Below are 57,018 nucleotides of genomic sequence, written 5' to 3'. Positions count from 1 at the left end.
ATTGACGGGTCACGCTGGATGACGTCACATTGAGCAGCACTCAAATAGTCGAACGTCAGGGGCGGCCTCATGCCGATCGAACAGCGCGGAGTGGACACCATCCCGGAGGCGGAACGCACCAGCACCCCACGCGACCTCGTCTCGATCCTGCTCGGATCGAATCTGTGTCTCGGTGTGATCGTCTTCGGCTGGCTCCCGGTCTCCTTCGGCCTGGGTCTGTGGCCCGCGGTGACATCGGTCGTTGTCGGCACGGCCGTCGGTGTGGCGCTCACCGCACCGCTCGCCCTGGTGTCCTTGCGTACGGCGACGAATCTGTCGACCTCCAGCGGCGCCGCCTTCGGCGTACGCGGCCGGCTGATCGGATCCGTCGTCGGACTGCTGCTCGCGCTGGGCTACACGGCTCTGACGCTGTGGATCGGCGGGGATGTGATGGTCGGCGCCCTGGCCCGCATCGCCGGACTGCCGACCGGCGGCCTCTCGCACACCCTGGTCTACGCGCTCCTGGCGGGATGCACCGTCGTCGGCGCGGTGTACGGGTACCGGCTGCTGCTGCGCCTGAGCAAGATCCTCGCGGTCGGCATGACCGTACTGCTGCTGATCGGCCTGATCGCCTACGCCCCGGACCTCACCCTCGCGGCCCCGCCGGACACCCCGTATCTGCTCGGGTCCTTCTGGCCCACGTGGACGCTGTCCGCCGTCGCCGCCGGGCTGAGCGGCCCGATCGCCTTCATCACCCTGCTCGGCGACTACACCCGGTACATCTCGCCGACCCGGCACCAGCCGCGCCGCGTCCTGCGCGCCACCTGTCTCGGCCTGGTCGTCGGCCTGCTGATCCCGCAGCTCTTCGGTACGTACACCGCGCTCGCGGCCCGCGCCTCGCTCGACTACGCGGGTCCGCTGGTCGCCGCCTCGCCCGCCTGGTACCTGGTACCGCTGCTCCTCGCCGCCACCGCGGGATCCGTGGGCAACGCCGGCCTGATGCTGTACTCGATGGGCCTCGACCTGGACGCGATCCTGCCCCGCGCCACCCGGGCACGGGCGACGCTGGTCGTCGCCGTCGTCGCCACCGCGTTCGTGTTCCTGGGCCACTTCGTGTGGAACGCGCAGTCGGCGATGACATCGTTCGTCCTGCTGCTCACCGCGATCGGCACACCATGGGCGGTGATCATGATGATCTGCCACCTCCGCTGCCGGGGTATGTACGACGCGGAGGCTCTGCAGGTCCACAACCGCGGTACCAGGGGCGGCGTCTACTGGTTCCGGGGCGGCTGGCAGCCGCGCGCCACCTTCGGCTGGGCGCTCGGGGCCGCGGTGGGACTGTGCGGCGTCTCCACACCGCTCTACGAGGGTCCGCTGCTCGCGCTGACCGGCGGGGTGGACTGCAGTTTCGTGCTGTCGGGCCTGGTGGGTGGCGTGACCTACGCCGTCCTGACCCGACGCGGCAAGCGGCCCGCGGCCGGCCCGACTCCCGACTCGGACCTCGTGGTGGCCGTTGCTCCCTCGGGCTCCGGCCGGGCCTGAACGTTGTTGCCGGCCGTCGGCCGGGCTCGAGAACACGCCCGGCCGACGACTCGGAAGAGGTCCTAGCCGAGCGGGTGCATCCAGCCGTGGGTGTCCTCGGCGATGCCGCGCTGGATGTCCAGCAGGCGCTCGCGCAGCCTGAGGGTGACCTCGCCGGGCGTGCCGTCGCCCTGGGTCCACTCGCCGTCCGCGGACTTCACGGTGCCGACGGGCGTGATGACGGCGGCGGTGCCGCAGGCGAACACCTCGGTCAGGGTGCCGTTCGCGGTGTCGTCCCGCCACTGGTCGATGGAGACGCGGCCCTCCTCGGAGGCGTAACCGAGGTCCCGGGCGACGGTGAGCAGCGAGTCGCGGGTGACGCCGGCGAGGAGCGAGCCGGTGAGGGAGGGGGTGACGATCCGCTTGCCGCCGTCCTCCTGGTCGTACACGAAGTAGAGGTTCATGCCGCCCAGTTCCTCGACCCACTTGTGCTCGACGGCGTCGAGGTAGGCGACCTGGTCGCAGCCCTTCGCGGCGGCCTCGGCCTGGGCGAGGAGGGATGCGGCGTAGTTGCCGCCGGTCTTGGCGTCGCCCATGCCGCCGGGGACGGCACGCACCCGGTCCTGGGAGAGCCAGATGGAGACCGGCTTCACGCCACCGGGGAAGTAGGCGCCGGCGGGCGAGGCGATGACGAGGAAGAGGTACGAGTTGGCGGGCCTCACCCCGAGACCGACCTCGGAGGCGATCATGAACGGACGCAGGTAGAGGGACTCCTCGCCGCCGTGCGCCGGGACCCAGCCCTTGTCCTGCTGGACCAGGGCGTCGCACGCCGCGATGAACGTCTCGGCCGGCAGCTCGGGCATCGCGAGCCGCGCGGCGGACCGCTGGAAGCGCGCGGCGTTGGCCTCCGGGCGGAACGTGGCGACCGTTCCGTCGCTCTGGCGGTAGGCCTTGAGACCCTCGAAGATCTCCTGCGCGTAGTGCAGGGTCATGTTGGCCGGGTCGATCGACAGCGGTCCGTACGGGACGAGCTGGGCGTCGTGCCAGCCGCGGCCCTCGGTCCAGCTGATCGTCACCATGTGATCGGTGAAGTGGCGGCCGAATCCGGGGCTGGCCAGGATCGCCTCGCGCTCCGCGTCGGACAGCGGGTTCGAGGAGGGCTTGAGCTCGATCGTGGGCGTCGTCATGAGTGCGTGTCCTTCACCGGTCTTGTGTGTGATGGACCGCGCTCACGCCCGCTCCCGTCCGATATATCAGACAGGTTGTAGGACGTCCGAGCTCTCCCGCAAGCCGCGGCCCCGCGTTCGATTATCTCTCGCGGGTGGCCGTGCACGAAATGAGGCGCTTGCGGTGACGTGATTGCGGTCCGGGGGTCGATGGTGGCACCCGGTGACCGCAAGGTGAAGCCGCCGGCTGCGTGTGCGACCCGGCGGCTTCGAAGTGGAGGCGTCGGGTCAGTTCGCTACGCGTACCGCGAGCGCGTCACCGATCTCGTCGGTGGTGCGCGCCGTCTTCCCGTCGCGCTCCGCGAGGTCGGCGGAGACGGCCTCCTCGATGCGCACGGCCTCGGCCTCGTGGCCGAGGTGGCGCAGCAGGAGGGCGACGGACAGGATCGTGGCGGTCGGGTCGGCCTTGCCCTGGCCCGCGATGTCGGGGGCAGTGCCGTGGACCGGCTCGAACATCGACGGGAACGCGCCCGTCGGGTTGATGTTGCCGGACGCGGCCAGGCCGATACCGCCGGTCACGGCTGCGGCCAGGTCGGTGAGGATGTCACCGAAGAGGTTGTCGGTGACGATGACGTCGAAGCGCTCCGGCTGGGTGACGAAGAAGATCGTCGCGGCGTCGACGTGCAGGTAGTCGGTGGTGATCTCGGGGTACTCGGCCGCGACCTTGTCGAAGGTGTTCTTCCACAGGTGGCCCGCGTACACGAGGACGTTGTTCTTGTGGACCAGCGTCAGCTTCTTGCGCGGGCGGGCGGCGGCACGCGCGAAGGCGTCACGGACGACGCGCTCGACACCGTAGGCCGTGTTGACGCTGACCTCGGTGGCGACCTCGTGCTCCGTACCGGTGCGCAGGGAACCGCCGTTGCCCGTGTACGGGCCCTCGGTGCCCTCGCGGACGACGACGAAGTCGATCTCGGGACGGCCGGCCAGCGGCGTCGCGGTGTTCGGGAAGAGCTTCGACGGCCGCAGGTTGATGTAGTGGTCGAACTCGAAGCGCAGCTTCAGCAGCAGCCCGCGCTCCAGGACGCCCGACGGCACGGAGGGGTCTCCGATGGCACCGAGCAGGATGGCGTCGTGGCCCTTGAGTGCCTCCAGCTCCGCGTCCGGGAGGGTTTCACCGGTGCGGTGCCAGCGCTGGGCGCCGAGGTCGTACTCCTTGGTCTCCAGCTTCACATCCTGCGGGAGAACAGCGTTGAGGACCTTGAGGCCCTGGGTGACGACCTCCTGGCCGATACCGTCGCCGGGGATCACTGCGAGATTGAGGCTGCGAGACATAACGGCACCCTAGCCCTCCGTCCCACCCAATGACATCCGTTGTCCACGATACGGACACCTCGCGCGGACGGCACGGACGTGCGCCGCGTTGGGGACGGAGGGTGCGCCAAGGGCCGTCAGTGGCCGGTGGAGCCGCCGTTGTCACGGCGGTCGAGGGCCCGCTGCAGAGCGGCGGCGGCGTTCTTCCGGTCCGATTCGGCCGGGCGGGAGGTGTGACGGACGCGGCGGACAGTGGTCTCGGCCATGGTGGATCGACTCCTTGAGATCGCGTGGATTTCGAGATCGGGACTTCGGGAATTGCGATGTCGAGATCAGGATTTCGAGGCGCCGGAAGGGGCGGGGAGAGGTGCCGCAGGGGTTGCCTGCTCAGGGGCACGTGCTCGCGACCGCCAGTCGCTGGATCATGCGAGTCGTTCGGCTTCTACAAAGTTAGGACAGCCCGGCCCATCTGTCTCTACAGATACTCGGACTTCCTACTATCTGAGACGGGCGCACGAGCGACACGTGCTACGGGCGCCCCTGCGGGAAGCCTCAGAAAGGCACCGTGAGCTGCGCCTGGACGTGCGCGCGCAGGACGCCCGCCATGTCCGTCGCACCGTCGGCCAGGAGCCACTGCACCTGGAGCCCGTCCATCAGGGCGATCAGCTGCTGCCCGGCCACCGCGGGATCGATGCCCTCGCGCAGCGCACCCTCCTTGCCCACCTGGGCGTAGGCGTCCTCCGCCCCCGACACCGACTCCCTGTACCGGCGTACGAAGTAGGCGTGGGCCGGGTGCTCGGCAGAGGTCGCCTCCGCGGAGACCACCGTGAACAGCTCGACGATCCCGCGGCGCGTGGCGTTCAATTCGGCCAGATCGACGAACCTGCGGAGCCGGTCGACACCGGTGGCCGCGGCTGAAGAGAGCCACTCGCCGTCCACCTCGTCGCGGTGTTCGAGAACCGCGAGCAGCAGGTACTCCTTGGTCGGGAAGTGGTGCATCAGACCGGTGTGCGAGATCCCGCACCGGGTCGCGATGACCCGCAGCGATGCCCCCCGGTACCCGGCCTCGCCGAACAGGGACATGGCCTGGTCGAGGATCTCGCGTCGCTTCGCACGGCCCTTCGCGTAACCACGCCGCACTTCAGCGGTCACGTGCCACCTCCCCGGTCCTCGCGGCCGGTTCTTGCCGGCCGGAATCAGCGATCGGATTCGCACACCCGTAGTTACTTACCAGGTGGTCGGTATTCACTCTATGGTGAACCCGAACCGCGTCGCGAAAGGACCCCCTCGTGTCCCCCACCCCCACCCTGCCCTACCTCGACCCCGCGCTGTCCGTCGCGGAGCGGGTCGGTGACCTCCTCGGCCGCATGACGCTGGCGGAGAAGACCGGCCAGATGCTCCAGCTGAACGCCAAGGACGGGGTGCGGCACCTCATCGAGGACCTGCACGCGGGTTCGATCCTCCACGCCTCGCCCGACCGCGTCCTCGAAGCGGCGGAGCTCACCGGACGCACCCGGTTGCGCATCCCGCTGCTGGTCGCCGAGGACTGCATCCACGGGCACTCCTTCTGGGAGGGGGCCACGATCTTTCCGACCCAGCTCGGCATGGCCGCGACGTGGGACCCGGAGCTCGTGCAGCGCATCGCCCGGGCGACCGCCGTGGAGGTCGCGGCGAGCGGGGTCCACTGGACGTTCTCCCCGGTGCTCTGCATCACGCGCGATCTGCGCTGGGGCCGGGTCAGCGAGACCTTCGGCGAGGACCCCTTCCTCATCGGCGAACTCGCCTCCGCGATGGTGCGCGGCTACCAGGGCGAGGGACTCACCGACCCGACGGCGATCCTCGCGTGCGCCAAGCACTTCGCGGGCTACTCCGAGACCCAGGGCGGCCGTGACGCGAGCGAGGCCGACATCTCGCGGCGCAAGCTGCGCTCCTGGTTCCTCCCCCCGTTCGAGCGGGTCGCCCGCGAGGGCTGCCGCACGTTCATGCTCGGCTACCAGTCCATGGACGGTGTGCCGGTCACGGTGAACAACTGGCTGCTCAACGAGGTGCTGCGCGGCGAGTGGGGCTACACCGGCACCCTGGTGACCGACTGGGACAACGTCGGCCGCATGGTGTGGGAGCAACGGATCCACGCCGACTACGCCCAGGCCTCCGCCGCCGCGGTCCGCGCGGGCAACGACATGGTGATGGCGACGCCGAAGTTCTTCGAGGGCGCGCAGGAGGCGGTCGCCCGGGGCACCCTCGACGAGGCGGAGATCGACGCGGCGGTCCGGCGCGTCCTGACGCTGAAGTTCGAGCTCGGCCTCTTCGAGAACCCGCGCCACCCCGACGCCGCCCGGCAGGCCGCGGTCATCGGCAGCGCCGAGCACGCCGTGCTGAACCTGGAGGCCGCCCGCCGCTCGCTCGTCCTGCTCACCAACGACGGCACCCTGCCGCTGGCCGGCGGCTTCGAGCCGGGCCCGGACGGCCGCGCCCTCGCCGCCCCCGGCTCCGCTCCGCGCACGGTCGCCGTGATCGGGCCCAACGCCGACGACGCGCAGACCCAGCTCGGCGACTGGGCGGGTTCCTCGGGCCAGGCGGACTGGCTGCCTGACGGCCACCCGCGCGGAATGATCCGTACGGTGCTCGACGGATTCCGCGAGCACGCCCCCGAGGGCTGGTCCGTCTCGTACGCCCGTGGCGCCGAGATCCTCACGGTGGGTCCCGACCCGGACGGGGAGTTCTTCCCCGACGGACAGCCCCGGCCCCATGTCGTCGTACCGGCAGAGCCTTCCGCCGCCCTCGTCGCCGAGGCGGTGGCCGCCGCCGAGGCGGCGGACCACGTCGTCGCGGTCGTGGGCGACCGCATCGAGCTGATCGGCGAGGGGCGCTCGACCGCGACCCTGGAACTGGTCGGCGACCAGGTCGCGCTGCTGGACGCCCTCGCCGCGACCGGCAAGCCGCTGGTCGTCGTCGTCATCAGCTCCAAGCCGCTGGTGCTGCCGCCGTCCGCGCTCGGTGCGGCGGCGATCGTGCACGCCTTCAACCCGGGCATGCAAGGCGGCCGGGCCGTGGCCGAGCTGGTGCTCGGCCTGATCGAACCGTCGGGGCGGCTGCCGGTCTCCTTCGCCCGGCACGCGGGCCAGCAGCCGACGTACTACAACCAGATCCGCGGCCAGCACGGCACGCGGTACGCCGACCTCACCCAGAGTCCGGAGTTCGTGTTCGGCGAGGGCCTGAGCTACACGACCGTCACGTACGCGGACCTGGAGGTGCTCACGACGAGCGTCGGCACGTCCGACACGGTGCAGGCGCGGGTCACGGTCAGCAACACCGGTGACCGGCCCGTGCGGGAGACCGTGCAGGTGTACGTGAGTGACACGGTGACCTCGGTGACCTGGGCCGAGAAGGAGCTGAAGGCGTACCACCAGGTGGAGCTCGCCCCCGGCGAGTCGCGCGAGGTGCTGGTCGAGCTGCCCGTCGCCGCGTGCACGCTCGTGGACGCCGAGGGCGCCCGCATCGTCGAGCCGGGCGACTTCGAGCTGCTCGTCGGCCCGTCCTCGCGCGAGGACGCGCTCCTCCGGGCCGGCTTCACCGTGAAGGACTGAGACCGCGGCGCCCGGAAATGGAAACCGCCTCCCGGCCGGCAGGGGGGCCGGTCGGGAGGCGGTGTACGGGGCGGGGCGCCGCGGTGGGCGCCCCGGGGGCGTCAGCCCTGGTGGGGGTAGGTGTAGTCGGTCGGCGGGACCAGCGTCTCCTTGATGGCGCGGGTCAGCGTCCAGCGCTGCAGGTTCTGCGGGGCGCCCGCCTTGTCGTTGGTGCCCGAGGCACGGCCGCCACCGAAGGGCTGCTGGCCGACGACGGCTCCGGTCGACTTGTCGTTGATGTAGAAGTTGCCCGCGGCGTAGCGGAGCTTGTCCATCGTGTACGCGGCGGCCGCACGGTCGTTGGAGATGACCGCGCCGGTCAGCGCGTAGTCGGAGACCGACTCCATCTGCTCCAGCATGGCGTCGTACTTCTCGTCCTCGTAGACGTGCACGGCGAGGATCGGGCCGAAGTACTCGGTCGTGAAGACCTCGTTGGCCGGGTCGTCGCAGACGATGACGGTCGGGCGGACGAAGTAGCCGACGGAGTCGTCGTACGTACCGCCCGCGACGATCGTGCAGGTCGGGTCGGCCTTCGCGCGGTCGATCGCGGCCTTGTTCTTCGCGAACGAGCGCTCGTCGATGACGGCGCCGATGAAGTGCGACAGGTCGGTGACGTCACCCTGGGTGATGGAGTCGACCTCGGCCGCGAACTCCTCCTTGAAACCGGAGTTCCAGATGGAGGCCGGGACGTACGCACGGGAGGACGCGGAGCACTTCTGGCCCTGGTACTCGAAGGAGCCACGCGTCAGCGCGGTCTTCAGGACGGCGCGGTCGGCGCTCGGGTGCGCGACGACGAAGTCCTTGCCACCGGTCTCGCCGACGAGCCGCGGGTAGGTGCGGTAGTTGGCGATGTTGTTGCCGACCGTCTTCCACAGGTGCTGGAAGGTCGGGGTCGAGCCGGTGAAGTGGATGCCGGCCAGGTCGCGGTGGTTCAGCGCCACCTCGGAGACGGCCTTGCCGTCGCCCGTGACGAGGTTGATGACGCCCTTGGGCAGACCGGCCTCCTCCAGGAGCTGCATCAGCAGCACGGCGGCGTGGGTCTGCGTCGGGGACGGCTTCCACACCACGACGTTGCCCATGAGGGCGGGCGCGGTGGGCAGGTTGCCCGCGATGGCGGTGAAGTTGAAGGGCGTGATCGCGTAGACGAAGCCCTCGAGCGGGCGGTGGTCCATGCGGTTCCACACGCCGGGAGAGTTCGCCGGGGGCTGCTCGGCGAGGATCTGACGGGCGTAGTGCACGTTGAAGCGCCAGAAGTCGACGAGCTCGCAGGGGCAGTCGATCTCGGCCTGCTGGGCGGTCTTGGACTGGCCGAGCATCGTGGACGCGGCCAGCGTCTCGCGCCAGGGGCCGGACAGCAGCTCGGCGGCGCGCAGGATGATCGCGGCGCGGTCGTCGAAGGACATCGCACGCCAGGCCGGGGCGGCGGCGAGGGCGGCGTCGATCGCGTCCTGGGCGTCCTGCTCGGTGGCGCCGGCGAAGGTGCCGATGACGGCCTTGTGGTTGTGCGGCTGTACGACGTCGAAGCGCTCGCCGCCACCCATCCGCTTCTCGCCGCCGATGGTCATCGGCAGGTCGATGGGGTTCTCGGCGAGCTCCTTGAGCTTCGCCTCGAGGCGGGCCCGCTCGGGGGAACCCGGGGCGTAGGAGTGGACCGGCTCGTTGACCGGCGCGGGGACCTGGGTGACAGCGTCCATGAGTGCCTTGTCTCCTTGGTTGGGGTGGGTGGTCGGCCGGGCAGGTCAGCCCTTGGTTCAGCCCTTGGTGAGGATGGAGCGGGCGAAGAACAGCAGGTTGGCCGGCTTCTCCGCGAGGCGGCGCATGAAGTAGCCGTACCAGTCGGTGCCGTACGCCGTGTAGACGCGCATCCGGTGGCCCTCGGCCGCGAGCCGGATCTGCTCGTCGCTGCGGATGCCGTACAGCATCTGGAACTCGTACTCGTCCAGTTTGCGCCCGGCCTGGCGGGCGAGCTCCTGGCCGATCGCGATGAGACGCGGGTCGTGGGAGCCGATCATCGGGTAGCCGTCGCCCACCATCAGCGTCTTCAGGATCCGGACGAACGCCTTGTCGATCTCGGGCTTCTGCTGGTACGCGACGGAGGCGGGCTCCTTGTAGGCGCCCTTCACCAGACGGACCCGGCTGCCGGCGTCGGCGAGACGGCGGGCGTCGTCCTCGGTGCGGAACAGGTAGGCCTGGATCACGCAGCCGGTCTGCGGGAAGTCCTTCCGCAGCTCCTCGTGGATGGCGAACATCGAGTCGAGGGTGGTGTGGTCCTCGGCGTCCAGCGTGACCGTGGTGCCGATCGCGGCGGCGGCCTCGACGACCGGCCGGATGTTGGCGAGCGCCAGCTCATGGCCGCCGTCGAGGGACTGGCCGAACATCGACAGTTTGACCGACATCTCGGCCTTGGTGCCGAGCCCGAGGTCCTCGAGACGGCCGATCAGCTCCAGGTAGGCGTCGCGCGCGGCGGCGGCCTGCTCGGGGGTGGTGATGTCCTCACCCACGACGTCCAGGGTGACCTCGAGGCCGTGGTCGGCCGAGTCCTGGACGACCTGGACGACCTGGTCGACGGCCTCACCGGCGATGAACCGGGCGACGACCTGCTTGGTGCCCGGGGCGGCCGAGATGAAACGACGCATCTTGTCGCTGCGGGACGCGGCGAGAATCACGGGACCCAGCACGGGGCACCTCCACGGAATATACGAACGAGGGCCGTACCGGTACGCATATGAACAGACCGGGACGGCACGGAGAACCACCGTGAAATCTAAGGATCCTTCCGATCGTGTGCCATCGACACCTGTCACGCATCTGTGGTCACTCCTTCAGACATATGTCTGAAGAGGTGCGAGACTGGCCGGGTGAAGGGCGATTACCAGGAGCTGGTCGACGAGATCTCCGCGCTGCTCGGCGCCCCCGCGACCCTGGAGAACCGGGACTTCGGCCTGGTCGCCTTCGGGGCCCACGACAGCGACGACGACACGGCGATGGACCCCGTCCGTACGCGCTCGATCCTCACCCGGCGCTCCACTCCCGCGGTCCGGGCCTGGTTCGAGGGCTTCGGCATCGCACGCGCGACCGGCCCGGTCCGCATTCCGGCCGCCCCGGAGGCCGGAGTGTTCCGGGACCGGATCTGCCTGCCGGTACGCCATCGGGGTGTCGTACTCGGATACGTATGGCTCCTCGACGCCGACCCCCGCCCGACCTCCGACCAGCTGACGGCGGCGATGGACGTGGCGGCCCGGATCGGGGGGCTGCTCTCCGACGAGGCACGGGCGGGCGCCGACCTGTCCCGGGAGTTCGGCGCGGTGCTCGCGGCGGGGCGGGGATGGCAGCGCGACATGGCGGTGGCGGCGCTGCACGAGGCGCTGGGCCCGGACGCGGACGGGCTGCACACCGTGGTGTGCGTGACCCCGTGGCCCGACGAGACACCTTCGGCCCGTACGGTGCCCTCCGCGGCGGCCCTCGCCACGGTCGCCGTGGCGGGCACGCTGTCGCTGGCCGCGCTGGTACGGCTGCGCTCACCCGACACCCTGGACCCGGCGACGACGGCCGCGGACCGCCTGCGCGCCGGTGCGGGAACCGCCGCAACGGGCGGGATCGCGGTCGCCCGCCGGGGTCTGGCGGAGCTGGCCGACTCCTGGCACGAGGCCCTGTCCGCGGCCCGCGCGGCCTCGGCGGAATCCCGCTTCGGCCCGGTCGCCGACTGGCGGGCCATCGGCCCGTACCGGCTGCTGGCCGCGCTGCCCCCGGCCCCGGACGCCGTCCCGGACCACACGGTCCGCACCCTGCTGACCCCGCCGCACGCCGAACTGGCCCGCACCGCCGAGGTGTTCCTCGACTGCGCGGGCCAGGCGAGCCGGACGGCGGCCGAGCTGGGCATCCACCGCCAGACGCTCTACTACCGCCTCGCCCGGGTCCAGGAGCTCACCGGTCTCGACCTGAACGACGGCGAGGACCGGCTGCTGCTGCACATGTCGCTGAAGGCGGCGCGGCTGTAGGACGGTTCCCGTGACCGGGTCCGGACAGCAGTGCACCCGGCAGGCAGATGGTCGGCTGCCTGCCGGGTGCGGTTGCCGCTGTGCGGCCGTGGATCAGTCGGTGAGGTTCACCGAACGGGCCGAGGTGGCGCCAATCTCGTCCGCGATCTCGGTCAGGACCGACGGCGGGACGTCGTCGTCGACGGTGAGCACGACCAGCGCCTCGCCGCCCACGTCCGCCCGCGAGACCTGCATGCCCGCGATGTTCAGCCCGGCCTCGCCGAGGATCTTGCCGACCGCGCCGACGACGCCGGGACGGTCCTCGTACCGCAGGACGACCATGTGGTCGGCGAGCGCCAGGTCCACGTCGTGCTCACCGATGGCGACGATCTTCTGGAGGTGCTTGGGGCCGGCCAGCGTGCCGGAGACCGCGACCTCCTCGCCGCTCGACAGGGTGCCGCGGACGGTCACCACGTTGCGGTGGTCGGGCGACTCGGAGCTGGTGGTGAGGCGGACCTCGACACCGCGCTCCTGGGCGAAGAGCGGGGCGTTGACGTAGGACACCGTCTCGTCGACGACGTCCTCGAACACACCCTTGAGCGCGGAGAGTTCGAGCACCTTCACGTCGTGCTGGGTGATCTCGCCGTAGACCTCGACGTCGAGACGGGCCGCGACCTCGCCCGCGAGGGCGGTGAAGATACGGCCGAGCTTCTCGGCGAGCGGCAGCCCGGGACGTACGTCCTCGGCGATCACGCCGCCCTGGACGTTGACCGCGTCCGGCACGAGCTCACCGGCGAGCGCCAGACGGACGGACTTGGCGACCGCGATGCCCGCCTTCTCCTGCGCCTCGTCGGTGGAAGCGCCGAGGTGCGGGGTGCAGACGACCTGGTCGAACTGGAACAGCGGGGAGTCCGTGCAGGGCTCCTTCGTGTACACGTCCAGACCGGCGCCGGCGACCCGGCCCTCCTTGAGGGCGGAGGCGAGTGCCTCCTCGTCGACGATGCCGCCGCGCGCGGCGTTGACGATCCGCACCGAGGGCTTCACCTTGTGCAGCGCGTCGTCGCCGATCAGGCCGAGCGTCTCGGGGGTCTTGGGGAGGTGCACCGTGATGAAGTCGGCGACCTCGAGCAGCTCGTCCAGGGTGAGGAGCTTGACGCCCATCTGCGCGGCACGCGCGGGCTGCACGTAGGGGTCGTACGCGACGATCTTCATGCCGAACGCGGACATGCGCTGCGCGACGAGCACGCCGATGCGGCCGAGGCCCACGACGCCGAGAACCTTCTCGCTGAGCTCGACGCCCGTGTACTTCGAACGCTTCCACTCGCCGTTCTTCAGGGCGGTGTTGGCCTGCGGGATGTTGCGCGCGGTGGCGACGAGCAGGCCGCAGGCGAGCTCGGCGGCCGTGACGATGTTGGACGTCGGCGCGTTGACGACCATCACGCCGGCCTTGGTGGCCGAGGAGACGTCGACGTTGTCCAGACCGACGCCCGCGCGGGCGACGACCCTGAGCTTCTTCGCGGCGGCGATGGCCTCGGCGTCGACCTTGGTGGCGGAGCGCACCAGGATCGCGTCGACATCGGCGATCGCGGGGAGGAGTTCGGCGCGGTCCGCGCCGTTGCAGTGCCGGATCTCGAAATCCGGACCCAGAGCGTCGACCGTGGCGGGCGACAGCTCTTCAGCAATGAGTACGACAGGTTTCGAGCTCACGTGTGTCCTCACAAGTCCAGTGCGGACGGCCGTCCCGACGGCCGCAGGCGGTGGAGGGGCTAGCCGCGTGGAAGACGCACGACACTGTGGGCCCTGACGCGTGTATGTGTTGAGAAGTGTAGTCATGCGGCCGGACGCGATCTGCGCCCCGGTGGAAGGATCACCCGCACGAGGTGGACGGCCTGTACAGACGTACGGTGCCGTCTCCTGCCACCGCCCCCTGCCCCGCAGTGACACGGGGCGTGGGACAGACCGTACGCCGAGGGGCGGGTCCGTGCGGACCCGCCCCTCGGCCGAGCGGCTCAGGCCTCGTTGTCGACCCAGCTCATGAGCTTGCGCAGCTCCTTGCCGGTGGTCTCCAGCAGGTGGTCGCTGTCGGCCTTCTTGTACTCGTTGTACTTGGGCAGACCGTTGTGGTACTCCGCCATCCAGGCCTTGGCGAAGGTGCCGTCCTGGATCTCGGTGAGGACCTTCTTCATCTCGGCCTTGGTGGCGTCCGTGATGATGCGCGGGCCGGTGACGTAGTCGCCCCACTCGGCGGTCTCCGAGATGGACCAGCGCATCTTCTCGAGGCCGCCCTCGTACATCAGGTCCACGATGAGCTTCAGCTCGTGCAGGCACTCGAAGTACGCGATCTCCGGCTGGTAGCCGGCCTCGGTCAGGGTCTCGAAACCGGCCTTGACCAGGGCGGCGGTACCACCGCAGAGGACGGCCTGCTCGCCGAAGAGGTCGGTCTCGGTCTCCTCGGTGAAGGTCGTCTTGATGACGCCGGCGCGGGTGCCGCCGATGCCCTTCGCGTAACTGAGGGCGAGCGCCAGGCCCTTGCCGGTGGCGTCCTGCTCGACGGCCACGATGCACGGGACGCCGCGGCCCTCCTCGTACTGGCGGCGGACCAGGTGACCCGGGCCCTTCGGCGCGACCATGCAGACGTCGACGCCGGCCGGCGGCTTGATGAAGTCGAAGCGGATGTTCAGGCCGTGGCCGAAGAACAGCGCGTCGCCGTCCTTGAGGTTGTCCTTGATGGACTCCTCGTAGACCTGGGCCTGGATCGGGTCCGGGACGAGGATCATGATGACGTCGGCCTCGGCGGACGCCTCGGCGGGGGTCACCACGCGCAGGCCCTGCTCCTCGGCCTTGGCCTTGGACTTCGAACCCTCGTGCAGACCGACTCGGACGTCGACACCCGAGTCACGCAGCGACAGCGCGTGGGCGTGGCCCTGGCTGCCGTATCCGATGACCGCGACCTTGCGGCCCTGGATGATGGACAGGTCGGCATCGTCGTCGTAGAACAGCTCGGCCACTGGGTCTTCTCCTTGGTGTGCAGGTGTTGCGTCCCACCGTACGGCGGGGTGCGTCAGATACGTTGTCGGGTCTCGCCATGCGAGCGGCGAGGCAGCCCCTGAATGATTACGCCGTGCGGTCGAGTGCGCGCAGAGAACGGTCGGTGATCGAGCGCGCGCCGCGCCCTATGGCGATGGTGCCGGACTGGACGAGCTCCTTGATGCCGAACTGCTCCAGCATCTTGAGCATGGCTTCCAGCTTGTCGGCGCCCCCGGTCGCCTCGATCGTGACGGCCTCGGGCGAGACGTCGACGGTCTTGGCACGGAACAGCTGGACGATCTCGACGATCTGGGAGCGGGTCTCGTTGTCGGCGCGGACCTTCACCAGGACGAGCTCCCGCTGGATCGCAGCGGAGGGCTCGAGTTCGACGATCTTCAGGACGTTGACCAGCTTGTTGAGCTGCTTGGTCACCTGCTCCAGGGGCAGGCCCTCGACATTCACCACGATGGTGATGCGGGAGATGTCGGGATGTTCGGTGGTACCGACCGCGAGCGAGTCGATGTTGAAGCCGCGCCGGGAGAACAGGGCCGTGATCCGGGCGAGGACACCTGGCTTGTTCTCGACCAGGACGGAGAGCGTGTGCTTGGTGGACATGGAGTCGTCTCTCTCTGTCTCTCAGTCGTCTTCGTTGTCGCCGAAGTCGGGGCGGACACCGCGGGCTGCCAGGACCTCGTCGTTGGAGGTGCCGGCGGCGACCATCGGCCACACCATGGCGTCCTCGTGGACGATGAAGTCGATGACGACCGGGCGGTCGTTGATCGCGTTGGCCTCGGCGATGACCTTGTCCAGGTCGGCCGGGTCCTCGCAGCGGATCGCGTAGCAGCCCATGGCCTCGGACAGCTTGACGAAGTCCGGCACCCGGGTGCCCTTCGCCGGGGCGCCGTCCGTGTCCGCGCCGGAGTGCAGCACGGTGTTGGAGTACCGCTGGTTGTAGAACAGGGTCTGCCACTGGCGGACCATCCCGAGCGCGCCGTTGTTGATGATCGCGACCTTGATCGGGATGTTGTTGAGCGCGCAGGTGGTGAGTTCCTGATTGGTCATCTGGAAGCAGCCGTCGCCGTCGATCGCCCAGACGGCGCGGTCCGGCATCCCGGCCTTGGCACCCATCGCGGCCGGAACCGCGTACCCCATCGTTCCGGCGCCGCCGGAGTTCAGCCAGGTGGAGGGCTGCTCGTAGTTGATGAAGTGCGAGGCCCACATCTGGTGCTGGCCGACGCCCGCCGCGAAGATCGTGCCTTCGGGGGCGAGCTGGCCGATGCGCTCGATGACCTGCTGCGGCGAGAGGCTGCCGTCCTCCGGCAGGTCGTAGCCGACCGGGTAGGTGTCGCGCCACCGGTTGAGGTCCTTCCACCAGGCGGCGTAGTCGCCGGTGTTGCCCTCGGTGTGCTCCGCCTGGACCGCTTGGACGAGGTCGGCGATGACCTCGCGGGCGTCACCGACGATCGGCACGTCGGCGGCGCGGTTCTTGCCGATCTCGGCCGGGTCGATGTCGGCGTGGACGATCTTGGCGAACGGCGCGAAGCTGTCCAGCTTGCCGGTGACGCGGTCGTCGAACCTGGCCCCGAGCGCGACGATCAGGTCGGCCTTCTGCAGCGCGGTGACGGCGGTGACCGAACCGTGCATGCCGGGCATTCCCACGTGCAGCGGGTGGCTGTCGGGGAAGGAGCCGAGCGCCATCAGCGTGGTGGTGACGGGCGCTCCGGTGAGCTCTGCCAGGACCTTCAGCTCGGCGGTCGCACCGGCCTTCATGACGCCGCCGCCGACGTACAGCACCGGGCGCTTGGCCTGGGTGATGAGCTTGGCGGCCTCACGGATCTGCTTGGCGTGCGGCTTGGTGACCGGGCGGTAGCCGGGCAGGTCCAGGGTCGGCGGCCAGCTGAAGGTCGTCTTCGCCTGCAGCGCGTCCTTGGCGATGTCGACGAGGACCGGCCCCGGGCGGCCGGTGGAGGCGATGTGGAAGGCCTCGGCGATCGTGTGCGCGATGTCCTCGGCGCGGGTGACCAGGAAGTTGTGCTTGGTGATCGGCATGGTGATGCCGCAGATGTCGGCTTCCTGGAAGGCGTCCGTACCGATGGCGGCGGAGGCCACCTGGCCGGTGATCGCGACCAGCGGCACGGAGTCCATGGCCGCGTCGGCGATCGGGGTGACCAGGTTCGTGGCGCCCGGGCCCGAGGTGACCATGCAGACGCCGACCTTGCCGGTGGCCTGTGCGTAACCGGTGGCCGCGTGGCCGGCACCCTGCTCGTGGCGGACCAGGATGTGGCGGACCCGGGTGGAGTCCATCAGCGGGTCGTACGCCGGCAGGATGCAGCCGCCGGGGAGGCCGAATACGGTGTCGGCCCCGACTTCCTCGAGAGAGCGGATGAGGGACTGCGCGCCCGTGAGGTGCTCAACGGAGGCGGAGGACGGTCCGCCGTTACGGGCCCGCGGCTGCGGGTGGTGGGCCCCGGTGGCCTGCTCGGTCATCGGCATTCTCTTCTCGAAGCTGAGGGTTTATGCGGCGTGTTTGTGGGGTTTTGAGTGGTACCGGTGCAACAAAAAACCCCTCGTGCCGTGAGGCAAGCGAGGGGAGCGCGCCGGTGCGGTCTGCAAGGTGTCCATGAGTGACCCTGCTTCAGCCGACGCGCTTTCCAAGTACGAGAATTCGGGTGCGCATGGCATTGACCCTCTCTCCGGCACACATACGGTGTCAAGTAGGTGGGACGGCCGTCTCATCATGTGAGCGGCTCTGGAGCGGGATCGAGCCACCCGCCAGAACGGGCTGCGCGGTGGGACCACCCCCTGGAACAGGAAACTTGCCACGGATCAGGGCGCGCCGCAGCCGGTATTCGTCAAGTGGCCCGGAGAAGGCCATCCCCTGTCCGTGCGTACATCCCATGGCCCGCAGCGCGCGCACCTGCTCGGGCAGGTCGACCCCGTCGGCCACGGACTGCATGCCGAGATCGCAGGCGATGCGCAACAGCCCACTGGTGATCTTGTGCAGCCGGGCGGACTCCACGACGCCCTCGACCAGGCCGCGGTCCAGCTTCAGTACGTCGATGGGCAGCCGGCGCAGCGCGTTGATCGCCGCATAGCCGCTGCCGAAGCCGTCGAGCGCGATCCGTACGCCGAGCCTGCGCAGCGCGACCAGGCGCTGCTCCAGGTCGTCGAAGGCGATCCGCGGATCACTGTCGGCCACCTCGATCATGAGGGCACCGGAGGGCAGTCCGTGCCGGGTGAGGAGCGCTTCCACGGAGCCGAAGGGCAGTGCGCGGTCGAGCAGCCGTCCGGCCGACACGCGCACCGACACCGGGACCGGGTGACCTGCCCTGGCCCGCTCGGCGGCCTGCTCGACGGCCTCCTCCAGCAGCCAGCCGCCGAGTTCGGCGGCACGGTCGCTGTCCTCGGCGACGCGGAGGAACTCCGCGGGGGTGAAGAGGATGCCCTGCGCGGAGCGCCAGCGCGCCTGGGCGGCCACGGCCGCGACGGTGCCACTGGCCAGATGGACCACGGGCTGGTGCAGCAGCGCGAACTCGCCGTCCCGCAGGGCCGTGCGCAGCCGCGCCGCGACCTCGGAGCGGCGGACGACGTCGGCCTGCATCTGGGGGGCGTAGAGCTCGACCCGGTCCTTGCCGCTCGCCTTGGCGCGGTACATGGCGAGGTCGGCATTGCGCATGAGGTCCTTGGGGGTGATGGAGGGCTCGGCGAAGGCGACCCCGATGGAGGCCGCCACCCGGACCTCTCCGGTGCCGATCCGGTACGGCTGGGAGAGCGTGAGGCGCAGCCGGTCCGCGATCTCGTGGACCTGGCACTCCCGGGCGGCCTGGTCGCGGCTGCCGTCGCCGACGATGAGCGCGGCGAATTCGTCGCCCCCGAGGCGCGCGGCCGTGTCGGAGGCGCGTACGGACTCCTGGAGGCGGCGGGCGGCCTGGATGAGCAGCTCGTCGCCCGCCTGGTGGCCGATGGAGTCGTTGACCGCCTTGAAGCCGTCCAGGTCGATGAAGAGCACCGCGGTGCCGGGGTCGCCGGAGCGCCGGCCGCCGAGCGCCTGGCTGACCCGCGTGGTGAACAGGGCCCGGTTGGGCAGGTCGGTGAGCGGGTCGTGCTCGGCGTTGTGCTGCAACTGGGCCTGCAGCCGGACCCGTTCGGTCACGTCACGGCTGTTGAGCAGGAGGCCGCCCTGGTGGCGGTTGACGGTGGACTCGACGTGGAGCCAGTCGCCGGTGCCCGACCTGAAGCGGCATTCGATGCGGGTGGTGGGTTCCTCCCGTGGCGGTGCCGCGAGGAACCGCCGGACCTCGTGGACCACCCCTCCGAGATCCTCGGGGTGGATGATCGAGGACAGTTCGGCGCCGACGAGGTCGTCGGCGTCGCGCCCGTAGACCCCGGCCGCCGCGGGGCTGACGTAGCGGAGTATGCCGGTGGGCGCGGCGATCATGATGACGTCGCTGGAGCCCTGCACCAGGGAGCGGAAGTGGTTCTCCTTCTGCGCCAGCTCGTGGGTGAGCGCGATGTTGTCGAGGAGCATGATCGCCTGGCGGACGACGAGGGCGAGGACCACCGCGCAGCCGGTGAAGACCACGACCCGGTCGACGGTGCGGCCCTCGACGACGTTGTACAGGATGCCGAGGGTGCAGACGGCGGCGGCCAGGTAGGGCGTGAGCGCGGCCAGGGAACCGGCGATGGGACGGCTGGTGGTGCGCGGCTCCCTGGCGGGCTCGACAGCGTTGTCCTGACTGCGACGGGCACCCCACGGCGCATAGGCGAGCAGCAGGGATCCCGCGAACCAGCCCGCGTCGAGGAGCTGGCCGGAGCGGTAGGTCGAGCGGAGCAGCGGCGAGGTGAAGACCGCGTCGCACAGCACCGTCAGGGCGAGTGCGGCGATGGCCGTGTTCACCGCGGAGCGATTGACGTGGACCCGCCGGAAGTGCAGGGCGAGCACCATGGACACCAGCACGATGTCGAGCAGCGGGTAGGCCAGGGAGAGAGCGGCCCTGGCGACGCTCTCCCCCTCCGCGTTGGCGACATGGGCGGTGTGGGCGAGCGCGAGGCTCCAGGAGAGCGTGAGCAGGGACCCGCCGATCAGCCAGGCGTCCAGCACCAGGCAGACCCAGCCGGCCCGGGTGACGGGCCGCTTGGCGAGGACCAGCAGCCCGACGATGGCGGGCGGGGCGAAGCAGAGGAAGAAGACGTCGGCCAGGGACGGGGAGGGCACGGGGAGCCCCAGCACCACTTCGTACCAGCCCCAGACCGCGTTGCCGCCGGCCGCCATCGCGGAGGACAGCGAGAACAGCAGCCAGGCGGGCCGGAACCGGCTGCCGCTCCTGCGTGCGTGGAGGAAGCAGGACACGGCGGCGATCAGGGCGGCGAGGCTGAGGCCGAAGTCGCCCATGAACAGGGCCAGTCCGGGTGAGCCCCAGCCGACCGCCGCCCCTACGCCGTAACCGGCGCAGATGGCGGCGAGGAGCAGCTGGGAGCGCAGTCCCGCGCTCCGGCCGGAGACCGGCCGCCGGGAGAGCAGCGCCCCGAGGGCGCTCACCGGAGAGCTCCCCGGGCCTGGCCCGGGGTCCTCGGCGCCGGTGACCGGCGCCGTCCGTTCTGCCGCGTCGGGTCGTCTCTCCATCGGCCGCACACCGTCCGTCGCCCCCTCGCGTTGCGCTTCCTCCCCGGCACCACCCCTGCCATGGCGCTGCCCCCTTCTGGACGATACACCAGAGTCGTCACGCAGGGACATAGCTTCTCTACTCTCCGTGACCACCTGGGGTGTTGTCGGAAACCGCGTGCACAAGCGCCGTTCCGGAGCGTGCTCAGCCGGTCGTGAGTACGAGGTTGTGAACCTGCTCTCCTGCGGCGAAGCGGGTGACTTGGCCGGCCAGCAGACGCTTGGCGCGCGGCAGGAACGCCGAGGTGCTGCCGCCCACATGGGGGGTGATCAGAACGTTGGGAGCATGCCAGAGCGGATGGCCCGCGGGCAGGGGTTCGGGATCGGTGACATCGAGCGCGGCACGCAGCCTGCCGGACTCGAGTTCGGTCAGCAGGGCCGCCGTGTCGACAACGGCTCCCCTGGCAACGTTCACGAGCAGGGCGCCGTCCGGCATCGCGGCGAGGAATTCGGCGCCCACCAGCCCTTGTGTGGAGGGGTTCAGCGGGGTGGACAGAATGACGACGTCGGCTTCGGGCAGCAGTGCGGGAAGCTCCTCGAGCGCGTGTACGGGGCCGCGCGCGGATGCCCGTGCGGAGCGTGCGACGCGCACCACCCGCGCGCACTCGAAGGGTTCGAGCCTGTCCTCGATGGCCGCGCCGATCGATCCGTACCCCACGACGAGTACGGACTTGTCGGCGAGGGCGGGGTAGAAGCCGGAGAGCCACTCCTCCTTGTCCTGGCCGTGCACGAAGCCCGGGAATCCACGCAGCGAGGCCAGGATCAGGGCGAGAGCGAGTTCGGCGGTCGACGCCTCGTGCACCCCCTTGGCATTGCACAGCCGTACGCCGTCGGGCAGGAGGCCGAGCCCCGGCTCGACATGGTCGATGCCCGCGGACAGCGTCTGCACGACCTGGAGGCCGGTCATCTCCTTGAGCGGGCGGACGGCGACCTCCGGCCCCTTCATGTACGGAACGACGTAGAAGGCGCAGTCGGCGGGGTCCGCGGGGTAGTCCCGGCCGCCGTCCCAGAACCGGTAGTTGAGACCCTCGGGGAGCCCCTCGATCTCGTCGGCCGCGATCGGCAGCCACACGTCGGTAGCAGGTGTCGAAGTCATGGTCAGGAGGCTATGCGAAGGGCACGGGGCGCCAGAGGCTACTTTGGGGTCCGGAGTGGGCCCGCGACGGCGGGACCGAGGGAGGGTTCGGGGAGTTGGAGCGCAGGACTATCGGTGCGGCGGCACTCGCCGTGGGCGCGGTCGGGCTGGGGTGCATGCCGATGAGCTGGGCCTACAGCACGTCGCAGCAGCGCGGCGACCGTTCGCTGCGGACGGTGCACGCCGCACTGGACGCCGGCGTCCAACTGCTCGACACCGCCGACATGTACGGCCCGTTCACCAACGAGCTGCTGGTCGGGCGCGCGCTCAAGGGGCGCCGGTCCGACGCCTTCCTCTCCACCAAGTGCGGGCTGCTGGTGGGCGATCAGCACATCGTCGCCAACGGGCGCCCCGGCTATGTGCGGCGGGCCTGCGATGCCTCGCTGCGGCGGCTGCAGACCGATGTGATCGATCTGTACCAGCTGCACAGGGCCGACCCCGAAGTGCCGGTGGAGGAGACCTGGGGCGCGATGGCGGACCTGGTGACCGCGGGCAAGGTCCGGTCGCTCGGACTGTGCGCGGTGGGAGCACGGGCCGGGCGGCGGCCGGGGGCCCGGATGCATGACGGAACGATCCGGCAGCTGGAGCGGGTGCAGCAGGTCTTCCCCGTCAGCGCGGTCGAGGCGGAGCTCTCCGTGTGGTCTCCGGAGGCGCTGGACCAGCTGCTGCCCTGGTGCACGGCGCGGGGTGTCGGCCTGCTGGCGGCGATGCCGCTGGGCAACGGCTATCTGACGGGGACGCTGAAGCCGGGCCAGGGCTTCGAACCGGACGATCCGCGGGCCAGGCACCCGCGGTTCACGGCGGAGATGATGGCGGCGAACCAGCCGGTCGTGGCGGGTCTGCGGCGGATCGCGGAGCGGCACGGCGCCACTCCTGCCCAGGTGGCACTGGCCTGGGTGCTGCGCCAGGGCCGGCATGTGGTTCCCGTGCCCGGCGCGAAGCAGGAGCGGTGGGCCGTGGAGAACGCGGGGGCGGCGGACCTGGTCCTCACGGACCGGGACGTGGCGGAGATCGCCGGGCTGCCGCCGGCCCGCGGGTCGTGGGACTGATCACGCGGCGGGAGAATTGACGGAGATCGGGAACCCGCGGGCGGGCAGCGGTGTAAGAACAGTAGTCATGCGGCCGTCGAAAGGATCGGTGCTGTGCGCGGTGCTGTGTTCGGATCTGTGCAAACTCCTGCGGTGCGCAAGGGGGTAGTGGCCCTGCTGGCGGCAGCTTCGCTGCTGCTGTCCGCCGCCTGTTCCTCCGGCGGTGGGTCCGGTGACACGGCGGGCCGTGAGGGTGACGCCTCGCCACCGGCGAGCTCCTCCTCCCCTCCGCCCGCCTCGTCGAGCCCCGCGGCCGATCTGCCGCCGGCCAAGGGCTCCGTGGAGGTGGTCTCGACGCTCACGGAGGGCCTCCCGACGCCGTGGGGGCTGGCGGCGCTGCCCGGTGGCGATCTGCTGGTGGCTTCGCGCGACGACGCGACGATCAGCCGGATCGACGGGAAGAGCGGCAGGAAGACCCTGCTGGGCTCCGTTCCCGGCGTAGCCGTAGGCGGTGAGGGCGGGCTGCTGGGCCTGGCGGTCGCCCCGACGTACGGCGCGGACCATCTGGTGTACGCGTACTTCACCACCGAGTCGGACAACCGCATCGCGCGCATGCAGTACGACGAGCAGAAGCCGGCCGGCCAGCAGCTCGGCGCCCCGGACACGATCCTGCGGGGCATCCCGAAGGGCTCCGTCCACAACGGCGGACGGATCGCGTTCGGTCCGGACCGCATGCTGTACGCGGGCACGGGCGAGACGGGCGACACGGGTCTCGCCCAGGACAGGACGTCTCTGGCGGGCAAGATCCTGAGGATGACCCCGGACGGTGAGCCGGTGCACGGCAACCCCGAGGCGGACTCGGTGGTGTATTCGTACGGCCACCGCAATGTCCAGGGGCTGGCCTGGGACAGCCGCAAGCAGCTCTGGGCGGCCGAGTTCGGCCAGGACACCTGGGACGAGCTGAACCGCATCGAGCCGGGGAAGAACTACGGCTGGCCGGACGTCGAGGGCAAGAAGGGCGAGAAGGGTTTCGTCGACCCGGTGGCCCAGTGGAAGACCTCCGACGCGTCCCCGAGCGGTATCGCGTACGCGGAGGGCTCGATCTGGATGGCGGGCCTGCGCGGTGAGCGGCTCTGGCGGATTCCGCTGTCCGGCACGGCGGGCAAGGAACCATTGGCGGCGCCCCAGGCGTTCCTCGAGGGGAAGTACGGCCGGCTGCGGACCGTGCTCGCTGCGGGCGGCGACAAGCTGTGGCTGGTCACGAGCAATTCGGACGGACGTGGCTCACCGAAGCCGGGGGACGACCGGATCCTGCTGCTGAAGGTGCGGTAGCGACCCACCGGGCGGCCTGTCGGAGGGAGCGCGGACGGTGTTCAACTTCTTCGAGGAGCTGTTCGCGCCGGGCCGTAAGCACACGGCCGAGGAGCACAGACGGCTGGAGCTGAGCCGCGTGGACCTGGGCGTCGGTGACCCTGCCCGGGGCCCGATAGACCTCACCTCCGGCCGGGTGACGGTGCGCCGCCCGACGACGGACCCGGCCGAACCACACCCGTCCGGCGACTGAGGGCACCGCGCCGCCAACCCGCCGCCGCCCGAGCGGGCGCGTGCGGCCTGCGCAGCGACGCCCGGGCCGAGCCCGTACGTCACCTCGCCGGGTACAGCCTGAACCGGTGTGCGAGCGCGGCCGCCTCGCCGCGGCTGGAGACGTTCAGTTTGGCGAGGATGTTGGAGACGTGCACGCTCGCGGTCTTCGGCGAGATGTAGAGCTCCTCGGCGATCCTGCGGTTGGTGTATCCCGCAGCGACCAGCCGGTGGACTTCCTGCTCCCGGGTCGTCAGGCCGAAGGACTCGATCGCGTCCACGGCCGGGGCGGGTGCGGCCGGGTGGATCCCGCCGTCGGCGCCCACGACGTCCGCCTCGTCCACGTCACCCCCGGTGGCCCCCGCGTCCCGTGCTCCCCGCGCGGGCGCTGCGAGCGTGATGCGGGCACGGCCGGCGAGCAGCTCGACGCTCTCCACGAGCGGCCGGGCTCCGAGCCGGTCCGCCACCGCGTGGGCCTCGCGCAGGAGGGCCGCTGCCGGAGCTCTGTCACCGGCCCCGGACGCGGCGAGCATCGCCTCCGCCCAGCGGTGCCGGATCCGGGCCAGCTCGAAGGGCCGCTGAAGAGGGCCGAAGGCCGCGGCGGCGCGGGACCAGTGATCCGGGGTGTCGGCGCCCTCCGCGCGGGCCAGTTCCGCCTCGACCAGCACACCGTAGGCCGCCCACACGGGGACGAGCATCGGCAGCCGCTTGAGGTGGCCGCGGATGCGTTCCAGGATCGCCGGTCGGCCCGGCTCGGTGGCGGGCAGCCCGCGCGCATCGGCCTCGATCGACGCCGCGACGTCCAGCAGCGGCAGGGCGTAGCGCTGGGTGCCCGTCGGGAAGCCCTCCTCGGACTGCGCCTCGAACGCTGCCCGCGCCTCGGGGAGCCGGCCCTGCTGGGCGGCCAGTTCCATGGCGTACCGGACGGGGCTGATCAGATGCTGGGGCTGCGGATCGTGACGGCCCAGAAGTCGCCGGTTCAGCGCCAGTTGCTCCTCCGCCTCGCCGTAGTCGCCGCGGGCGAGTGCCAGTTCCGTACGGCGTGAGGCGATGAGCCCCTGGGACTTGCGGGACCGCGCGACCAGGTCCGCCGCGTCGAGGGCCGCCCGGCTCTCGTCCCAGTGCCCGAGGGAGAAGTACGACTGCGCCTGGTTGGCCAGGACCCAGGCCTCTGAGTCGGGGATGCCGTGGCTGTGGCAGATCCGGATGCCGTGGTCGGCGGCGGCCACCGCTTCCAGGGAGCGGCCCGCCGACTCGAGCGAGGACGGCAGGTTGATGCTGGCACGGCTCATCACGCCCACCAGGTGCAGCTCTTCGGCCCGGTCGCGGACGGCGTACATCTCGGCGACCCCCTCCTCGACGCCGCCGGCGTCGATGGTGAGCCAGCCACGGGTGAGCCGGGCGTGCAGCTGGATGTACTCGTCGCCGACGAGGCGCGCGTACTCCACGGCACGGTCGGCCGCGACCAGCGTGTCCGGGCCCGGCCGGTGCAGGGCGCCCCAGCTCGCCACGTTGGCCAGCACGTCGGCGTGCACCGACGAGGGGTGCAGACCGCGCACCAGCTCCTGTGCGGTGGCCAGTTCCTGCCAGCCGTCACCCCGGGACAGATGATGCGTCAGCAGGGAACGCTGCACCCAGAACCATGCCGCGCGCAGGGGATCCGTGTCGCCGTCCAGGACGCGCAGGGCCTTCTTGGCGATGGCCAGGGCCCGTTCGCGGTCGCCGCCGAAGCGCGCGGCGACGGTGGCCTCGGCCATGAGGTCGAGGTAGCGCATCGGTGCGGTCTCGGGGTCGCAGCCGCAGCCCGGGTAGACCTCGGCGTAGTCGATCGGGCGCAGGGTGGCGCGTATCTCTTCCGGTACGTCGTCCCACAGCTCCATGGCCCGTTCCAGCAGGCGCAGTTGCTCGGAGTAGGCGTAGCGGCGGCGGGCCTCGACCGAGGCGCCCAGCACCGCGGGGAGGGCTTTGGCCGGGTCGTGCGCGGCGTACCAGTAGCTGGCGAGCCGGGCGGCGCGTTCCTCGGCGCGTACGAGGGACGGGTCGGCCTCCAGCGCTTCGGCGTAGCGGCGGTTGAGGCGGTTGCGTTCGCCGTGCAGCAGGTCGTCGCTGACGGCCTCGCGGACCAGGGAGTGCCGGAAGCGGTATCCGTCGGAGTCGGGGGCCGGCAGGAGCAGGTTGGCGCCGACCGCTGCCCGGAGCGCCTCGTCGAGGTCGTCCTCGGCCAGCCCGGCGACGGCGGCGAGGAGCGAGTGCTCGACCGTGGAGCCGCCCTCGGCGATGATCCTGGCGATCCGCTGGGCGTTCTCGGGCAGTGCCTCGACCCGGACGAGGAGGAGGTCGCGCAGCGATTCGGAGAGCCGGGAGCTGTCACCGCAGCACTCCACGCTGCGGGCGAGCTCCTCGACGAAGAAGGCGTTGCCGTCGGAGCGGTCGAAGATCTCGTCGACGAGCGCGGCCTCGGGCGTCGCGGCGAGGATGCCGGTGAGCTGCCGGCCGACCTCGGCGAGGCTGAACCGGTCGAGTTCGATGCGGCGGACGGTACGGAGCCGGTCCATTTCCGCCAGGAGGGGGCGCAGGGGGTGGCGGCGGTGGACGTCGTCGGCGCGGTACGTACCGATGACGACGAGTCGGCCGTCGCGCAGGGTGCGGAAGAGGTAGGCGAGGAGGTGCCGGGTGGAGGTGTCGGCCCAGTGCAGGTCCTCCAGGACGAGGACGACCGTGCGGGCGGCGGAGACGCGCTCCAGCATCCGGGCGGCGAGCTCGAAGAGACGGGCGGTGCCGTGCTCGTCGTTCGATGTCCGGTCCGCTTCGCCCAGTTCGGGCAGCAGCCGGGCCAGTTCGCCCTCCTGCCCGGCGAGTGCCTCGGTCAGTTCCTCGGGCAGCGCGCGGCGCAGGGCGCGCAGTGCTGTGGAGAAGGGGGCGTACGGCAGGCCGTCGGCCCCGATCTCCACACAGCTGCCGACGGCCACGACGGCCTCGCGGCGGGAGGCCGCCTCGAGGAACTCCTCGACCAGCCGGGTCTTGCCGACCCCTGCCTCGCCGCCGATGAGCAGTGCCTGCGGTTCGCCTGCCGAGGCGCGGGCGAGCGCATCGGTGAGCGAGGCGAGTTCACCGGCTCGGCCGACGAACACGGGGCTGACGGTGTTGGTCTCCACATCGCTGAGCATCGCATACGGGTGCGACTCCGCGAGGGTCGCGGAAGGACGGACGGCCATGGCTATGCGGCGTGCACGAACCGGTCGCTGCCGTTGCTCACCCGCCCCTCCGTGTCATCCGGTCCGGCACTGCGGGCCGAGCGGCGGGCGGCCCGGCGGGCGAGCACGGCCTGGCGGACGGTCCGCTGCTCGTCCGCCTCGCGGATCAGATCGGCGGCGTTGATCCGGTGGAGCTCGTAGGCGTACATGGTCTTCTCCCTGGTGACGACGGCCGGTTGGGGCACGGCTTACTGCCGTGCCCCAACTGTGGTCTGCCAGGGGGTGCCGCCGCATCGGGCGTGTGCCGCATCCGAGCGCGGTCCGGTGCCTTAGTCCGGGGCGCCCGGTGCCTTAGGCGCGACGGCCGGCTCCTCGGGGCGGTCAGCCTCCGGTCGCCGGCGCGCCCGCGCTCGGCAGGGAGACGAAGAGATCGAAGTACATGCCTACGGAGATGAGTACGCCCAGTACGCCGAGTGCGATGCCTGCCAGCGCGACAGCGCGGATCCAGCCCGGCTGCGGGCGGTCGGAGGGTGCGCCGAAGGCGGGGCGCAGGAGGACGAAGGCGCCGACCAGCAGGGCGACGAGGGCGAAGAGCCCGTTGACGAGGGCCGTGGTGTGCCAGGCGTCGGCGTAGATCTCGGAGATCTGCTGGGCCGCGCTGCCACCGCCGGAGGTCTTGATCTGGCCGATCAGGGTCTCGCGCTCGGCGGCGACCCGGCCGGTCCAGGCCCCCGTGAGGGAGACGACGCCCAGTCCGGCGGCCACGACGGCCCCGGCTCCGCCACCGACCCCGGCGGACGCCGCGGCTTCCGCCTCGGCGTAGGGGTCGGGCTCCAGGTCGTCGCCGTCCGCGGCCGCGTGCCCTACGGCATCGTCGGACGCGTGGTCGTCCGAGGCGCCCTCGGCGGGCTCCTTCTTCGTCAGGTCCGCTGCGGCGCTCTCGTCCGCTGCCGACGTCTCCTCGCGGTCGTCGTCGACGGCGGAGGTGGTCTGGGAGGGGGTGGTCTTCATGCGCCGCACGCTAGGGGGCCAGGATGAGAACCTCCTTAACGCGCGACGCCCCTCACTTCCGCCCGGCACGCCATTCGGAGGCCAGTACCGACCAGATCTCCTCGTCGTGCCGCTCTCCCCGGTACAGATAGGCCTCGCGCAGCACGCCGTCGCGCGTCATGCCGAGCCGCTCGGCTGCCGCGACGCTGCGGGTGTTGGCGGCGGAGGCGACCCACTCCACCCGGTGCATGCCGCGCACGTCGACGGCCCAGTCGATCAGCTTGCGCGACGCCCGGTTCACCAGCCCCCGGCCCTCCCCCGCGGGCTCCAGCCAGCAGCCGATCTCGCAGTTCCCGGTCTCCGCCTCGAATATCCGGAACAGGACGCCCCCGACGAGTGTGCCGTCCAGCCAGATTCCGTAGAGCCGGCCGGTGTCGGCAGCCTGCTTGTCCGCGTACCTCTGGAGCAGGGCGCGCGCGGAGGAGAGGTCCGTCGCGGCTGCGGCGAACGGGATCCAGGGGTCGACGAGGCCCCGCGCCCGGTCCATGTGGGCCAGGAACTCCTCCGCCTGCCAGGGCTCCAGCGGGCGCAGCTGCGCCCCGTCATCACCCAGGGACACCGCGAACATAGGGACTTCTCCTCGGTCTCAGTGGACGCGCTGCGCGACGGCCCGGTCCTGGGCCTCGGCGCGCTCCCCGGGAATTTTCGCATGCGGCGCCGTCCGGTCCGGGGGCTCGATGCTTATGCGCGGGAGCAGCCGGTCGAGCCGGGCGGGCAGCCACCAGTTCGCGCCGCCGAGCATGTGCATCAGGGCGGGTACCAGCAGGGTGCGCAGGACGAAGGCGTCGAGTGCGACGGCGGCGGCCAGCGCGATGCCGAACATCGCGATGACGCGGTCTCCGCTGAGCACGAAGGCCAGGAAGACCGAGATCATGATCACCGCGGCGGAGTTGATCACCCGGCCCGTCTCGGCGAGGCCCACGCGGACCGACCTGCGGTTGTCCCCGGTCTCCAGCCACTCCTCGTACATCCGGCCGACCAGGAAGACCTGGTAGTCCATCGAGAGCCCGAAGAGCACGGACACCATGATCACCGGCAGGAAGGGTTCGATCGGTCCTGCGCTGCCGAGCCCCAGCAGTTCGCTGCCCCAGCCCCACTGGAAGACCGCGACGACGACCCCGAAGGAGGATGCGACGGCGGCCACGTTCATCACGGCGGCCTTCAGCGGGATGGCCAGGGACCGGAAGGCCAGGAGCAGGAGCAGGCAGCCGAGTCCGATGACGACCCCGACGAAGAGCGGCAGCTTGCCGATGATGATCTCTGCGAAGTCGTCGTAGCTGGCTGTCACCCCGCCCACGTGGGCCTGGAGAGACGTGTTCTCCTGAATGGGCGGCAGCACGTCGTCACGCAGCCGGTCGACGAGTTCGCTGGTCCGCTGCGACTGGGGAGCGGACTCCGGGACGACGGTGACGAACGCCGTGTCGCCGCTGTTGTTGTACGTCACCGGGCTCACGGAGGCGACGCCGTCGGTGGCCCGCAGGACACCGGGCAGACCGTCCAGCGCGAGCCGGTCGTCGGCTCCGTCGAGGTGGGCGGCGATCGTCAGCGGCCCGTTGACGCCGGGTCCGAAACCGTGGGCCAGCAGGTCGTACGCCTGCCGGGTGGTCGCCGTGGCCGGGTTGTTGCCCTGGTCGGAGGTTCCCAGATGCAGCCCGAAGGCGGGCAGGGCGAGCACCGCCATGATCGCGGCGGCGACCACTCCGAGCAGCTTGGGGTGCCGCTCGACGAACGCGGACCAGCGCGCGGCGAAGCCGGTGGTGCGTTCGCGCTGCGGTCCGTGCACGGCGAGCTGCCTGCGTTCGCGCCGGCTCAGCGCCCGCATGCCGATGAAGGAGAGCAGCGCGGGCAGCAGGGTCACGGAGGCGGCGACGGTCAGCACCACGGTGAGCGAGGCGGCGATCGCGACACCGTTGAGGAAGCCGAGCCGCAGGACCAGCATGCCCAGCAGGGCGACGCAGACGGTGGCTCCGGCGAAGACGACGGCCCGCCCCGTGGTCGCGACGGCGTTCTGCGCCGCTTCGGGCACGGACAGGCCGCGCCGCAGGCCTCTGCGGTGCCGGGTGACGATGAACAGCGCGTAGTCGATGCCCACGCCGAGCCCGATCAGCATGCCCAGCATCGGTGCGAAGTCGGCGACGGTCATGACATGGCCGAGCAGCACGATCCCCGCGTACGCCGTGCCGACGGAGACGAGTGCGGTGGCGATGGGCAGCAGGCTGGCGGCGAGCGAGCCGAAGGCGAGGAAGAGCACGACGGCGGCGACGACCACCCCGACGGCCTCGCTGAGGTGGATGCCCGGCGCTTCGGTCAGGGCGACGGCGCTGCCGCCGAGTTCGACCTGGAGCCCGTCGCTCTCGGCCGCCTTCGCGGTGTCGACGACGGCCTGGGCCTGTTCCCGCGGGATCTCGTCGGCCCGGTGGTCGAAGGTGATCGTGGCGTAGGCGGTGCGGCTGTCCGCGCTGACCTGTCCGTTGCCGTCGGCCCCGTAGGGTCCGGTGACGTCGCCGACTCCGGGCAGCGCGTCGATGGCCTGCAGCGTCCTGGTCATGGTCTGTTCGACGTCGGCGGCGCGGACGGTGGGGCCCGTGGTGTGCCAGACGACGGTGTCGGTGTCGCCGCCGAGGTCCGTGAATCCCGCCTGGAGGAGTTCACCCGCGCGGCCGGACTCGGTTCCCGGCACCTCGTAGTTGTTGGAGTACGCGGAGCCCGCGAAAACCGCTGCCCCTGCCGTGCCGCCGAGGGCGAGCAGCCAGATGAGGACAGCGGCGAGGCGGTGCCTGAGGCACCAGCGTGCGATGGCGGCCAACGGACGTGCTCCCTGCGGGTTCGTGGACCGTCGACGGGAATAAGGGGAACATCCCGAAAAAGTCGCATGACCTGAGGACCGTCACTCTGTCAGGCATTAGTGATCAATTGTCCTGTTCGTGGCCATGGTCACAGACTTCCCGCACCACACGAAAGGGCGGTGCACCCGGTTGTCCGGGTGCACCGCCCTTCGCTCACACGGTCCTGCGGGAAGGCCTCAGCCCTCGACGCCGAGCTTCTCCAGGATCAGCTCACGTACACGCGCCGCGTCGGCCTGACCGCGGGTGGCCTTCATGACCGCGCCGACCAGGGCGCCCGCCGCGGCGACCTTGCCGCCACGGATCTTGTCGGCGATCGCGGCGTTGGCCGCGATGGCCTCGTCGACGGCCGTGCCCAGCGCGCCCTCGTCGGAGACGACCTTCAGGCCGCGCTTCTCGACGACGGTGTCCGGGTCGCCCTCGCCCGCGAGGACACCCTCGAGGACCTGGCGTGCCAGCTTGTCGTTGAGGTCGCCCGAGGTGACGAGCTCGGCGACCCTGGCGACCTGCACGGGGGTGACGCCCAGCTCGTCGAGGCCGCGACCGGTCTCGTTGGCGTTACGGGCGAGCTCGCCCATCCACCACTTGCGGGCCTGGTCCGCCGGAGCGCCCGCCTCCGTCGTGGCGACGATCAGGTCGACCGCGCCCGCGTTGAGGATGGACTGCATGTCGTGCTCGGAGACGCCCCACTCCTCCTTGAGCCGCGCGCGGCGCAGCCGCGGCAGCTCGGGGAGGCCCTTGCGGAGCTCCTCGACCCATTCACGGGCCGGAGCGACGGGCACGAGGTCCGGCTCCGGGAAGTACCGGTAGTCCTCGGCGTTGTCCTTGATGCGGCCGGCCGTGGTGGAGCCGTCCTCCTCGTGGAAGTGCCGGGTCTCCTGCACGATCGTCCCGCCGGAGTTCAGCACGGCGGCGTGGCGCTGGATCTCGAAGCGGGCGGCACGCTCGACGGAACGCAGCGAGTTCACGTTCTTCGTCTCGGAGCGCGTACCGAACTCCTCCCGGCCGTGGGGCCGCAGCGACAGGTTCACGTCGCAGCGCATCTGCCCCATTTCCATCCGGGCCTCCGACACACCGAGCGCCTTGATGAGCTCGCGGAGCTCGGCGACGTACGCCTTGGCGACCTCGGGAGCGCGCGCGCCCGCACCCTCGATCGGCTTGGTGACGATCTCGATGAGCGGGATGCCCGCACGGTTGTAGTCGAGCAGGGAGTGGGACGCGCCGTGGATACGGCCCGTGGCACCGCCGACGTGCGTCGACTTGCCGGTGTCCTCCTCCATGTGGGCGCGCTCGATCTGCACGCGGAAGATCTCGCCGTCCTCCAGCTGGACGTCCAGATAGCCGTTGAAGGCGATCGGCTCGTCGTACTGGGAGGTCTGGAAGTTCTTCGGCATGTCCGGATAGAAGTAGTTCTTCCGGGCGAAGCGGCACCACTCGGCGATCTCGCAGTTCAGCGCGAGACCGATCTTGATCGCGGACTCGACGCCGATCTCGTTGACGACCGGCAGCGCGCCGGGCAGCCCGAGGCAGACCGGGCAGGTCTGCGAGTTGGCGTCCTGCTTGAGCTCCGTGGAGCAGCCGCAGAACATCTTGGTCTTGGTGCCGAGCTCGACATGGACTTCGAGGCCCATGACGGGGTCGTACGTCGCGAGGGCGTCCTCGTACGACTCCAGGTCAATGACAGTCACTGAAACTTTCCCTCTCAGCCCAGCAGGACGTCGTCGTCGCCGAGGCGCTTCAGTTCGCGATAGAGAATCGCGAGGCCGGTGACGATCGCGGCGGCGGATACGGCGGCGTCGATCAGCCGCAGTGTGTCGTTTTCCTGGCGGGCCATCTTCACCTGCTTGAACACGCTGAGCGCGCCGAAGGCGGTGGTGCCCATGGACACGTACGCGCCGGTCTTGGACTTCTTGAAGTTCTTGGCCTTCTTAGCCATTGCGCTCATAGCGACGGAGCCTCCTCAAGCAGCGGGTGTCCCCACTTTTCCACGAATGCGGCCTCGACGGCGGCTCCGACCTTGTACAGCCGGTCGTCCTTCATGGCGGGGGCGATGATCTGCAGCCCGACCGGCAGGCCGTCCTCCGGGGCCAGGCCGCAGGGCAGCGACATGGCGGAGTTGCCGGCGAGGTTGGTCGGAATGGTGCACAGGTCCGCGAGGTACATCGCCATCGGGTCGTCGGCGCGCTCGCCGATCGGGAAGGCGGTGGTGGGCGTCGTCGGCGAGACGATGACGTCCACCTGCTCGAACGCCTTCTCGAAGTCCTGCGTGATGAGGGTGCGGACCTTCTGTGCCGAGCCGTAGTACGCGTCGTAGTAGCCGGAGCTGAGCGCGTACGTACCGAGGATGACGCGGCGCTTGACCTCGTCGCCGAAGCCGGCCTCACGGGTGAGGGCGGTGACGTCCTCCGCGGAGCGCGTGCCGTCGTCGCCGACCCGCAGGCCGTAGCGCATGGCGTCGAAGCGGGCCAGGTTCGAGGAGCACTCGGACGGCGCGATCAGGTAGTACGCCGACAGGGCCAGGTCGAAGGACGGGCAGTCCAGCTCGACGATCGTGGCGCCCAGCGACTTCAGCAGCTCGACCGACTCGTTGAAGCGCTGGACGACGCCTGCCTGGTAGCCCTCGCCCGCGAACTGCTTGACGACTCCGACGCGCATGCCCTGTACGGAGCCGTTGCGCGCGGCCTCGACGACCGGCGGGACCGGGGCGTCGATGGACGTCGAGTCGAGCGGGTCGTGGCCGGCGATGGCCTCGTGCAGGAGCGCCGCGTCCAGGACCGTGCGGGCGCAGGGCCCGCCCTGGTCGAGGGACGAGGAGAAGGCGACCATGCCGTAGCGGGAGACGCCGCCGTAGGTGGGCTTGACGCCGACGGTGCCGGTGACGGCCGCGGGCTGGCGGATGGAGCCGCCGGTGTCCGTGCCGATGGCGAGCGGGGCCTCGAAGGAGGCGAGCGCGGCCGAGGAGCCGCCGCCGGAGCCGCCCGGGATGCGGGTGAGGTCCCACGGGTTGCCGGTCGGGCCGTAGGCGCTGTTCTCGGTGGAGGACCCCATGGCGAACTCGTCCATGTTGGTCTTGCCGAGAATGACGACGTCGGCGGCCTTCAGCCGCTTGGTGACGGTCGCGTCGTACGGCGGGACCCAGCCCTCGAGGATCTTCGAGCCGACGGTGGTCGGCATGTCCTGCGTGGTGAAGATGTCCTTGAGCGCGAGCGGGACGCCGGCCAGCGGACCGAGCTTCTCGCCCGCCTCGCGCTTGGCGTCGACGGCGCGGGCCTGCGCGAGCGCGCCCTCGCGGTCGATGTGCAGGAAGGCGTGGACCTTCTCGTCGATGGCTTCGATCCGGGCCAGGTGGGCCTCGGTGACCTCGACGGCCGTCAGCTCGCCGGAGGCGATCTTCGCGGCGATCTCCGCCGCGGTGAGCTTGATGATGGTGCTGATGTCCGTCATGGCTGTTAGTCCTCCCCCAGGATCTGCGGCACCTTGAAACGCTGCTGCTCCTGGGCAGGGGCGCCGGAGAGCGCCTGCGCGGGGGTGAGCGACGGACGGACCTCGTCCGCGCGCATGACGTTCGTCAGCGGCAGCGGGTGGGAGGTCGGCGGTACGTCTTGGTCGGCGACCTCGGAGACGCGGGCGACCGCGCCGATGATGTCGTCGAGCTGACCGGCGAAGTGCTCGAGCTCTTCGCCCTTCAGCTCCAGACGCGCCAGCCGTGCGAGGTGGGCGACCTCCTCGCGCGTGATGCCAGGCATGCAGCGATCCTCAGGGTTCGGTGTGTGGTTTTGGCCCAATCCTATGGGGTCGCCCGCCACTGCCCCGCAATCGCGCCCGGGGCTCATCGAGCCCGTCCGGCGATTGAGGACAAAACGCCCGCCGGGCGCCCCTGCCCCACCCTTCAGGCCGTCGCCGGACCGGGGTTCAGCGCGCGCCCCGCGGGCCTGCTCTCCAGCTCGGGTGTCACCGCGGCCGCCGCTGCGGCAGCCGCTGCGGCCTCCAGCTCCGCCGGCCGCCGCCAGCCGTGCTCGCCCCGCGCCCGCAGCCAGGCGGTCGTCTCCTGCGGCGGCATGGCGGCCGCGACGAGCCACCCCTGGACCGCGTCGCAGTGCAGGTCCCGCAGCCGCTCCCAGGTCTCGTCGTCCTCGACGCCCTCGGCGACGACCACCAGACCGAGCGAGTGGGCCAGGTCGATGGTGCAGCGGACGATCTCCGCGTCCTCGTTGTCGATGGCGAGGCGGGCGACGAACGAACGGTCGATCTTGAGTTCGCTGACCGGCAGCTTGCGCAGGTGGACCAGCGAGGAGTAGCCGGTACCGAAGTCGTCCAGGGACATCTTCACTCCGTGCCCGGTCAGCCCGGCCAGGGTGTCGGCGGCCCGCTGCGGGTCCTCCAGCAGGACGTGCTCGGTTATCTCCAGCTGGAGCGCTCCCGCCGGGACGCCGTGCCGGGCGAGCCGGGCAGCGACGCTTCCCGCGAAGCCCGGGGTGTGGACATCGCGCGGCGAGACGTTGACCGCGACCGGGACGAACAGCCCCTGCGCACGCCACCGGGCCACCTGGGCCAGCGCGGTCTCCAGCACGTACTCGGTGAGGTGCGGCATGAGGCCGGACGACTCCGCGATCGCGATGAACTCGTCCGGGGGGACCCGCCCGCGCTCGGGGTGCACCCAGCGCACCAGGGCTTCGAGCCCGGCGACCTGGCCGTCGAACCTGACCTTCGGCTGGTAGTGGAGCTCCACCTCCTGGGCGTCGAGCGCGCGCCGCAGGTCACCCAGCAGCCCGAGCCGGTCCGGGGTGTTGCTGTCCCGCTTGGACTCGTACACCTCCACGCCCGTACGGTCCCGCTTGGCCTGGTACATGGCCACGTCCGCCCGCCTGAGCAGCCCTTCGGCGTCCAGTGCGTGGTCGGGGTGGACGGCGACCCCGGCGCTCGCCTCGAGGACCAGGGTGAGCCCGTCCAGGTCGAGGGGCGAGGAGAGCTCGGCGACCAGGTGCCGGGCGACGCGCTGGGCGCTGGTGATGGAGTCCGCGGTCGGCAGCAGTACGGCGAACTCGTCGCCGCCCAGCCGTGCGGCCTCCGCACCGCGCGGCAGGGCGAGCCGCAGCCGGTCCGCTATCTGGAGCAGCAGCCGGTCCCCCGCCAGGTGCCCGAGGGTGTCGTTGACGGCGCGGAATCGGTCGAGGTCGATGAGGACGAGCGCGGACCTGGAGCCGGTGCTCCCGGCCTCCTCCAGCGCCGTCCATGTCCTCTCCAGCAGCCACTGGCGGTTGGGCAGGCCGGTCAGCGGATCCCTCAGCTGCTCCTCGGCGCGGGCGCGGGCGATCCACAGGGTGGAGTCGAGGGCGATCAGCGGGACCGCGAAGAGAGGCAGCAGCACGGGCATGGCCGACGCGACGACGCAGATCAGCGGGGCGATGCCGAGCAGGGCGACCGCGACGAGCCCTTGGCGCAGGAGTGCGGTGCGGGCGATCGTCGGCAGCCCGCCGCCCTGGGACGCCCGTGCGTACCACAGCAGGACGCGGGTGACGAGCAGATACGTGGAGGCCGCGAGCAGCACTTCGGGGACGGCGTCGATGCCCCAGTCGAGTGGCCGCCAGGGTCTGGCGACCGTCGGTACCTCCCCGAAGGCGGACAGGACGAGCGCCGCGGCTCCGATGCCGAGGATGTCCACGGCTCCGTGCAGCAGCCCCTGCCACCAGCGGTGCCGCCGGGCGGTGCCGACGAGCACCACGACGACCAGGCTGACCAGACCGGCGGGCACCCAGCCGTAGAGCAGCAGCACGGCGAGTGTGAGGGCGGCGCCGGAACCGGTGCCGCCCCACCAGCGGTCGCGCCCGAGGGCGACCAGATGGCCGACGATGATGCCGGTGAGCAGCGCGAGCGACCAGCCCGCGGCGCCGTCCGGGAAGAGTGCCTCGCCGTCGCGGACCGTCCGGTAGAACCCGGTTGCCAGCTGAACCGTGGCAACCCCCACGACGACAGCTCCCACTTTTGACGTGAGGCCGACGAAACCCTGCAGCCGCGACACCGTTGCGGCGCTCTCGGTCGGTTTCATTCCGTCCCTCTCACAGCCGGCGGTGCCGATGTCCCACAGTGGCCCCCGCTCCCGTGCCACCACGAACCAATTCCCACCACGCGACCGGGCACGGCAGGTGCACGTTCAACAGTAGGCCGCCAACAGCCCTTGCGGGCAGCGCTCTACAGCTCTTGCCCGAATGCGGACCCCGCCAGACCCACCGTCCGATATGAGCCGAACGGGTGATACCGACCGGCTCGGCCGCATCACTCGCCCCCCTCTTGTCCGCTTTATTCCCTTCTTGTCCACCGCCACTCCCCCGTAGCGTCTCGATCGAGCCTCGATCACTTCGGCCATCGGGTCTCGATCACGCCTCTACCGGCACAGCCACCTCACGCGCAGCGTCCGGTCCCTGGTCGAGCAGAACCGCGAACCCGTCCTCGTCGAGGACGGGGACCTTCAGCTGCATCGCCTTGTCGTACTTCGAGCCCGGGTTCTCGCCCACCACGACGAAGGAGGTCTTCTTCGAGACGGAACCGGTCACCTTCGCCCCCCGGCTCTGCAGCGCGTCCTTCGCACCGTCCCTGGTGTGTGTGGCCAGCGTGCCCGTGACGACGACGGTGAGCCCTTCGAGCGGCCGCGGCCCTTCGTCCTCGCCCGCTCCCTCGTCCTCCATCCGGACACCGGCCTCCCGCCACTTGCGCAGGATCTCGCGGTGCCAGTCCTCGGCGAACCACTGCTTGACCGAGGCGGCGATGATGGGTCCGACGCCGTCGGCGGCGGCCAGCTCCTCCTCGGACGCCTCGTCGATCCGGTCGATGGACCGGAACTGCCTGGCCAGCTCCACGGCGGCCACGGGCCCCACATGACGGATCGAGAGCCCGGTGAGGATCCGGGCCAGGGGTGCCTGCCGTGCTGCGGCGATACCGTCGAGCATGGCCACGGCGTTCTTCTTCGGTTCGCCCTGCTGGTTGGCGAAGACCGTCGCGATCTTCTCCTCGCCGCTCTTCGGATCGCGCTTGGGCAGCCCGCTGTCCTGGTCCAGGACGTAGGCCCGGATCGGCAGCAGCTGCTCCACCGTCAGGCCGAAGAGGTCGCCCTCGTCCAGCAGGGGCGCCTCGGCGGGCTCCAGGGGCTTGGTCAGAGCAGCGGCCGCCACATAGCCGAAGTGGTCGATGTCCAGGCACTTGCGTCCGGCGAGGTAGGCCACCCGCTCCCGCAACTGCGCGGGGCAGGAACGTGCGTTGGGGCAGCGGAGGTCGATGTCGCCCTCCTTCATGGGGCGCAGCGCCGTACCGCACTCGGGGCAGTCGGCCGGCATGACGAACTCCCGCTCGCTGCCGTCGCGCAGATCGACGACCGGGCCGAGGATCTCCGGGATGACGTCGCCCGCCTTGCGGAGCACCACCGTGTCGCCGATGAGGACGCCCTTGGCCTTCACCACGTTCTGGTTGTGCAGGGTGGCGAACTCGACCTCTGAGCCCGCCACCTCGACGGGTTCCACCTGGGCGTACGGCGTGACCCTGCCGGTCCGTCCGACGCCGACCCGGATGTTGACCAGCTTGGTGTTGACCTCTTCCGGGGCGTACTTCCAGGCGATCGCCCAGCGCGGTGCGCGCGAGGTGGAGCCCAGCCTGCCCTGGAGCGGGATCTCGTCGAGCTTGACGACGACCCCGTCGATCTCGTGCTCCACGGAGTGGCGGTTCTCCCCGAAGTACGCGATGAACTCCCGTACGCCGTCGAGGGAGTCGACCACCTTGTTGTGCTGGGCCGTGGGCAGGCCCCATTCGCTCAGCAGCTCGTAGGCGTGCGAGAGGCAGTCGATGTCGAAACCCTCGCGGGCTCCGATGCCGTGCACCACCATGTGCAGCGGGCGGGTGGCGGTGACCTTCGGGTCCTTCTGGCGCAGGGAGCCGGCCGCCGCGTTGCGCGGGTTGGCGAAGGGCTTGTCGTCGGCTTCCACCAGGCGGGCGTTGAGACCTTCGAAGGCCTCCATCGGGAAGAAGACCTCGCCGCGGATCTCGACGAGCGCGGGGATCCTGTCGCCCTTCAGGCGGTGCGGGATCTCCGCGATCGTGCGGACGTTGGGCGTGATGTCCTCGCCGGTCCGGCCGTCGCCGCGGGTCGCCGCGCGGGTCAGCCTCCCGTGCTCGTACGTGAGGTTCACGGCGAGACCGTCCACCTTGAGCTCGCACAGGAAGTGGTAGCCGCCCGTGCCGACGTCCCGCGCGACACGCTCGGCCCAGGCCGCGAGCTCCCCGTCGTCGAAGGCGTTGTCCAGGGAGAGCATCCGCTCGCGGTGCTCCACGGACGTGAACTCCGTGGTGTACGGCCCGGCGACCTTCTGGGTCGGCGAGTCCGGCGTACGCAGCTGGGGGTGCTGGTCCTCGACGGCCTCCAGCGCACGCATCAGCCGGTCGAACTCGGCATCGCTGACGACCGGCTGGTCCTTCACGTAGTACCGGAAGCGGTGCTCCTCGATCTGCTCGGCCAGGAGCGCGTGCTGTTCCCGCGCCTCCGCCGGCACACCGGTCAGCTGCTGTGCCTGCTGTTCGCCGGCCATCGTCCGATCCTCCCGTTGACCCGTTGCCCCGTTACTCAGGGTTGTCTGCGAGTGACCTCGCGGCCCGGGCGCAGTGGGCGAGCGCGGCGCGCGCGTACGCGGGCGATGCCCCCGCCAGCCCGCAGGACGGGGTGATCACGACGGACTCGGTGAGAGTCCCCGGATTGAACCCCAGCCTGCTCCACAACGTCCTGACACCCATGACGCTACCGCCAGGGTCCGACAATGCGGTCGAGGCCGCGTCGACTCCGGGAACCACGCCGAGGAAGAGCTGGGTGCCGGCGTCGACGGCTTCCCCGATCGCGTCCTCCTCACGCTCGGTGAGGAGGGAGAAGTCGAACGAGACGGCGTCCGCCCCGGCACGGCGCAACAGGGCGAAGGGCACCTCGGGGGCACACGAGTGGACCACCGTCGGCCCGTCGCCGTTCACCGCGAGCAGCTCGCGCAGGGTTCCCTCGACGACCTGGCGGTCCACGGCCCGGTAGGTCCGGTAACCGCTCGCGGACCTGACCCGCCCCAGGAGTACGGCGGTGAGGGACGGTTCGTCGAGCTGGAGCACGACCTCGGCGCCGGGAACTCTGCGCCGGACGTCCGCGAGGTGCGTGCGCAGCCCCTCCGCCAGCGAGCCGGCCAGGTCACGGCAGGCTCCCGGGTCGCCGAGCATGGCCTCGCCGCCCCGCAGCTCCAGGCCGGCGGCCAGCGTCCAGGGGCCGACCGCCTGGACCTTGAGGAGCCCTTCGTAGCCCTGGGTGTGCTCCTCCAGGGCGTCGAGGTCCTCGCCGAGCCAGGAGCGGGCGCGGCGGGTGTCCCGGCCGGGCCGGTCGCTGATCCGCCAGCCGCTGGGCTCGACGTGGCCGTACATCTCGACGAGCAGCCCGATGGTCCGCCCGATCATGTCCGCCCCTGGTCCGCGCGCGGGCAGCTCCGCCAGGTACGGCATGCCCTGCCCGTCGGCGAAGGACCCGGCGACGGTCTTGGCCGCCTCCAGTGCGTCACCGCCCGGCATGGACCCGACACCGGTGGCGGCACACCCGCTGAACTTGCTCTTCTCGCTCACGGGCAGAGCCTACGGGCCGTACCGCCCCCGGTTTCTCAGCGGCCGGGGCGGACCGTCAGGTTGTTGATCTCGGCATCGCGCGGCAGGTCGATCGCGAGCAGGATCGTGGTGGCCACGGACTCCGGGTCGATCCAGCGCGAGGGGTCGTACTCCTTGCCCTCCTGCTGGTGGACCTTGGCCTGCATGGGGCTGGCGGTGCGCCCGGGATAGACCGATGTCACCCGGACGCCACTGCCGTGCTCCTCGTGGCGCAGCGAGTCGGCGAGGGCCTTCAGGCCGTGCTTGCTGGCGGCGTACGCGCCCCACTCGGCGTGGGCCTCGAGCCCGGCGCCGGAGTTCACGAAGACGACGCTGCCCTGGGAGACGCGCAGCTGCGGCAGCAGCAGCCGGGTCAGTTCGGCGGGGGCGATCAGATTGGCGTTGAGCTGGAAGTGCCAGGCCTTGGGGGTGAGGTCACCGATCCTGCCGAGCTCGACGACCCCCGCGATGTGCAGCAGCGAGTCGAGCCGTTCGGGCATCGGCTGCTGTCCGAAGGCCCAGGAGAGCCGGTCCGGATTGCCGAGGTCGCCGACGAGCGTGCGGGCCCCGGGGTGGAGCGCGGCCAGCTCCTTGGCGCGTCCCGCGTCGCGGGCGAGCAGCACGAGCTCGTCGCCGCGCTCCAGGAGGCGACGGGCGACGGCCGCTCCGATACCGGAGCCGGCCCCGGTGATGAGATGAGTAGGCATGCCCTCATGCTGTCACCCCGCCCGGGCCTCACCGCAGGCCGGCCGACTCCTCCAGGTAGGCGAGCGCCCCGACTCCGTCCTTGGCGAAGAAGACCAGGTCGGTGAGGGGCACCGGCAGGAAGCCCTCGTCCTCCATGCGCTGGAACTGCTGGCGCAGTCCGTCGTAGAACCCGGCCGTGTTCAGCAGGACGACGGGCATGGTGTTCTTGCCGTGCTTCTTCAGCTCCAGGATCTCCGTGGCCTCGTCGAGCGTCCCCGTGCCGCCGACCATGACCACGACCGCGTCGGCCTTCTCCAGGAGCAGCGCCTTGCGCTCGGCCAGGTCCTTGGCGATCACCATCTCGTCGGCGTCGGTCCTCGCCGTCGCCGCCAGGAACTCCACCGACACGCCCACGAGCCGCCCGCCGGCCGCCTGCACCCCGTCGGCGACGACCTTCATGAGTCCGCTCTCCGACCCTCCCCAGACCAGGGTGTGCCCGCCCCGGCCCAGAAGTTCGGCGAATTCCCGGGCGGGCACGGTGTAGCGGTCGTCGAGGTCGGCGGCGGAGAGGAAGACACAAATGTTCATGCCACCACCGTACGGGCCGCCCCGGCACTCCCCCGGAGCGGGAAGAAACCGGCCCGCCGCACGGCTGAACCAGTCATGACTTCCACAACAGGACACCGCATCACCGTCGAGCGCGAAGCCGTGCACGTGCGCGTGGTTCGCGACGGGCAGCTGCTCGCCGAGAGCCACAGTCCGCTCGCCCTGCGCGAGACGGGCTGTCCGGTCAGGTACTACCTGCCGCCCGAGGATGTCCGTACGGAGCTCCTGGCACCCTCGGAGACCCGCACGCACTGCCCGTTCAAGGGCGATGCGTCCTACTGGTCGGTGCCCGGGGCGGCGGACCTCGTCTGGGCCTATCCGGAGCCCAAGGAGCAAGTCGCGGCGATCAAGGACCACTTCTGCTTCTACGACACGGCCGTCGTCACCGACTGACCGTCAAAAATACTTCTCGCGACGACCGATGAGTTTTGCGGGCGGCCTCGGTCAACCCTCACATGGACAAGACTCTCTCCCGTGACGGCACGTCCGTCGCCTATCGGCGCCGGGGTGACGGGCCGCCGGTGATCCTGGTCGGCGGGGCGCTGAGCAGCGCGGCGACCGAGGCACCGCTGGCCGAGCTGCTCGCTCCGCGGTTCACGGTCGTCACGTACGACCGCCGTGGCCGCGGCTCCAGCGGCGACAGCGGTCCGTACGCGGTGCGGCGCGAGATCGAGGACCTGGCCGCGGTGGCGGCCCGGGTGGGTGAGCGGGTGTCGCTGTTCGGCATGCTGTCGGGCGGCGCGCTGGCCCTGGAGGCGCATGCCGCGGGGCTGCCCGTGGATCTGCTCGCCGTGTACGAGCCGCCCTACACACCGGATCCGTCCGGCCTCCTGTACAAGTCCCGCTGCACGGCGGAACTCCACTGCCTGCTGTCGGCCGGCGACCGGGGCGGGGCCGTCGAGCTGTACCTGTCCCGGACCGGCGTCCCGGAGGCGACCGTCGCCCGGATGCGCCGGGCGGAGCTGGAGGCGCTCGCCCATACGCTCGCCTACGACGACACGCTGCTGGGCAACGGCTCGGTCCCGGCCGAGCGCTTCGCGTCCGTGACGGCACGCACGCTGGTGGTCTGCGGCGGCTTCAGTCCCGACCGGACCCGTGAGACGACGCTCGCCCTCGCGGCGGCGGTCCCCCGGGCACGGCACCGCACGCTGACCGGCCAGACGCGCGATCTGGCACCGCAGGCGATCGCACCGGTCCTGGCGGACTTCTTCGCCCGGGACGTGTTCCTGCGCGAGGCGTCGTAGCGGACCCCTGAACCGGCCGGGTCGCCGCAGGGGAGCGACCCGGTCCGAGGCTGTGCGTCAGCCCGCCGCCGCCCTCTCGCGGCGGACGGTCGTGGCGATGGTGGCGGAGCCGACCACCCTGGTGCCGTCGTACAGGACGACGGCCTGGCCGGGGGCCACACCCCGTACGGGCTCGGTGAACGAGACGTGCAGGGTGCCGTCGGTCAGCTCCGCCGTCACCTCGGTCTCGCCGCCGTGGGCGCGCAGCTGCGCGGTGTACGTACCGGGGCCGGCCGGGGCCGTACCGCACCAGCGGGGCTTGATGGCCGTGAGGGCCGTGACGTCGAGGGCCTCGGCGGGACCCACCGTCACCGTGTTGTTCACCGGTGAGATGTCCAGGACGTAGCGGGGCTTGCCGTCGGGGGCGGGGTGGCCGATGCGCAGTCCCTTGCGCTGGCCGATGGTGAAGCCGAAGGCGCCCTCGTGGGTGCCGACCTTCGTACCGGACTCGTCGACGATGTCACCCTCCGCAGGGCCCCCGAGACGGTCCGCGAGGAAGCCCTGGGTGTTGCCGTCGGCGATGAAGCAGATGTCGTGGCTGTCGGGCTTCTTGGCGACGGCCAGGCCGCGGCGCTCGGCCTCGGCGCGGATCTCGTCCTTGGTGGTGAGGGTGTCGCCGAGGGGGAACATGGCGTGCGCGAGCTGCTTCTCGTCCAGGACTCCGAGGACGTAGCTCTGGTCCTTGGCCATGTCCGAGGCGCGGTGCATCTCACGGGTGCCGTCGTCGTTCAGCACGACGGTGGCGTAGTGGCCGGTGCAGACCGCGTCGAAGCCGAGGGCCAGGGCCTTGTCGAGCAGTGCGGCGAACTTGATCTTCTCGTTGCAGCGCAGGCAGGGGTTGGGGGTGCGCCCCGCCTCGTACTCCGCGACGAAGTCGTCCACGACGTCCTCGCGGAAGCGTTCCGCGAGGTCCCAGACGTAGAACGGGATGCCGATGACGTCCGCCGCACGGCGGGCGTCCCGGGAGTCCTCGATGGTGCAACAGCCGCGTGCCCCGGTACGGAAGGACTGCGGGTTCGCGGAGAGGGCGAGGTGCACACCGGTCACGTCGTGGCCTGCCTCGGCGGCACGGGCCGCGGCGACGGCGGAGTCGACTCCGCCCGACATGGCGGCGAGCACACGGAGGGGGCGCTGGGAGGTCTCAGTCATAGCTCATCCAGAGTACGGGGCCCCGGGAACCGAATGCGCGCGGATATGCGTTGACGATCACATGGGGACCAGAGGCAGGGCCGGAGGATCCGGGAACGGGTCGCGCGGCATCAGCAGACGCTCGCTGCTGATCGGCGGCGCCGCGACCGCCGTGGGCACGGCCGCACTGGCCGCGGAGGAGATCCGGCGCGTCTGGTGGCGGGTGCCGGGCGTGGAGAAGCCCCGCAAGCCCGGTGAGCTGGACTTCGCCGGTGCCCGGTGGGTGGCGGCCTCCGAGGCGAACTGGCGGCGGGCCGACCGACCCGACGACTACGGCGTGGACCGGGTGATCATCCATGTCACCCAGGGCAGCTTCGCCAGCGCGGTCAAGGTCTTCCAGGATCCGGCGCACCGCGCCGCGACGCACTACATCGTCGGCCAGGACGGCCGTGTGACGCAGATGATCCGCGAGCTGGACGTGGCGTACCACGCAGGCAACCGCTCGTTCAACGAGCGAAGTGTCGGCATCGAGCACGAGGGCTTCGTGGACCGCCCGAAGGATTTCACGGCCCGCATGTACGAGTCGTCGGCGCGGCTGACGGCAGCGATATGCGCGCGGTACGCGATACCCGTGGACCGCGAGCACATCATCGGGCACGTGGAGGTGCCGGGCACGGACCACACGGATCCAGGACCTCACTGGGACTGGGACCGCTACATGAAGCTGGTCCGGGCCGCTTCCGAGGCGGCCAGGGCCTCGGAGGCGGCGAAGGCTAGCTGAGGCCTGCCGTCCTGGCCCGTTCGACCGCGGGGCCGATCGCCCGCGCGACGTCCTCGACGTCCTGCTTGGCGGAGGTGTGGCCGAGCGAGAAGCGCAGGGTGCCGCGGGCCAGGTCCGGGTCGGTGCCCGTGGCCAGCAGCACATGACTCGGCTGGGCGATTCCGGCCGTGCACGCGGAGCCGGTGGAGCACTCGATGCCCTGGGCGTCGAGCAGCAGCAGGAGGGAGTCGCCCTCGCAGCCGGGGAAGGTGAAGTGGGCGTTGGCGGGCAGCCGGCCGCCGGGGGCCGGGTCGCCGCCGAGCACGGCATCGGGGACGGCCTGCAGGACGGCCGCGGCCAGGTCGTCGCGCAGCGCACCGATCTCGCGGGCGAAGTCCTCACGCCCGTCGGCGGCGAGCCGTCCGGCGACCGCGAAGGCGGCGACCGCGGGCACGTCGAGGGTTCCGGAGCGCACATGGCGCTCCTGTCCGCCGCCGTGCAGCACGGGCACGGGGGTGTGGTCGCGGCCGAGCAGCAGCGCGCCCACACCGAAGGGGCCACCGATCTTGTGTGCGCTGACGGTCATCGCGGCCAGCCCCGACCGGGCGAAGTCGACCTCCAGCTGCCCGAAGGCCTGTACCGCGTCGGAGTGCATCGGCACATCGAACTCGCGGGCGACATCAGCCAGTTCGCGTATCGGCATGACGGTGCCGATCTCGTTGTTGGCCCACATGACGGTGATCAGCGCGACATCGTCGGGGTTGCGGAGAATCGCCTCGCGCAGGGCCTCGGGGTGCACGCGCCCGTACCGGTCGACGGGCAGGTAGTCGACGGTGGCGCCCTCGTGCTCGGCGAGCCAGTCGACGGCATCGATCACTGCGTGGTGTTCCACGGGGCTGGCGAGCACCCTGGTGCGGCGGGGGTCCGCGTCGCGCCGGGACCAGTAGAGGCCCTTCACGGCAAGGTTGTCGGCCTCGGTCCCGCCCGAGGTGAAGACCACCTCGCTGGGGCGCGCGCCGAGGGCGTCCGCGAGCGTCTCTCTGGACTCCTCGACGGTGCGGCGGGCCCGGCGTCCGGCGGCGTGCAGGGAGGACGCGTTGCCGGTGACGGCGAGGTGCGCGGTCATCGCCGCGATCGCCTCCGGAAGCATCGGAGTGGTCGCTGCGTGGTCGAGGTAGGCCATGGTGGACACGATTCTACGAGTCCGCGGCGGGGCTCATGCCGGGCGCATGGGGTCACGGCTCCCGCGGGGGTCCTGGAAGGCGTTGCGGCCCGCCCCGGCCCGGAGCCCGATCCGGTACCGGGAGAGCTTTTCGCCCGCCCCGGTCAGCCGCCGAAGTTCCAGGAGACGGTGCCGTTCTCGGTGACCAGGACGGCGAGGACGACCAGGTCGGCGATGCCGAGGGCCAGGCCGAGCAGGGCGCGGCCGCGGCGGGCGGTGGAGCGGGCGAGGGCGATGACCGCCATGACGATGGCGACGGGCCCGAGCAGGATGTTCATCACCAGGAGGCCGAGCAGCCCGAGCACGAACGAGGCGACGGCCAGGCCGTCCGCCTCGCGGGAGGCTTCACGGGAGGCCGCGCGGACGCCGGGCGTCCGGTCGGTCTGCGGAGCGGCCCCTGCCCCGGCGTCGTTCCGGGTTCGGGTTCGGCGGGCGAATGCGGTGGTGAGGGTCATGATGCGTGCTCCTTCGGATCCGGTGGGATACGGAGTCGGGTGCCGGGTCAGCGGGTCCGGCGGCCGAGGCGCTCACGGACTCCGAAGAGCGCCAGCCAGAGGCCGATCAGGGCGCCTGCCGTCAGCGCCAGGGGCAGCGGCAGATGCGCGACCGCTCCGAGGACGACCCCCAGCAGGAGCAGGGCGGCGACGAGGACGAACATGTGTGGCCCTTTCTGCGAGCATTTGAGAGTACGAGTGTTCACTGACTTCACAGTCTAGACCCCCGACCCCTTCCAAGACTCGGAGAACGGTTGTTTACTGAATGGCATGAGTCACACCGTCGGCATCCGCCAGGCCCAGAAGCTGAAGACACGTCAGGCACTGCTGGACGCCGCCCTGCGGCTGCTGGAGCACCAGAGCCTGAGCAGCCTGGGTTTGCGTGAGGTGACGCGGGCCGTGGGCGTCGCCCCGACCGCCTTCTACCGCCACTTCGACGACACGGCGGCACTGGGCGTCGCCCTCGTCGAGGAGACCCTGGGCAGCCTGCACGGCATGATCGGCGCGATCCTCGCCGAGACGGGCGACAGCGAGGAGCGGCTGGACCGCAGCGTCGAGCTGATTGCCCGTCATGTGGCCGAACAGCCGGCCCACTTCCGCTTCATCGCCCGCGAACAGCACGGCGGCGTGGGCCCCGTCCGCGAGGCCATAACCTGCCAGCTGCGCCGCTTCGCCGAGGAGGTGGCGGCGGCCCTCGGTACGGAGCCGGAGTCGGCGGGCTGGGACCGGGAGGACCTCCTGATGCTGGGCGGGCTGTACGTCGACCACATGGTGCTCACCGCCTCGGCGCTCCTGGACGCGGGCCCCGAGGACGAGCGGGCGGTCGTCCGCCAGGCGCGACGCCGACTGCGCCTGGTCACGCTGGGCCGGGCCCACTGGCTGGACAGCCCCTAGGGTCGTCGCCATGAGCGAATGGACTCTCGACCGGACCTTCACCAGCTCCTCGGGCGAGGTGCGCTGGGCCGTGCTCGGCCCGGAGCAGGCTCCGCCGGTCGTCCTGGTGCACGGCACGCCCTTCTCCTCGTACGTCTGGCGCGGTGTCGCCCGTGCGCTGGCCCAGGACCACCGCGTGCACGTGTGGGACCTGCCCGGCTACGGCGCCTCCGCCCAGTTCGAGGACCAGGACGTGTCCCTGCGCGCCCAGGCCTGGGTCTTCACCGAGCTGCTCGCCCACTGGGGCCTGGCCGACCCCGCCGTGGCGGCGCACGACTTCGGCGGCTGCGTCGCCCTGCGCGCGCACCTCCTGCACGGCGCCCGCTACCGGCGCCTCGCGCTCGTCGACCCGGTGGCGCTGGCCCCGTGGGGCTCGCCCGCGTACCGGCTGCTGGGTGGTCACGCCGAGGTCTTCGGCGAGCTGCCGGCCGCCCTGCACCGGGCCCTGGTGACGGAGTACGTGAGTTCCGCCAGCCATCCGGGGCTGCATCCCCAGGTGCTCGAACGGCTCGTCGCCCCGTGGTGCACCGAGACCGGGCAGCCCGCCTTCTACCGGCAGATCGCCCAGAACGACCAGCGGTTCACGGACGACATCCAGCACCGGTACGACGAGCTGGAGCTGCCCGTACTGATCTGCTGGGGCACCGAGGACACCTGGATCCCCGTCGCCCGGGGGCATGAACTGGCCGCGCTGATTCCGGGCGCCGGACTTCGGCTGGTCACCGGGGCCGGGCACCTCGTCCAGGAGGACGCGCCGGCGGAGCTGACCGCAGCCCTCGCCGGCTTCCTGCGCACACACCCCTGACCGCTGCCGCGCCCTCGCGCGGGCGCCTGAGGGCCGGCGCTCCGGCCCTCAGCCGCTCAGACGCGCGGTGCGCGGGCCAGCTGGCGGGACTGGGCCACCAGACGGTCGGCGCTGTCCCAGACCTCCGCGTCCTCCTCCAGGAAGCCGCCCGCGAGGTTGCGGGTGGTGATGGAGACGCGCAGCGGCCCGGGGGCCGGGCGGCAGCGGATGTGGGTGGTGAGCTCGATCGTGGGCGTCCAGCCCTTCAGGCCCAGCTCGAACGAGGTCGGCGGCAGCGCGTCGACGGTGAGCAGCAGCGAGAGCGGGTCCGCGTCGCGGCCGTCCGCGAGTCCGAACCAGCCCCGCATCTCGCCCTTGCCGGACGGTGCGCCGATGGCCCAGCCGATCGTCGCCGGGTCGAGCTTGATGTCGAGCCGCTCGGTGATGGCGGAGCTGCCGGGGATCGCCGCCGGGCCGTCGGCCGGGCCCAGGCAGTGCTCCCGCGGCGGGATGGCGGGCAGTTCGGCGGACGTGAGGACGTCGCCGGTCAGGCCGTCCAGGTCGCCGTAGGTGGCGAGTACGCGGATGCGTTCGATCTCGCTGCCGTCCTCCGCGTACTGGAAGAGCGAGGCCTCTCCGGTGGAGAGCGTGCGGCCGGTGCGGACCACCTGGGTGCGGATGACGGCGGGGCCCGGGACGGAGGCCGTGAGGTAGTGCGCGGAGACCGAGAACGGGTCGGAGTGCGGGAGAGCCTCTCCGAGCGCCCGGCCGAGCATGGCCAGCAGATAGCCGCCGTTGACCGCGTGGATGATCGTCCATCCCGCGGAGAGCTCGGCGTCGTAGACGCCCTCTTCACGGAGTGTGACGGCGGTGTCGCGGTCGAACTCGCTGTCACCGATGGTTGCCTGCGCTGTGCGCGGCGCCTGCGCTGCTGCCTGTGCCATGCGATGCACGGTACACCGATTGCGTTACTGAGCGGTAGCTTTGTATGACGATTACATGACCGCCGGGGTCTCCTCCGCGGTCGCCGAGCGCCGGTTGTAGGCGCGCGGGGCCCGCCAGTGGAAGCGCATCGCCAGCAGCCTCAGGACGAACGCGGTGATGACCGCGGTACCGCTGGTGACGGCGTTGAGGGCGTCGAAGCGGATGCAGAGCACCACCATGACCGCGCCGACGATCGCGGGCACCGCGTACAGGTCGCGGTCCCAGCGCAGCAGGGACGGCACCTCGTTGGCGAGTACGTCGCGCAGCACACCGCCTCCGACGGCGGTGGCCAGCCCGAGGGCGGCCGAGGCGGTGAGTCCGAGGCCGTAGTCGTAGGCCTTGACCGTGCCGGCGACGCAGAAGAGGCCGAGGCCCGCCGCGTCGAAGACGTTGACGCCGACCTGGATCCGCTCGACGTGCGGGTGGAGGAAGAACACGAGGCCGGCAGCGAGCAGCGGGGTCAGGAAGTAGCCGAGATCCGTGAAGGCCGCGGGCGGGATCGCCCCGATCATCACATCGCGGAAAATCCCTCCGCCCAGCGCTGTCACCTCGGCGAGCACCGCGATGCCGAAGACATCGAAGTTCTTGCGTACGGCGAGCAGGGCGCCCGAGATCGCGAAGACGAAGATCCCGACGAGGTCGAGCGCATGCTGGACGGAGGGAGTGAAGAGTTCGTTGAGCACCGGACAGTTCTACAACGTCCGGTGCCCACGATGTCGCGCGGAGGCCGTCAGGCGGGGCCGGCCTTCCCTTCGGCACCGGCCTCGGCCACGGGTGCGGCCGCGTCTGCCGGCTCGTCCGGGGCGTCGGCGGTGTCTGCCGCCTCGACCTCGGCATCGGCGGTGTCGGCTGCCTCGGCCTCGGGCGCGGATGCCTCCCCGGACACCTTCTCCGGTTCGGCGTCGGCTTCGGCTTCGGCAGACTTCTCGGCCACCGGCGCCACGGCGACCGACTCGGCGGGGGCCTTCTGCGCGGGCACCTTCACAGCGGGCACCTTGTCGGCGACCCCCTCCTCGGTGAGTGTTCCCACGACCGCCTCGATACCCGTGGCCCGGGTCAGCCCGATCGTCCCGTCCTCGATCTCGGCCGCGAAGTGGCAGGCCACCTTGTGCCCGTCACCGAGGTCCGTCAGGACCGGACGCTCGAGCGCGCACTTGTCCTGCACCCACGGGCAGCGGGTGTGGAACCGGCAGCCCGCCGGCGGGTTGGCCGGCGAGGGCAGGTCGCCCTGGAGCAGGATCCGCTCCCGCCGGTCCTCGACCTCGGGGTCGGGCACCGGCACGGCGGACATGAGCGCCCGGGTGTACGGGTGCTTCGGCCCGGCGTACAGCGCGTCGCTCGGCGCCTCCTCCACCAGGGAGCCCAGGTACATGACCCCGATGACGTCGGAGATGTGCCGGACGACGGCGAGGTCGTGGGCGATGACGAGGTAGGTGAGCCCCAGCGACTGCTGCAGCTCCTCCAGCAGGTTGATGACCTGCGCCTGGATCGACACGTCGAGCGCCGAGACCGGCTCGTCGCAGATGATCACGTCCGGCTCGAGCACCAGGGCGCGGGCGATACCGATGCGCTGGCGCTGGCCGCCGGAGAACTCGTGCGGGTAGCGGGAGAGCGAGTTCGCGGGCAGTCCGACCTTGGCGAGGATCGCCTTGATCTTCTCCCGGCGGTCCGCCCGGTCGGTGCCGATCCCGTGGGCCGCCATGCCCTCGGACAGGATCGACTCGATGTTCTGCCGCGGGTTGAGGCTGCCGAGCGGGTCCTGGAAGACCATCTGGAGCCTGCGGCGGTACCGGCGCATCTCCTCGTCCGGCAGCTTGGCCAGGTCGGTGCCGTCGAAGACGACCTCACCGGAGGTGATGTCCACGAGCCGCAGCACGGCCCGGCCCAGGGTCGTCTTGCCGCAGCCCGACTCGCCCACGAGCCCGTACGTCTGTCCGGCCTCGACGCTCAGCGAGATGCCGTCCACGGCGTACACGTGTCCGACCGTACGGTCGAAGAAGACACCCTTCTTGACGGGGAAGTGGACCTTCACATCGTCGAGTTCGAGCAGGCTCATGCCGAAACCTCCGCCTTGGGCAGGACCGGGTTGACACAGCGCACCTGGTGTCCGGCCGTGCGTGGTTCGGTCAGTTCGGGAGTGCCCGTGAGGCACTCCATCGTGTAGAAATCGCAGCGGGGCGCGAAGGCGCAGCCGTCGGCCCAGGCGATCTTGTCGTTGATCGATCCGCGGATCGGGTGGAGCGGCTCCCCGCGCGGTGCGTCCAGACGCGGGATGGACCCGAGCAGCCCGTGGGCGTACGGGTGCGTGGGTGCGGCGAACAGCTCACGCCGGTCCGCGGACTCCACCGCCCGTCCCGCGTACAGGACGTTGACCTGGTCGCAGATGCCGGCGACGACCCCGAGGTCGTGGGTGATCATCAGCAGGGCGGTGCCCTCCTGGTCGACCAGTTCCTTGAGGAGTTCCAGGATCTGGGCCTGGATGGTCACATCGAGCGCGGTGGTCGGCTCGTCGGCGATGAGCAGCCGGGGTGCGCAGGCCACCGCCATGGCGATGAGCGCACGCTGCCGCATACCGCCGGACAGCTGGTGCGGGTACTCCTTCAGGCGCCGGCGCGGGTCCGGGATACCGACCCGGTCCAGCAGGTGGGCGGCCTCCTTGCGGGCGGCCTCCCCCTTCAGGCCGCGGTGCCGCTGGAGGATCTCGGTCACCTGGATGCCGATGGGGATCACCGGGTTCAGCGAGGACAGCGGGTCCTGGAAGATCATCGCGAGCTGACTGCCGCGCATGTCGCGGAGCTTGCGCCGGCTCATGGTCAGCAGGTCCTGGCCGTCGAACTCCACGCGTCCGCCGACCTTCACGCCCTTGTCGGGCAGCAGGCCCATCAGGGCGAGCGAGGTCACGGACTTGCCGCAGCCGGACTCGCCCACCAGGCCGACGACCTCGCCCTGGTCCACGGTGAAGGAGACACCGTCGACCGCGACGGAGTCCTTGCGGCCGCGTCCGCCGAAGGTGACGCTGAGCTGGTCAACATTGAGCAGTGCCATGGGAGATCAGCCTCGCAGCTTCGGGTCGAGGGCTTCGCGCATGGCCTCGCCGAGCAGGGTGAAGCCCAGTGCGGTGATGATGATCCCGACGGCCGGATAGGCGGCCATCATCGGCTCGTTGTCGAAGAACCGCTGCGCCTGGGAGAGCATGACGCCCCATTCCGGGATCGCCGGGTCGGGGTTGCCGAGGCCGAGATAGGACAGGGCCGCGGCTTCGATGATCGCGGTGGCGAGGCTGAGCGTCGCCTGGACGATCACCGGGCTCAGCGAGTTGGGCAGGATCTGCGTGAGGACGATCCGCTTCTTCCGGATGCCGAGCGCCTTGGCCGCCAGTACGTAGTCCGCACCGCCCTGGGCGAGCATCGAGCCGCGCAGCAGACGGGCGAAGACGGGGATCTGGACGACGCCGACGGCGATCATCACGGTGGTCAGGGACTGGCCCATCACGGCGGCGATGGAGACCGCCAGGAGCAGTGACGGCAGCGACAGCATGAGGTCGGTGATACGCATGATCACGGTGTCGATCCGCTGACCGACCTTGCCGCCGAGGGTCGCGGCGGCACCGGACAGCACACCGACGATCGCGCCGATGACCAGGCCGATGAGCATCGAGACCACACCCACGAGCAGGGTCTGGCGTGCACCGACGAGCATGCGGGAGAAGAGGTCGCGGCCGAGGTGGTCGAGGCCGAACCAGTTCTCGCCGCGCATGCCGACGAACTTGCCCTGGTTGGTGAAGACTTCGCCGCGCCAGGTCTGGGCGGTGGGGCTGTAGGGGGCGATCCACGGTCCCACGATCGCGAGCACCACGAACACGCCGATGACGACCGCGCCGATGATGGCCATCTTGCTGCCCCTGAGCCGCCGCAGGGCCTCGCGCCACAGGCTCGCGCCCGAGGTCGACTCGGTCTGCTGGGTCAGTTCGGCGAGCCGGTCGATCTTGTCGGCCCTGTTGGTCAATGTCGTCACGTCAGTGCACCCGCACTCTCGGGTCGATGATGCTGTACGCGAGGTCGACCAGCAGGTTGATGAGGACGTACACCATCGCGATGAAGAGGATGAACCCGACCAGCACCGGGTAGTCGCGGGCGTCGATCGAGGTACGGATGAAGGAGCCGATACCTCCGAAGGAGAAGACCGACTCGGTCAGCACCGCGCCCGACAGCAGGCTTCCGGTCAGCAGGCCCACCGCGGTGACCACGGGGAGCAGCGCGTTGCGCAGCACGTGACGGCCGCGAACGACCCGCTTCTCCAGGCCCTTGGACTCGGCGGTGCGGATGTAGTCCTCGCCGAGGACCTCCAGGACGCTCGCCCGGGTCATGCGCACGATCACGGCGAGCGGAATGGTCGCGAGGGCGATCGCGGGCAGCACCAGGTGCATGATCGCGTCCCAGGTCGCGTCGAGCTCCCCGGTCAGCAGGCCGTCCAGGGTGGCGAATCCCGTGATGTTCGTGGCGTCGAGACCGGTGGAGAGCCGTCCGTAGCTCGGGAAGATGTGCAGCTGGACGGCGAGGATGCCCTTGAGTATCAGCGCGAGGAAGAACACGGGGATGCAGATGCCGATCAGCGACCCGGACACCGAGGCGACGTCGAGCCAGCCACCGCGGTGGCGGGCGGCGAGGTAGCCCATCGGGATGCCGATCAGGACCGCGATGACGATCGCGGCGACGCTGAGCTCCACGGTGGCCGGGAAGCGCAGGACGAACTCGTCCCACACCGGCTGGCCTGTCTGGGTGGACGTGCCGAGATCCAGTTCGAAGATGCGCTTGAGGAAGCGCCAGTACTGGACGTAGACGGGTTCGTCGAGCCCCAGCACCCGGTTGATGCGCGCCACTTCGGCTTCGGTCGCCCGCTCGCCCAGGATCGCTGAGGCGGGTCCGCCGGGCAGCCGGTTCAGCCACAGGAAGAGCAGAACCGACAGGCCGAGCAGGGTGGGTATGAGCTGTAGCAGTCTTCGTACGACGAGTCGCAGCACCCCGCGTGCCCCTTTCTGACGTGTCGAAAAGTGGGCTCGCCCGGCCACCGGGAAGGGGTGGCCGGGCGAGCCCACTGATGTGCGGTTACTTGAAGGAGACCTCGGCGAAGTTCTCCTGCGTCAGCGGGGAGACCTTCGGCGGGTTGACGTTCTTGGCGAAAGCGATCGCGGGCGGCGAGGACGAGATCGGGAGACCCGGCAGGTACTCCATGATGGTCTCGTTGGCCTTCTTGTAGGCCTCGACGCGTCCGGCGGGGTCGACGACCTTCGAAGCGGCGTTCACCGAGTCGAAGACCTTGTCGTCCTTGAAGCCCCACTGCTTGTCGGCGCCGGCGAACCAGGTACCGATGAAGTTGAAGCCGTCGTTGAAGTCACCGGTCCAGCCCAGCATGTGCAGGGCGCAGGAGCCGGCCTCGGTGGCGTCCAGGTAGTCCGGGGCCCACTTCATGGCCTTCGGGACGACCGTGATGCCGGCCTTCTCGAGGTCGGCCTTCATCAGCTCGAACATGTCCTGCGGGGCAGGCATGTAGGGGCGGGTGACCTCGGTCGGGTAGCAGAACTCGAGCGAGAGCTTGCTCTCACCGGCGGCCTTCAGAAGCTGCTTCGACTTGTTCGTGTCGAAGGGGTACTGCTTCACCTTGTCCGAGAAGCCGGCGACCGTGTCGGGCATGAACTGCGTGGCGACCTTGCCGCCCTCGGGCAGCTGGGTCTTGACGATGTTCTCGCGGTCGATGGCGTGCGCGATGGCCTGCCGGACCTCGGGCTTCTTCAGCGCCGGGTTCTTCGACTGGGTCATGCCCACGTAGAAGAGGTTGAAGACGTCACGGGTCGGGACCTCGTAGCCCTCGGACTCCAGCGTCTTGATGTCCGCGGGTGCGACCAGGTCGTAGCCGTCGATGTCACCGGCCTGGAGCGCCTGGCGGCGGCCCTCCTCGGTGTCGATCGTGCGGAAGACCAGGTTCTTCACCTTGGCCTTGGCGCCCCAGTAGTCGTCGAAGCGCGCGAGGCTGACTTCCTTGTTGCTCTTGTTCCACTTGGTGATCTTGTACGGGCCGGTGCCGGCGACCGTGCCGGCCTCCTGGCTGTACTTGGGGTACGTGATCGCGTCGCCCTTGGCGGTCGCGTCCTGCTTCTCGTACTCCTTGAGGGCCTTCGGCGAGTGGATCGCCAGGGCCTGCAGGGAGAAGCCGCCGGGCAGGTTCGCCGAGGGCTCGTTGACCTCGATGACCGCCGTGTTGGCGTCCTTCGCGGTGCAGGACTTGTAGTTCGCCTTCGGCGCCTCGGGGTCCTCGTTCTTCGCGAAGCCGCCCATGATGGACTGCCAGTAGTACGAGACCGCGCTGGACTGGTACGTACCCGCCCAGTTGAACCAGTGGTCGTAGTTCGCGCAGACCGCGGCGGCGTTGAACTCCTCGCCGTCGTGGAACTTCACGTTCTTACGGAGGTTGAACGTCCACACCTTGCCGGCGGGGTCGCTCTCCCACTTCTCGGCGAGTCCGCCGACGAGCTTGGAACCGCCGGGCTCGTGCTCGAGCAGGGCCTCGAAGGCCTGACGCGTGACACGGAAGGTCTCACCGTCGCTGGCCAGCGCCGGGTCCAGGGACCCGGGGTCGCCCGCACCTGCGAAGACGAAGGTGTCCTTCGCTCCGTCCTTGGCATCGTTGTCCCGCTCGCTGGAGCAGCCCGTGGCGATCAGGCCGACGGCGACAGCCGCCGTGATCACCCGAACAGTTCGGGACTTGAATATTCGCATGTGGGTCCACCCCAGGTCAGCAGTGTGTGGAGAGGTATTGATTCGCCCGAACACTACATTCGCGAAGCAGCCCGGAGAACAGTCCGCATAGCGGTGATACCTACCTGAGACCCGGACACTCAACAAACCGACCAGATACGGGACATCCTGCCCGCGCTTGTTAACCGGTTCGACATCGGGGCGGGTTCAGCGAAGGTGCGAGGGCGGGTAGCCGTACCCCGGCGCGGCAGCGGGCGGCGGGCCCGCCGGGGCGTGCGCCTCGCGGTCGTAGAACGGACGGGAGTTGGCACGCAGCCACATGGCGACGGGGTCGTACTCGTCGGACATGGACACCGTCGAGACGGGCAGTCCGTCGGGGACCACTCCGATCGACTGCTGCATCATCGCGCGGACCGCGTCGACGGAGGGCCGGCCCGTGTCGTAGAGATCGAGCCCGATCGCGAGGTACGGGGCGCCCAGCGCGGGCTGCACCCAGGCCCGGCGCAGCGCGCGGACGGCGGGGGTGCGGTGGGCGTTGTGCGACAGAAGGGCGTAGAACTGCGGGATCTCGATGGCGGGTTCGGAGAGCTGCAGCGGGCCCGCGGGCATCCGGTCGAGGCCTGTCGCGATGCGGCGCAGG

Annotated in this window: 49 protein-coding genes (1 of these 49 cut by a window edge); 11 read left to right on the top strand and 38 right to left on the bottom strand. The window is 70.7% G+C overall.

All coding sequences use genetic code 11. From position 1 onward, the window contains the following. Nucleotides 1–69: 69 nt before the first annotated feature. A complete protein-coding gene (locus ACFQ6X_RS06980; protein WP_383177098.1) occupies nt 70–1,521 on the top strand; it encodes a cytosine permease in 1,452 nt (483 codons plus the stop codon). Nucleotides 1,522–1,583: 62 nt separating this feature from the next. On the opposite strand, the gene ACFQ6X_RS06975 is transcribed toward ACFQ6X_RS06980, so the two are convergent. From ACFQ6X_RS06975 to ACFQ6X_RS06960, 4 genes are all read right to left on the bottom strand, one after another. Beyond that, nucleotides 1,584–2,687 carry a branched-chain amino acid aminotransferase gene (locus tag ACFQ6X_RS06975; protein ID WP_383177095.1) on the bottom strand — a complete coding sequence of 368 codons (1,104 nt, stop codon included), beginning with the start codon at nt 2,685–2,687 and terminating at the stop codon, nt 1,584–1,586. Nucleotides 2,688–2,954: 267 nt separating this feature from the next. Further along, nucleotides 2,955–3,998 carry a 3-isopropylmalate dehydrogenase gene (locus tag ACFQ6X_RS06970; protein ID WP_383177091.1) on the bottom strand — a complete coding sequence of 348 codons (1,044 nt, stop codon included), beginning with the start codon at nt 3,996–3,998 and terminating at the stop codon, nt 2,955–2,957. Nucleotides 3,999–4,114: 116 nt separating this feature from the next. Beyond that, nucleotides 4,115–4,243 (bottom strand): hypothetical protein, encoded by a 129-nt coding sequence (locus ACFQ6X_RS06965; RefSeq protein WP_383177089.1) that lies wholly within the window; start codon nt 4,241–4,243, stop codon nt 4,115–4,117. A gap of 286 nt (nt 4,244–4,529) precedes the next feature. Further along, nucleotides 4,530–5,129 (bottom strand): TetR/AcrR family transcriptional regulator, encoded by a 600-nt coding sequence (locus ACFQ6X_RS06960; protein ID WP_383177086.1) that lies wholly within the window; start codon nt 5,127–5,129, stop codon nt 4,530–4,532. Between the two features lie 137 nt (nt 5,130–5,266). Here ACFQ6X_RS06960 and ACFQ6X_RS06955 point away from each other — a divergent pair, with 137 nt between their 5' ends. Beyond that, a complete protein-coding gene (locus ACFQ6X_RS06955) occupies nt 5,267–7,564 on the top strand; it encodes a glycoside hydrolase family 3 N-terminal domain-containing protein (protein WP_383177083.1) in 2,298 nt (765 codons plus the stop codon). A gap of 101 nt (nt 7,565–7,665) precedes the next feature. Here ACFQ6X_RS06955 and pruA read toward each other — a convergent pair whose 3' ends face one another. Together pruA and ACFQ6X_RS06945 are read right to left on the bottom strand one after the other, a co-directional pair. After that, on the bottom strand, nt 7,666–9,297 hold the full coding sequence (gene pruA, locus ACFQ6X_RS06950; RefSeq protein ID WP_383177080.1) for an L-glutamate gamma-semialdehyde dehydrogenase: 1,632 nt from the start codon (nt 9,295–9,297) through the stop codon (nt 7,666–7,668). Between the two features lie 57 nt (nt 9,298–9,354). Continuing rightward, nucleotides 9,355–10,281, bottom strand: a complete 927-nt coding sequence (locus tag ACFQ6X_RS06945) for a proline dehydrogenase family protein (RefSeq protein ID WP_383177077.1) — start codon at nt 10,279–10,281, stop codon at nt 9,355–9,357. A 180-nt stretch (nt 10,282–10,461) separates the two neighbouring features. Here ACFQ6X_RS06945 and ACFQ6X_RS06940 point away from each other — a divergent pair, with 180 nt between their 5' ends. Continuing rightward, on the top strand, nt 10,462–11,601 hold the full coding sequence (locus tag ACFQ6X_RS06940; RefSeq protein WP_383177074.1) for a PucR family transcriptional regulator: 1,140 nt from the start codon (nt 10,462–10,464) through the stop codon (nt 11,599–11,601). 93 nt (nt 11,602–11,694) lie between these two features. On the opposite strand, the gene serA is transcribed toward ACFQ6X_RS06940, so the two are convergent. From serA to ACFQ6X_RS06910, 6 genes are all read right to left on the bottom strand, one after another. Further along, nucleotides 11,695–13,287, bottom strand: coding sequence for a phosphoglycerate dehydrogenase (gene serA, locus ACFQ6X_RS06935; RefSeq protein ID WP_383177071.1), 1,593 nt, complete (start codon nt 13,285–13,287; stop codon nt 11,695–11,697). Nucleotides 13,288–13,589: 302 nt separating this feature from the next. Beyond that, on the bottom strand, nt 13,590–14,588 hold the full coding sequence (gene ilvC, locus ACFQ6X_RS06930) for a ketol-acid reductoisomerase (protein ID WP_329207115.1): 999 nt from the start codon (nt 14,586–14,588) through the stop codon (nt 13,590–13,592). A gap of 106 nt (nt 14,589–14,694) precedes the next feature. After that, nucleotides 14,695–15,222, bottom strand: a complete 528-nt coding sequence (gene ilvN / locus ACFQ6X_RS06925; protein ID WP_104789338.1) for an acetolactate synthase small subunit — start codon at nt 15,220–15,222, stop codon at nt 14,695–14,697. A 21-nt stretch (nt 15,223–15,243) separates the two neighbouring features. Continuing rightward, nucleotides 15,244–17,100: an acetolactate synthase large subunit gene (locus tag ACFQ6X_RS06920; protein ID WP_383177067.1), complete on the bottom strand. Its 1,857-nt coding sequence runs from the start codon at nt 17,098–17,100 to the stop codon at nt 15,244–15,246. Between the two features lie 217 nt (nt 17,101–17,317). Beyond that, nucleotides 17,318–20,146: a putative bifunctional diguanylate cyclase/phosphodiesterase gene (locus tag ACFQ6X_RS06915; protein WP_383177064.1), complete on the bottom strand. Its 2,829-nt coding sequence runs from the start codon at nt 20,144–20,146 to the stop codon at nt 17,318–17,320. Between the two features lie 268 nt (nt 20,147–20,414). Continuing rightward, on the bottom strand, nt 20,415–21,365 hold the full coding sequence (locus ACFQ6X_RS06910; RefSeq protein ID WP_383177061.1) for a 2-hydroxyacid dehydrogenase: 951 nt from the start codon (nt 21,363–21,365) through the stop codon (nt 20,415–20,417). Between the two features lie 131 nt (nt 21,366–21,496). Between ACFQ6X_RS06910 and ACFQ6X_RS06905 the strand changes: the two genes are divergently transcribed. The 3 genes from ACFQ6X_RS06905 (at nt 21,497) to ACFQ6X_RS06895 (ending at nt 23,996) form a co-directional block, all read left to right on the top strand. Further along, complete coding sequence (locus tag ACFQ6X_RS06905; protein ID WP_383177464.1) at nt 21,497–22,453, top strand: aldo/keto reductase; 957 nt, start codon at nt 21,497–21,499, stop codon at nt 22,451–22,453. A gap of 93 nt (nt 22,454–22,546) precedes the next feature. Next, entirely contained in the window at nt 22,547–23,764 is a 1,218-nt protein-coding gene (locus tag ACFQ6X_RS06900) for a PQQ-dependent sugar dehydrogenase (protein ID WP_383177058.1), read from the top strand. Nucleotides 23,765–23,801: 37 nt separating this feature from the next. After that, nucleotides 23,802–23,996: a DUF6191 domain-containing protein gene (locus ACFQ6X_RS06895; protein WP_383177055.1), complete on the top strand. Its 195-nt coding sequence runs from the start codon at nt 23,802–23,804 to the stop codon at nt 23,994–23,996. 79 nt (nt 23,997–24,075) lie between these two features. Here the strand turns inward: ACFQ6X_RS06895 and ACFQ6X_RS06890 are convergent, their stop codons facing one another. From ACFQ6X_RS06890 to ACFQ6X_RS06825, 14 genes are all read right to left on the bottom strand, one after another. Next, entirely contained in the window at nt 24,076–27,228 is a 3,153-nt protein-coding gene (locus ACFQ6X_RS06890; protein ID WP_383177052.1) for an AAA family ATPase, read from the bottom strand. 2 nt (nt 27,229–27,230) lie between these two features. Beyond that, nucleotides 27,231–27,452, bottom strand: coding sequence for a hypothetical protein (locus ACFQ6X_RS06885; protein ID WP_383177049.1), 222 nt, complete (start codon nt 27,450–27,452; stop codon nt 27,231–27,233). 136 nt (nt 27,453–27,588) lie between these two features. After that, nucleotides 27,589–28,218, bottom strand: a complete 630-nt coding sequence (locus tag ACFQ6X_RS06880) for a hypothetical protein (protein ID WP_383177046.1) — start codon at nt 28,216–28,218, stop codon at nt 27,589–27,591. A gap of 52 nt (nt 28,219–28,270) precedes the next feature. Beyond that, entirely contained in the window at nt 28,271–28,825 is a 555-nt protein-coding gene (locus tag ACFQ6X_RS06875; RefSeq protein WP_383177043.1) for a GNAT family N-acetyltransferase, read from the bottom strand. A gap of 18 nt (nt 28,826–28,843) precedes the next feature. Next, nucleotides 28,844–31,063, bottom strand: a complete 2,220-nt coding sequence (locus ACFQ6X_RS06870) for an MMPL family transporter (RefSeq protein WP_383177040.1) — start codon at nt 31,061–31,063, stop codon at nt 28,844–28,846. A 216-nt stretch (nt 31,064–31,279) separates the two neighbouring features. After that, nucleotides 31,280–32,788: an Asp-tRNA(Asn)/Glu-tRNA(Gln) amidotransferase subunit GatB gene (gene gatB, locus ACFQ6X_RS06865; RefSeq protein WP_383177037.1), complete on the bottom strand. Its 1,509-nt coding sequence runs from the start codon at nt 32,786–32,788 to the stop codon at nt 31,280–31,282. A gap of 14 nt (nt 32,789–32,802) precedes the next feature. After that, complete coding sequence (locus tag ACFQ6X_RS06860; protein ID WP_350991065.1) at nt 32,803–33,045, bottom strand: hypothetical protein; 243 nt, start codon at nt 33,043–33,045, stop codon at nt 32,803–32,805. After that, nucleotides 33,042–34,544 carry an Asp-tRNA(Asn)/Glu-tRNA(Gln) amidotransferase subunit GatA gene (gene gatA, locus ACFQ6X_RS06855; RefSeq protein WP_383177033.1) on the bottom strand — a complete coding sequence of 501 codons (1,503 nt, stop codon included), beginning with the start codon at nt 34,542–34,544 and terminating at the stop codon, nt 33,042–33,044. The genes ACFQ6X_RS06860 and gatA overlap by 4 nt, the downstream gene beginning before the upstream one ends. A gap of 5 nt (nt 34,545–34,549) precedes the next feature. Next, nucleotides 34,550–34,846, bottom strand: a complete 297-nt coding sequence (gene gatC / locus ACFQ6X_RS06850; RefSeq protein WP_014048481.1) for an Asp-tRNA(Asn)/Glu-tRNA(Gln) amidotransferase subunit GatC — start codon at nt 34,844–34,846, stop codon at nt 34,550–34,552. Between the two features lie 143 nt (nt 34,847–34,989). Next, nucleotides 34,990–37,146: a putative bifunctional diguanylate cyclase/phosphodiesterase gene (locus ACFQ6X_RS06845; protein ID WP_383177030.1), complete on the bottom strand. Its 2,157-nt coding sequence runs from the start codon at nt 37,144–37,146 to the stop codon at nt 34,990–34,992. Nucleotides 37,147–37,474: 328 nt separating this feature from the next. Next, entirely contained in the window at nt 37,475–39,670 is a 2,196-nt protein-coding gene (ligA, locus tag ACFQ6X_RS06840) for an NAD-dependent DNA ligase LigA (protein WP_383177028.1), read from the bottom strand. A gap of 31 nt (nt 39,671–39,701) precedes the next feature. After that, nucleotides 39,702–40,727 carry a methionine synthase gene (locus ACFQ6X_RS06835; RefSeq protein WP_383177025.1) on the bottom strand — a complete coding sequence of 342 codons (1,026 nt, stop codon included), beginning with the start codon at nt 40,725–40,727 and terminating at the stop codon, nt 39,702–39,704. A 35-nt stretch (nt 40,728–40,762) separates the two neighbouring features. Further along, a complete protein-coding gene (locus tag ACFQ6X_RS06830) occupies nt 40,763–41,452 on the bottom strand; it encodes an SDR family oxidoreductase (RefSeq protein ID WP_383177022.1) in 690 nt (229 codons plus the stop codon). Nucleotides 41,453–41,480: 28 nt separating this feature from the next. Beyond that, nucleotides 41,481–42,020 carry a TIGR00730 family Rossman fold protein gene (locus ACFQ6X_RS06825; RefSeq protein WP_383177019.1) on the bottom strand — a complete coding sequence of 180 codons (540 nt, stop codon included), beginning with the start codon at nt 42,018–42,020 and terminating at the stop codon, nt 41,481–41,483. Nucleotides 42,021–42,095: 75 nt separating this feature from the next. Between ACFQ6X_RS06825 and ACFQ6X_RS06820 the strand changes: the two genes are divergently transcribed. Both ACFQ6X_RS06820 and ACFQ6X_RS06815 read left to right on the top strand, forming a co-directional pair. Then, nucleotides 42,096–42,431, top strand: coding sequence for a DUF427 domain-containing protein (locus ACFQ6X_RS06820; RefSeq protein ID WP_383177016.1), 336 nt, complete (start codon nt 42,096–42,098; stop codon nt 42,429–42,431). 62 nt (nt 42,432–42,493) lie between these two features. Next, nucleotides 42,494–43,282 (top strand): alpha/beta fold hydrolase, encoded by a 789-nt coding sequence (locus tag ACFQ6X_RS06815; protein WP_383177013.1) that lies wholly within the window; start codon nt 42,494–42,496, stop codon nt 43,280–43,282. Nucleotides 43,283–43,339: 57 nt separating this feature from the next. On the opposite strand, the gene mnmA is transcribed toward ACFQ6X_RS06815, so the two are convergent. Continuing rightward, nucleotides 43,340–44,470 carry a tRNA 2-thiouridine(34) synthase MnmA gene (gene mnmA, locus ACFQ6X_RS06810; protein WP_329207152.1) on the bottom strand — a complete coding sequence of 377 codons (1,131 nt, stop codon included), beginning with the start codon at nt 44,468–44,470 and terminating at the stop codon, nt 43,340–43,342. Between the two features lie 61 nt (nt 44,471–44,531). Between mnmA and ACFQ6X_RS06805 the strand changes: the two genes are divergently transcribed. Next, entirely contained in the window at nt 44,532–45,230 is a 699-nt protein-coding gene (locus ACFQ6X_RS06805; RefSeq protein ID WP_383177010.1) for an N-acetylmuramoyl-L-alanine amidase, read from the top strand. Here the strand turns inward: ACFQ6X_RS06805 and ACFQ6X_RS06800 are convergent. From ACFQ6X_RS06800 to ACFQ6X_RS06790, 3 genes are all read right to left on the bottom strand, one after another. Further along, complete coding sequence (locus ACFQ6X_RS06800) at nt 45,223–46,392, bottom strand: cysteine desulfurase family protein (RefSeq protein WP_383177007.1); 1,170 nt, start codon at nt 46,390–46,392, stop codon at nt 45,223–45,225. The two genes, ACFQ6X_RS06805 and ACFQ6X_RS06800, sit on opposite strands and share 8 nt — an antisense overlap. Nucleotides 46,393–46,535: 143 nt before the next feature. Continuing rightward, on the bottom strand, nt 46,536–46,886 hold the full coding sequence (locus tag ACFQ6X_RS06795) for a DUF4190 domain-containing protein (protein ID WP_383177004.1): 351 nt from the start codon (nt 46,884–46,886) through the stop codon (nt 46,536–46,538). 47 nt (nt 46,887–46,933) lie between these two features. Continuing rightward, nucleotides 46,934–47,089: a hypothetical protein gene (locus ACFQ6X_RS06790; RefSeq protein WP_383177001.1), complete on the bottom strand. Its 156-nt coding sequence runs from the start codon at nt 47,087–47,089 to the stop codon at nt 46,934–46,936. Nucleotides 47,090–47,195: 106 nt separating this feature from the next. Between ACFQ6X_RS06790 and ACFQ6X_RS06785 the strand changes: the two genes are divergently transcribed. Together ACFQ6X_RS06785 and ACFQ6X_RS06780 are read left to right on the top strand one after the other, a co-directional pair. Beyond that, on the top strand, nt 47,196–47,819 hold the full coding sequence (locus tag ACFQ6X_RS06785; RefSeq protein WP_351176688.1) for a TetR family transcriptional regulator: 624 nt from the start codon (nt 47,196–47,198) through the stop codon (nt 47,817–47,819). A 10-nt stretch (nt 47,820–47,829) separates the two neighbouring features. Then, nucleotides 47,830–48,663: an alpha/beta fold hydrolase gene (locus ACFQ6X_RS06780; RefSeq protein WP_383176998.1), complete on the top strand. Its 834-nt coding sequence runs from the start codon at nt 47,830–47,832 to the stop codon at nt 48,661–48,663. 56 nt (nt 48,664–48,719) lie between these two features. Here the strand turns inward: ACFQ6X_RS06780 and ACFQ6X_RS06775 are convergent, their stop codons facing one another. The 8 genes from ACFQ6X_RS06775 to ACFQ6X_RS06740 all read right to left on the bottom strand — a co-directional run. Then, nucleotides 48,720–49,586 carry a thioesterase family protein gene (locus tag ACFQ6X_RS06775; protein WP_383176995.1) on the bottom strand — a complete coding sequence of 289 codons (867 nt, stop codon included), beginning with the start codon at nt 49,584–49,586 and terminating at the stop codon, nt 48,720–48,722. Between the two features lie 51 nt (nt 49,587–49,637). Continuing rightward, nucleotides 49,638–50,309 carry a trimeric intracellular cation channel family protein gene (locus tag ACFQ6X_RS06770; protein WP_383176992.1) on the bottom strand — a complete coding sequence of 224 codons (672 nt, stop codon included), beginning with the start codon at nt 50,307–50,309 and terminating at the stop codon, nt 49,638–49,640. A 47-nt stretch (nt 50,310–50,356) separates the two neighbouring features. Next, nucleotides 50,357–51,682, bottom strand: a complete 1,326-nt coding sequence (locus ACFQ6X_RS06765) for an ABC transporter ATP-binding protein (protein WP_383176989.1) — start codon at nt 51,680–51,682, stop codon at nt 50,357–50,359. Beyond that, the gene (locus tag ACFQ6X_RS06760; protein WP_383176986.1) at nt 51,679–52,671 is read right to left on the bottom strand and encodes an ABC transporter ATP-binding protein; all 993 of its coding nucleotides are present in this window, start codon (nt 52,669–52,671) and stop codon (nt 51,679–51,681) included. Before ACFQ6X_RS06760 ends, ACFQ6X_RS06765 begins: the two co-directional genes overlap by 4 nt. A gap of 6 nt (nt 52,672–52,677) precedes the next feature. After that, entirely contained in the window at nt 52,678–53,640 is a 963-nt protein-coding gene (locus tag ACFQ6X_RS06755) for an ABC transporter permease (RefSeq protein WP_383176983.1), read from the bottom strand. A gap of 1 nt (nt 53,641) precedes the next feature. Next, entirely contained in the window at nt 53,642–54,646 is a 1,005-nt protein-coding gene (locus ACFQ6X_RS06750) for an ABC transporter permease (protein WP_329207172.1), read from the bottom strand. A gap of 85 nt (nt 54,647–54,731) precedes the next feature. Continuing rightward, on the bottom strand, nt 54,732–56,399 hold the full coding sequence (locus tag ACFQ6X_RS06745) for an ABC transporter substrate-binding protein (RefSeq protein ID WP_383176979.1): 1,668 nt from the start codon (nt 56,397–56,399) through the stop codon (nt 54,732–54,734). Between the two features lie 186 nt (nt 56,400–56,585). Further along, nucleotides 56,586–57,018: the 3' portion of an enhanced serine sensitivity protein SseB C-terminal domain-containing protein gene (locus ACFQ6X_RS06740; protein ID WP_383176976.1), read on the bottom strand. Its footprint extends 359 nt past the window's final position; 433 of the gene's 792 nt are visible here — the last part of the coding sequence; the start codon falls outside the window, past its right edge — the gene reads right to left on this strand; its stop codon occupies nt 56,586–56,588.

The sequence above is a fragment of the Streptomyces sp. NPDC056452 genome (genome assembly GCF_042796085.1).
In the GTDB taxonomy this organism is placed as follows: Bacteria; Actinomycetota; Actinomycetes; order Streptomycetales; family Streptomycetaceae; genus Streptomyces.
The sequence above is the reverse complement of the archived record's forward strand: the minus strand, read 5'-3'. Positions and strand labels throughout refer to the sequence as shown.

Coding starts and splice junctions, on each gene's coding strand:
- ACFQ6X_RS06980 (WP_383177098.1), top strand. CDS start 70: ATGCCGATCGAACAGCGCGGAGTGGACACCATCCCGGAGGCGGAACGC.
- ACFQ6X_RS06975 (WP_383177095.1), bottom strand. CDS start 2,687: ATGACGACGCCCACGATCGAGCTCAAGCCCTCCTCGAACCCGCTGTCC.
- ACFQ6X_RS06970 (WP_383177091.1), bottom strand. CDS start 3,998: ATGTCTCGCAGCCTCAATCTCGCAGTGATCCCCGGCGACGGTATCGGC.
- ACFQ6X_RS06965 (WP_383177089.1), bottom strand. CDS start 4,243: ATGGCCGAGACCACTGTCCGCCGCGTCCGTCACACCTCCCGCCCGGCC.
- pruA (WP_383177080.1), bottom strand. CDS start 9,297: ATGGACGCTGTCACCCAGGTCCCCGCGCCGGTCAACGAGCCGGTCCAC.
- ilvN (WP_104789338.1), bottom strand. CDS start 15,222: ATGTCCACCAAGCACACGCTCTCCGTCCTGGTCGAGAACAAGCCAGGT.
- ACFQ6X_RS06920 (WP_383177067.1), bottom strand. CDS start 17,100: ATGCCGATGACCGAGCAGGCCACCGGGGCCCACCACCCGCAGCCGCGG.
- ACFQ6X_RS06910 (WP_383177061.1), bottom strand. CDS start 21,365: ATGACTTCGACACCTGCTACCGACGTGTGGCTGCCGATCGCGGCCGAC.
- ACFQ6X_RS06890 (WP_383177052.1), bottom strand. CDS start 27,228: ATGGCCGTCCGTCCTTCCGCGACCCTCGCGGAGTCGCACCCGTATGCG.
- ACFQ6X_RS06880 (WP_383177046.1), bottom strand. CDS start 28,218: ATGAAGACCACCCCCTCCCAGACCACCTCCGCCGTCGACGACGACCGC.
- ACFQ6X_RS06875 (WP_383177043.1), bottom strand. CDS start 28,825: ATGTTCGCGGTGTCCCTGGGTGATGACGGGGCGCAGCTGCGCCCGCTG.
- ACFQ6X_RS06860 (WP_350991065.1), bottom strand. CDS start 33,045: ATGAGCGCAATGGCTAAGAAGGCCAAGAACTTCAAGAAGTCCAAGACC.
- gatA (WP_383177033.1), bottom strand. CDS start 34,544: ATGACGGACATCAGCACCATCATCAAGCTCACCGCGGCGGAGATCGCC.
- gatC (WP_014048481.1), bottom strand. CDS start 34,846: ATGCCTGGCATCACGCGCGAGGAGGTCGCCCACCTCGCACGGCTGGCG.
- ACFQ6X_RS06845 (WP_383177030.1), bottom strand. CDS start 37,146: ATGAAACCGACCGAGAGCGCCGCAACGGTGTCGCGGCTGCAGGGTTTC.
- ligA (WP_383177028.1), bottom strand. CDS start 39,670: ATGGCCGGCGAACAGCAGGCACAGCAGCTGACCGGTGTGCCGGCGGAG.
- ACFQ6X_RS06830 (WP_383177022.1), bottom strand. CDS start 41,452: ATGCCTACTCATCTCATCACCGGGGCCGGCTCCGGTATCGGAGCGGCC.
- ACFQ6X_RS06825 (WP_383177019.1), bottom strand. CDS start 42,020: ATGAACATTTGTGTCTTCCTCTCCGCCGCCGACCTCGACGACCGCTAC.
- ACFQ6X_RS06820 (WP_383177016.1), top strand. CDS start 42,096: ATGACTTCCACAACAGGACACCGCATCACCGTCGAGCGCGAAGCCGTG.
- ACFQ6X_RS06815 (WP_383177013.1), top strand. CDS start 42,494: ATGGACAAGACTCTCTCCCGTGACGGCACGTCCGTCGCCTATCGGCGC.
- mnmA (WP_329207152.1), bottom strand. CDS start 44,470: ATGACTGAGACCTCCCAGCGCCCCCTCCGTGTGCTCGCCGCCATGTCG.
- ACFQ6X_RS06805 (WP_383177010.1), top strand. CDS start 44,532: ATGGGGACCAGAGGCAGGGCCGGAGGATCCGGGAACGGGTCGCGCGGC.
- ACFQ6X_RS06800 (WP_383177007.1), bottom strand. CDS start 46,392: ATGGCCTACCTCGACCACGCAGCGACCACTCCGATGCTTCCGGAGGCG.
- ACFQ6X_RS06795 (WP_383177004.1), bottom strand. CDS start 46,886: ATGACCCTCACCACCGCATTCGCCCGCCGAACCCGAACCCGGAACGAC.
- ACFQ6X_RS06790 (WP_383177001.1), bottom strand. CDS start 47,089: ATGTTCGTCCTCGTCGCCGCCCTGCTCCTGCTGGGGGTCGTCCTCGGA.
- ACFQ6X_RS06785 (WP_351176688.1), top strand. CDS start 47,196: ATGAGTCACACCGTCGGCATCCGCCAGGCCCAGAAGCTGAAGACACGT.
- ACFQ6X_RS06780 (WP_383176998.1), top strand. CDS start 47,830: ATGAGCGAATGGACTCTCGACCGGACCTTCACCAGCTCCTCGGGCGAG.
- ACFQ6X_RS06775 (WP_383176995.1), bottom strand. CDS start 49,586: ATGGCACAGGCAGCAGCGCAGGCGCCGCGCACAGCGCAGGCAACCATC.
- ACFQ6X_RS06765 (WP_383176989.1), bottom strand. CDS start 51,682: ATGAGCCTGCTCGAACTCGACGATGTGAAGGTCCACTTCCCCGTCAAG.
- ACFQ6X_RS06760 (WP_383176986.1), bottom strand. CDS start 52,671: ATGGCACTGCTCAATGTTGACCAGCTCAGCGTCACCTTCGGCGGACGC.
- ACFQ6X_RS06745 (WP_383176979.1), bottom strand. CDS start 56,399: ATGCGAATATTCAAGTCCCGAACTGTTCGGGTGATCACGGCGGCTGTC.